This window comes from Ancylomarina longa, assembly GCF_003996985.1.
In the GTDB taxonomy this organism is placed as follows: Bacteria; Bacteroidota; Bacteroidia; order Bacteroidales; family Marinifilaceae; genus Ancylomarina_A; species Ancylomarina_A longa.
Genome location: NZ_RJJX01000007.1, coordinates 1 through 57,671 on the forward strand (window position 1 = coordinate 1; position 57,671 = coordinate 57,671).

Consider the following 57,671-nt stretch of genomic DNA (forward strand, 5'->3'; position numbering starts at 1 on the left):
TTCGTAGGTTCGAATCCTGCTCTCCCCACTTTGATTTTGATTGAAAACGTTCAATCAATAAAAATATTACCATGCGGGAATAGCTCAGTTGATAGAGCATCAGCCTTCCAAGCTGAGGGTCGCGGGTTTGAGTCCCGTTTCCCGCTCAAAAAATATATTGGAGAGATGGCAGAGTGGTCGAATGCGGTGGTCTTGAAAACCATTGTACTGCAAGGTACCGGGGGTTCGAATCCCTCTCTCTCCGCAGTTTAAAGCATCAAGGTTAAAAACTTTGGTGCTTTTTTTATTACTCAAAATTATTAGGTGTCAGATACACAAATTGAACATCAATCGGAAGTCGAAAGAAATCAAATAATGACTCCGACGAAAATCGCATTCCCATAGTATATTTGTTCTTGCCATTGATAAATTAGTCACTCCCATCAGGGCAAACGTATTTATTTTTCTTAATATTTCGATGCGCCACATCTTTAATTCATCAAACAACAATATTGTTATAATGAATCTGCACTGCTTTTTTTTATTTGTTAATAAGCAACAGCAGGGTTTGTTCATAAAACAAAGAAAGATTAAAAAATAAGAGGGATTGAGCCTCAAAATGTATTTTTGTATTGCTAAACAAAAAAATGCATTATGAGTTTCAATCCCAAAAAAAACGAAATTAAGGTTTATTATCAGAAGTCACCAAATAATTTTATGAACAAGCCCTGAATTTACTAATAACATCGCTTAATTGTTGCATAACATTTTTATTTCTATAATTACAAATGAAATTTAATTGTTAAATTTATGTCCGCAAAACTCAATAATCTAACATGAGAAAAATACTATTCCTCCTAATCACTCTATTGACAACTCATATATTGGCTGCAACAAACCATATTTATGGCAAACTGAAAGATTTAGATTCCAAGCAGCCAATTGAGTTTGCAAGCATTTCCGTAAAGACTTCAGAAAACACTATTGTGTGTTCAATGGCAAGCAACTTAAAAGGCGAATTCGATTTTGAAACAAAGCCCGGAAACTACAATTTAGAAATCAGATGCATGGGCTACACCACGCTTCAAAAAACAATTCAGGTCGACAATCAGGATGTGTATTTGAAAACATTCGAAATGAAAATCGATAACAAAAGCATTCAGGAAGTTCAGGTAGTTGCCTCCAGTTACAAGGAAAAATACGACAAAAGTGTACAGCTGATAACCAAGCAATTAAAGGAAGGAACCAATAATTTAACCGATATTTTAACAAAAATAAGAGGTGTGAATGTGGACCCTTTAGACAATTCAATCAAAGTGAACAATGAAAGCAAGGTGCTTCTTTTGGTAGACGGAGTAAAAAAAGATCAGGGATATGTGAAAAATCTTTCGCCCGACAGAATCAGCAGAATTGAGGTGACACGAAATCCTACCGGAAGATACATCAGCCAGGGTTACAATGCTGTGATTAATGTGATATTAAAAAAAAACTACAGCGGGCTGGACCTGAGAGCAGAAGAAAAAGGAGTGTTTTCTTTGGACAATTCCAATGGCGATGATTTCCTTATTAGCAACGATGCAAACATTGATTTTACTTTTACCCATAAAAAAATCAACACCTATGGTTCCTATTCCAACAATGTATCGAATACGAACCTACCAATCCAAAATGAAAAAAGACTAGATAACATTAGCCTCATCAAAAATGCTGTTGATCATTCTACCAATTCGCAAAAAGATGGCTTGACACATTCATTCGTATTGGGAACCGATCTTTTTATCACCAGCAAGCAAATTATTAGTGCTGAAACCAACATCAGTTATTCGCCCTTTAGCAAAAACCATACAACACAAAAGTATCAAAATACGTATACCACAAACAATCTGTCGGAATCTTTTTTATCTGAACTTAACAACAACCAATCGGAAAAAGCCTATCATACATTACTATCTTATCAAAATCAACTAAGCGATAAAAATAAATTTGAAATCGATTATGGATACAACTACATCAAAAACCATTTGGTAAATCTTTACCAGGAAGAAGCGGACATTTCAACTGAACAGGAGTTGTTTACCGACAGTCATCATTCCATTCTGGAATTCAACTTTCAACATCGTTTTTCGGAGGAGTATGCTCTTGAGATTGGGTATCGAAACATATACAAATCGTACGATTACAACTACTCAACTACCGAAAATGCACAAACAAGAAATACGGACAAACGCAATTTACTGTACAACTATTTGAGCTATACCCCAAAAGGCAAGTTCAAACTTAAAATTGGATTTGCAGCAGAACAAAATCGCCTGGAAACCTCAAATCAAACGAAAACCTATCGTTCCATTCAGCCATTTTTAAATGTATTCTACAAACACTCCAAACAGATGAATATGAGTCTGAAGTTAAATTCGGATAGTGAATATCCTTATGCTAATCAGATTAGTCCCTTTAAAATCACCACCGACAGACTGACTTCCGTTACTGGAAATTCTAATTTGACTTTTGCAACACAATACAAAAGTTCCATCGACATTAAGCTATTTGGAAACAAGTTGAGCATTGAACCTTTTTACCATTACACCAAAGACAAAATCTCCAAAAACGGACAAGTAATACAGGATCATTTCCAATACACCTATTTAAATTTGGACAAACATGAATCCCGGGGATTTAATATCGGCACAAAACTAAATATCATTCCAAAATCCATGTTTCTGAACTTTACAGGTTCCTTCTATTGGGATAAAATCAAGCACAACAGTCACACCCATCATGTTAATGATTTTACCATCAACAGCAACCTGATCTACATTTCGCCTAAACACAAAACACTCTATGCCTTGCTGCTCAAAAAAATGAATACCAAGCAAATTCAGGCTTACGGATATGAAAACAACGACAATGATTACCTGGGTTGTTTGATAAAGAAGTCATTCTTTAAAAAGAAAATAACAGCAACAGCTCTTTATCTACTTCCTGTAGATTTGGGCTTGGATTACACCATGGAAGAGCATTTTAAGTACAATTCATTCCGCGAGCATAACAAAGTGGATGTGGGCTTGTTAAAAAACCTGTTCATGCTAAAACTAAGCTATAATTTTAGAAAAGGAATCGAGGTTAAATCGGTGAAGAAGAAAAACTACAAACAGAAAAAAGCTGCAAAAGGTTTCTTTTAGATTAAAATCAATAAAGAGAGGAAGTTGTGTTTCAACTTTATAAATGTTGATGAAGCACTAGTCGAACTCGCCCGTGACATCGCCCGCGAGGTGAAATTCATCAAACAAACTACTTGAGCCATCTGCGTTGCTGTTAGCAACCCAAAACTTCCTATCCACAACATGCACCGAGATGTCTATCATAGCAACATTGCTATACCAGACAGGAAAATTGCTGTCAACAACATCAAAATTGATATTGCCGATAGGAAATTCGATAATTGAAACATCAACTTTGCTGTAATGGGATATCAACTTTGCTGTTTGCAAAAGAAACTTCCCTGTCCTGCACCTCAAACTTGCTATCAAAAACAGGAAGTTCGAGCCTGGCGATAGCAATTTGCCATAGCAGGACAGCAAATTCCCTTATCTAAAATCCAACATGCTGCTTCAAATGGTTGTTTTTAATGTTATATTTTACAATTAATGATTTAAAACCAGACAACACGCTCTTGGTGGAAGAAAAGTTCCATTCTTTGGAAATACTAAAGCTTTTACAGATATTGCACAAAGAGAAAAGGATACCGTGCAGTGGTACCCTTTTCATTTCACATGATCAAACAGACGGGTTTACTCGTCTGTTTTCTTTTTGGTATGTCCGGGGAAACGAGCCGACATCTCGTCAACCTTATCCTTTGCTCCCGGATGTCCCATTTTGGCAGCATTTTTCATCAAACTATACACCATTAATGATGCATTGTAAGCTTCGCTCCCTGCCACTGCGAACGAATCTTCAACTGCTGAATGCAATTGCGACAGCTTAAACTCGATAGACCGAAGACTACCAATTGCAGTCACATCATGATTGAATGCCTGTAAATCGATGAAGCCACCTAAAAGGTCGGTTTCCTGACGAGCCACTTCATATGCCTTGTCAACAAAACCTATCGATTTATCGCCCATATTTAACAAATCCTTCTTCCCATTGGAAAGGATATGCAACTTAGGAAGCAATACATCATCAAGCACCTTAAGAGCATCATCAATTTGAGTTTGCTCCTCAGCAGTTAGAACTAAATCGAACAAATTTTTCTGCATAAATATGAAATTTAAATTAAACAAAAACTAATTTACATATACCAATTACAAAAAAATATGATATTTATCATTTCCATTAAAACTAATAGATATATTATTGATTACCCTATAACATTTAGTTGTGATCTTACTTCTATAATAAGCCTGGTTATTTCTATTCCAGCTCCCTTTCTACAAATTCCATAAAATTTATTCCCCTTATCCTTAACTGATTAATAAAATAGGAATGTTAAAGTCTTTTAAAATCACAATTTGCATTTCAAAAGCTTGATTTTTTTGCGTAATTTCAAGGTAGAAAGATTAATCTAACAGAACAGTTTAGGTAACCAACGCGCATTGGAATTATTATAGAAATTAGGAAATAGAATATTCACTTATGCATGAGAATGCATATCAAATATAGGAGGAATTGTGATGAACATGAAAATGCAATCCGTAGGTTTTAAAGCCGATAGTAAATTAGAAGATTTCATTAACCAAAAATTAAAAAAACTCGAGAAATTAGAAAGCAAGATCACTACTTATGATGTAAAATTAAATGTTGATAAAGCAAGTAATAGGGAAAATAAAGTAGTGGAAGTAAAAGTAAAGGTTCCGGGATCTGAACTTTTTGCTAAAAAACAAAGCAAAACATTTGAAGAGGCAACCGATATGGTAGCCGAAGCTTTAAGAGCTCAGATCATTAAATACAAAGAGAATAAATTCAAATAAAATAATTAATAAAAAATGGGGTTTTAACAACCCCATTTTTTTATTCTTTAAATCCAAGCTCCTCGTGCGAACCATCGCAGAACGGTTTATTCTTAGAAGAACCACAACGACAGAAATAACAAACTTCTTCCATTGCCTCTCGTTTACCATTAGCGCGAACTAAAGTTATAGGCCCCTCCACCATCAAAGGTCCATTTTCCAGAACTTCCACTTTTCTTCCGGTTTCTAATGCTTTTGTTGGCCCTTTTTCTTCCTCTGTTTTTTCAGGACTATTCATATAAAAAGACAATGCACGGGAAGGACATCTACTTATTTGATTAATTATTTCCTGGGTACTGCCGCCTTGCATTTTTACCCACGGTCTGGTTCCTGGTTGAAAAACTTGAGGCAAGCCCTTAAAACAAACGCCGGAATGAATGCATAAATCAGGTTCGTAAACCACTGTAACTTCCCCGTTTGAATATTCTTTTTTTATACTTTTCATGGTATGAGATTTTTATTAATATAAGCTTTTCATATAATTTACCACATTTTTAAAAAATTCGCTTAAATTTTTTTCAGCTTGTTATCTTTTCTTTAATAAAGACAAATAACTCATCTTTAGTATGGTGCACAATAGAAATCATAAAATTCTATTTTTAGCAGAATAAAGCACTTGCAGATAAAAAAAAATATTCTACTTTTGTCGCAGACTTTTAGTCAGGCATACTATTGAAAATGCCGAAAACACACGGGTGTAGCTCAGTTGGTAGAGCACTGGTCTCCAAAACCAGGTGTCGGGAGTTCGAGTCTCTCCTCCCGTGCAAAAAACCTTTCGAATTGTTTCGGAAGGTTTTTTCATGTCCAAATATTACCAGCTTAATATAAAAATAAAACACATCACAGTAATCAACATGATACGTTTTATAATTATAGCAGATCCTTCAACTTCGCTCAGTGACCTATTTTATCTCTCTTGTCGAGCTATTACAACAGCTGCATATCGTACAACTTTTTATAAGCTCCATTTTTCTCAATTAAAACCTCATGCTTTCCTCGTTCTACTATTTCACCATCACGAAATACGCAAATCAAATCAGCATTTTTAACGGTGGATAAACGGTGAGCAATAACAATAGAAGTACGATTTTGCATTAATTTATCCAAGGCATCCTGAACCAGACGCTCCGATTCTGTATCCAAGGCGGAAGTTGCTTCATCCAATATCATGATAGGAGGATTTTTCAAAACTGCCCGAGCAATACTCAAACGCTGACGCTGTCCTCCCGACAATTTACTTCCCCGATCTCCAATATTTGTATAATATCCATTTTCGCTTGCTGAAATAAAATCATGTGCATTCGCAATCTTAGCAGCAGCAATCACCTCTTTCAGAGTTGCCTGAGGCATACCAAAAGCGATATTATTAAAAATCGTATCATTAAACAGAATAGATTCCTGATTTACATTTCCCATCAGGTTACGCATTTCTGCAATTTTATAATCACGAATATCCTTCCCATCTAAGTAAATTCCACCCTCATTCACATCATAAAACCTAGGTAATAAATCCACAAAAGTAGTTTTACCGGAGCCAGACTGCCCAACCAATGCAACTGTCTTTCCTTTCGGGATTTCCATTTGAATATCTTTTAATACTTTTCTGTCTCCGTTGTAGGAAAAAGAAACACTTCGATACTCTATGGACTCATTAAATTGAGATATAGATGCAGCATTCTCTTTTTCAACGATAGTAGATTCAGCATCTAAAATCTGATCGATTCTATCCATGGCTGCCAGGCCTTTCTGAATACTATAAAAAGCCTTAGAAAATGCTTTTGCAGGATTAATAATGGAATAAAAAACCACCAGATAAGCAATAAATCCGGCTCCATTCATTCCGCCTTGTCCATTTATAATTAATCTTCCACCATACCACAAGACAATCACAATTACCAGAGTCCCTAAGAATTCACTTACCGGATGTGCCAAAACTCTTCTTCGCATCAGGCTATTCATTATCTTTCTGTAATCATTATTTTCCAGATCGAAACGTTGATTTACATTATCCTCAGCCGTAAAAGCTTTGATAATTCTTAAACCGGAAAGTGTTTCTTCAATGGTGGAAAGCAAATCGCCCATCTTATTCTGCCCAAGTCTTGAAGTTTTCTTTAATGTTCTTCCTATTCGACCGATAATAGCACCGGCAATTGGCAATAGGATAAACACGAAAATTGTCATTTTAGGACTCATGATAATCATCGTAACCAATGAAACTATGATGATTACCGGATTCTTCAAAAACATATCCAAAGAATTCATGATTGAATTCTCCACTTCCTGAACATCTCCTGTTGAGCGAGCGATGATATCCCCTTTTTTCTCTTCAGTGAAAAAAGGAATAGGAAGTGCGACTATCTTTCTATAAATCTGCTCCCTCAAATCCCGAACAACGCCATTTCGTATCCCAACACTATGATAGGAACCCAAATAGGTAAAGACAACTTTAAAGAATACAGCCAAAACCAATACAACACCCACAAATATTAAAGCTGAATCGGCTCCGTAATCTACTTTTAATTGAGTAGTATAGTAATAAAAATTGTGTTTTAGACTAGCAACACTCGCCTCCCAAGCTACCATTTCATGCACAGGTTTAGCAATGCCAAATAATATCTCTAGTACGGGTTGCATCATAACAAAGGAAAACACACCAAAAACAGCGGCAAGCAGGTTATAAACAAAACTCATAACCAAATCACCTTTATAGGGAGGTAAAAATCGCCTTAAAATGCTAAAAAAATCTTTCATTAAAATAAAATGAGTGATACAAATAAATAAGAGAGATGTAGAAAATACTCCCATAAAATAGGCTGTAAAAGTACAACTCTTACAGCCTAAAAACAAAGCATTAACATTTATTAATATCTTAAATCCCGGTATAATTAGCAGGACTAATAGTCTTTAAATGAGCCTTTAAGTCATCATCGACCTCAAGGGTGTCGATAAATTCGGCAATACTTTCTTTAGTAATCTTTGCATTGGTTCTGGTTAAAGCTTTAAGAGCCTCGTATGGATTTGGATAACCTTCGCGACGAAGAATAGTTTGAACTGCTTCGGCCACAACCGCCCAATTGGCTTCCAAATCTGCCTCAAATGCTTCTTTTGAAATGATTAATTTATCCAATCCTTTTAATAAGGATTTAAAGGCAATGGTAGTGTGCGCAAAAGGAACACCAATATTTCGAAGTACTGTAGAATCTGTTAAATCGCGCTGTAATCTTGATATTGGTAATTTCGCTGACAAATGTTCAAAAATTGCATTGGCCAAGCCTAAATTTCCTTCTGAATTTTCAAAATCAATAGGATTTACCTTGTGAGGCATAGCAGACGATCCAACTTCTCCTTCTTTGATTCTTTGCTTAAAATAATTCATGGATATATAGGTCCAAAAATCACGATTTAAATCTATCAAAATGGTATTAATCCGCTTCAAATTATCAAAGATTGCACCCATATTGTCATAATTAGAAATCTGGGTAGTAAATTCCTCTCGCTCCAATTTTAGGATATCGTTTACAAAATGATTTCCAAACCATTTCCAATCGATACCTGGATAAGCCACAAAATGAGCATTAAAATTACCAGTTGCACCACCAAATTTTGCTGAACATGGAACACTTTTTAAGAGATCCAATTGTTTTTTCAAACGATAGACATACACTTTAATTTCTTTTCCCAAACGGGTTGGAGATGCAGGCTGACCATGTGTTCTTGCCAACATAGAAATCTCTTTCCAATCCTCCGAAAGACTTTCTAATTTACCAATCAGATCATCCAATAGTGGATAATACACATCATGAACAGCATCCCGCAAAGAATAAGGGGTGGCAGTATTATTAATATCCTGAGAAGTCAATCCGAAGTGAATAAATTCCTTATATTTTTGAAGATTTAAGGCATCAAATTTCTCTTTGATAAAATACTCTACGGCTTTCACATCGTGGTTGGTAACACTTTCAATCTCCTTCACCTTTTTCGCGTCCTCCAAAGAAAAATCCAAATAAATATCTCGAAGATCAGTAAAAATTTCGGGTTTAAAATCTTCTAATTGCGGAAGTGGAATCTCGCAAAGAGCAATAAAATATTCTACTTCAACCAACACTCGATAACGTATTAAAGCATACTCCGAAAAATACTCTCCCAATACATCAACTTTGTTACGGTATCGCCCGTCAATCGGCGAAATTGCTGTTAAACTTTGCATTTCAAAAAAATTAAATGTCAATAATGGTTATTTAGATGCACAAAGTTATATAAAAGCATTGAATTAAAAAGAGATTTTATAAAAGCTACCAATGTATCAGGAAAACAAAAAGAAATTAAATTTAAGATATTTACTAAATTTGTTATTGTGCATACATTTTAACTTAAGATAACCAATATGAAGCTCATCCGTGATATTAACTTTGGATTACGAATCTACGCCGAAGCCCTGCAATTTATATTCAAAAAACGATTGGCATGGTTTTTTTTATTCCCTATAATTTTCAATATCATCCTATTCTGGATTGGTTGGGATTATATTGGGAATTTGGCTGGGCAATCCCAGGTATTTTTATCAGGTTGGCTGGACTTGGAGCACGCTAATTTTTGGGGATCTGAATTCTTAAAAGCAACACTTAGCGGCTTTATTTGGATCGTATTTAAGCTTCTTTTTTTTCTGATATTTGCCTATTTTGGGGGTTATATCATTATCATTATCCTTTCTCCTGTTTTCTCCATCCTTTCTGAAGCTACCGAAAAGAAAAAAACAGGAAGGACCTATACTTTTGAGTTTCGACAGTTAATTAAAGATATATTAAGAGGTATTACCATCGCAGTCCGAAATCTTTTAATTGAGTTAGCACTGACTGTTTTAATGTTTTTTTTAAGTTTTATTCCCATTATTGGTTGGGCTGCTGCAATAATGCTTTTCTTTATCTCTGCATATTTTTATGGCTTTTCATTTTTGGATTATGCCATAGAGCGCAAGAAACTAAACATCAGTCAAAGTGTACAATTCATGAGAGCAAACAAAGGAATTGTAATAGCGAATGGACTGGTTTTTTCACTTTGTCTTATTATTCCATTTTGTGGTGTTTCCTTTTCTAGCTTTGCGGCAATAATTTCCGTTGTAGCAGGAACTCTGGCAGTAAATGAAATATGGGAAAAAGAAAACAGATCTATTTATAGGAAACAGACTTGAAACTTAATTGTTATCTTAGATAATAAAGCCAGGAATTGAATACTTAGAATTGAATTTTTACAATCCGAATAATTATCAGGCAAACTTTAATCCGGATATAACTTTTACAAGCCAGAGATTATCCAATAAAACAACCCAATATGAATAACATTCACAAAATAATTTTACCCCTACTCGCAATCTTTATTAGTTTCAGCTTACAGGCAAGCACAAATACCGATTCCCTTGTTGATACTTCCAAGACCAAAGTCTTTAAATTTGATATTAAACGAGAAATTGGACCTGCTGCCTGGCGCCAAACTAAAGATGCCTTTCAGGAAGCCAGAGAATGGAATGCAGATCTCATCCTTATTCACATGAATACCTATGGTGGAATGGTAGTGCAAGCGGACTCAATTCGCACAGCGATCCTGAACAGCAAAAAACCAGTTTATGTTTTCATTGATAATAATGCCGCCTCTGCAGGTGCGTTAATTTCCATTGCATGTGATAGCATATACATGCGTACTGGCGCAAACATTGGAGCAGCTACTGTTGTAAATCAAACTGGTCAGGCTATGCCCGATAAATATCAGTCGTATATGAGGTCCACCATGAGGGCTACGGCAGAATCTCACGGCAAAGATACCCTAATACAAAGTGGAGATACTATTATTAAATGGCATCGTGATCCTTTAATTGCCGAAGCGATGGTAGATCCCCGAACCTATATCAAAAATGTAATCGACACAGGAAAAGTACTCACTTTTACTCCTGCCGAAGCGATTAAAAATGGATATTGCGAAGGCATTGCCAATACGGTGGAAGAAGTTTTAACCAAAGCAGGAATTAAAGCATATATCATCAAAAAATACGAACCTTCCAGTACCGAAAGAATCGTTGATTTCATGATCAATCCTATACTTCAGGGACTTTTAATCATGATTATCATCGGAGGAATCTATTTCGAACTTCAAACTCCGGGAATAGGCTTTCCTATTCTTGCTTCAGCAATTGCTGCAATACTATACTTCTCACCTCTTTATTTAGAAGGATTGGCCGAGAATTGGGAAATACTTCTTTTTGCAGCTGGCGTAATATTACTTGCCCTCGAAATATTTGTGATTCCCGGATTTGGAGTAGCCGGAATTTCCGGAATCACCTTAATTATCACCGGTCTAACTTTAAGCTTGGTAGACAATGTAGCCTTTGATTTTGAACCGCGTCAAATAAGAGCCTTATTTGGTGCTATTCTTCTTGTTGTTTTCTCTATTTTAACTGCTCTGCTTGGCTCTATTTATTTAACCAAGAAATTGTTTGCAGCCAATTCTTTTTTGGGCCATCTGGCACTAAATTCTGTACAAAACTCAAAAGAAGGTTTTGTTGGTGTGGATATGACAGCAAAAACAATGATCGGAAAGACAGGAACAGCAATGAGTGTACTTCGTCCATCCGGAAAAGTAATCATTGAAGATCATATTTACGATGCAAAATCTGAGGATGGTTATATCGATAAGGATACCGTAGTGGAGGTAATTCGATTCGAAACAGGTCAAGTATATGTCGTTAAAAAAGAAGATGATGACAACAATTAATCTTCGTGAGTACGAAAGTCATGATTTTGCAGCTATTGTAGGCCTATGGGAACTAACCGGTTTGGGAGATGCAAACCGGGGAGATAATGCTATTATTATCGAACGAAGTATTCAACATGGCGGTAAATTTTATCTTTTGGAAGACCTTTCTACGAACGAATTAATTGGAACCTGTTGGATTACAACGGATACCCGAAGATTGTATTTGCATCATCTGGGAATTCACCCTAACTATCAACATCGGGGATATGGCAGACTTCTCACTCAAAAGGCTTTGGATTTTGCTAAAAGTAAAAACATGCAAATTAAATTGGAAGTTCATCAGGAGAATCAGACAGCACTAAATCTCTATCGTAAACTGGGATTTGATAAACTGGAAGGATATGAAGTCATGATAAAACGCAAGCACTAAAATAAAAACTATGGATTTTTTCAATCAAATAATTTCAGAAACTGATATAAATACAAGTACCATATTATTCAGATTATTATTTAGCTTTTTGATAGGTCTAGTAGTTGGAATCGAACGGGAAAGGCACAAGCAGCCGGCAGGTTGGCGAACCCATATATTAATTTGTTTGGGTTCTACCTTATTGATGTTGCTTTCCATTTATATTCCTCAAACCTTTCAGAATTTCCAGAATGGCGATCCTGGTAGAATTGCAGCGCAAGTTGTTTCCGGAATTGGATTTTTGGGTGCAGGAGCAATCTTGAAATTTGGTGTTAATATAAAAGGATTAACTACTGCTGCATCCATCTGGGTTATTGCGGCTTTAGGACTCGCAATAGGAGCGGGAATGTATATGGGCGCTATCTTGGGAGCAGCAATACTTTTATTTGCCCTAATCACTCTCGACGCACTTGAAAAGAAATTATTCCCTGGTAAATTTATTAAGCGACTAAACATCTATACTACAAGTAGTGATGTTTCTGAAGAAGATTTTTCAATCATCTTAAAAAAACACAAAATAATTATCCGAACCATTGATTTGGAACATTCTTTTGATGAAAATAAGATTAACTACTACCTTACCGTTCAGATCTCAGAGAAAGTAAAACTCAAAGATCTCACTTCGGATTTAAGTAGTATTTCAGGAATTAAAAGAGTAAAATTGCAGCAAATTCTTTAAAATAGGTTTTCCTATATCTAAAAATGAAGGAGATGCTTAAATGATTTTCAATAAGTAACTCTTCTATTACACTCGGTAAAAATATCTATGAAAATATTTTCTTCACAAGGACAAATCGATTTCTCCTTAGTCCATAAAATAACAAAAAAACCAAAATTATTTACCAAAGACGACGGCAATTTTTGGCAAGATCCTTATATCTCAGAACATCTGCTATTTGCACATTTAGATGATGATAGTGACGAAGGCTCCAGAAAATACGATACCATTATTCAAACGGTACATTGGTTGTGCGAATATTTGAATCTTCCCGAAGAAAGTAAATTACTTGATTTAGGATGTGGATCAGGTTTATACAGTGAGAATTTCTACAGTCAAGGCTTTGATATCACTGGAATTGATATCTCCCAAAACTCCATTGATTACGCAATGTGTCAAGCCACGGATTCCGGATATAAAATAGATTATATCTGTCAAAACTATTTGGAAATGGACTACGAGTCCACCTTTGACGTGATAACTCTGATTTATGGAGATCTTTGTGTGCTTTCGCATTCCGATCGCGATCTTTTACTACAAAAAGTAAAGAAAGCCCTTAAACCTAACGGTTATTTAATATTTGATGTATTCACAAAACATTATTTTAAGAATGATGGTGACAATCAATCGTGGTACATTAGTGATAAGGATGGATTTTGGAGCGAGGAGGAACATTTACTTCTTGAATCTCATTTCAAATACAAAAAAGACAAGGTCCGTTTGGATAAGTTCACACTTATTAAAAAGGATGGAGAAATTAAAACTCACCATATTTGGAAACACTATTTCTCCTTAAAGAGAGCTATCCAAATGATGGAAGAGTATGGCTTTACAGTTAAGGATTACTGGTCAAATCTTACTGGGAAACCTTATGAAGTATCAAGTCCCTGGATTGGCATGGTCGCACAAAAATCATCAGATAGAAAATAGAGTAGTGACTCCTACCAAACTAACACTAGTTTCTTTTTAAAATTTATACCAGTATACTTTTTGAATTTACTTAAGTGTAATTTTTGAGCGGAACTTATCCTACATCCTAAAAGATAAAAAAAATGGCAAAAAAAACCACCGAACATTATCCGGTGATTTCATAAAATCAATTTTAAAATATACCCGATTCAATAATAACCTGTATGGTAAGATGATTATTTAATTCCTGGTAAGTCTTTGGTAAGCTCAACAAGAAAATCATACATCTCCAAATTTTAGTCTTTATACATTTTATCAATCAGATGTTGATATTTTTCCTGAATCACTTTACGCTTCAATTTAAGAGTAGACGTGATCTCTCCTGCTTCAATACTAAATTCCTTAGACAGGAGAGTAAATTTCTTTATTTTTTCAAAACGAGAAAATTCCTTCTGTAGCTCCTCAAAACGTTTTTCGAAGAACTCAATAATTTGAGAATTACAAAGAAGCTCCTCTATAGATTCAAAAACAATATTCTGTTGAAAAGCGTACGCTTGCAAAGGGCCTAAAGCAGGCACAGCCAATGCCGTTACATATTTCTGACAATCCCCGATAACCGCAATTTGCTCGATAAACTGATCGTTTACCAAAGTCGTTTCCAATTTTTGAGGAGCAACATACTTACCACCGGATGTCTTCATCAAATCCTTTATTCTATCGGTGATAATCAAGTGACCATTCTCATTAAACTTTCCAGCATCTCCTGTGCAGAACCAACCATCTTTCATCACCTCAGCTGTAGCTTCAGGTTTCTTATAATAACCTCGCATCACACCAGGTCCCTTCACCATAATCTCATCGTTATCCCCTATTTTTATTTCGGTTCCAATAATGATATGTCCGGTGGTTCCAAAATCTATATGTGAATCCCCATACAAACAAACCGTAGCCATGGTTTCGGTTAGTCCATAACCCATTTTAATATTGATCCCAATGCCATGAAAATACTCGATAATATCTCTCGATAAAGGAGCACCTCCACAAGGGGTGAAATTAATTCTACCACCAAAAATATCCCGAAGCTTACTCAATACCATTTTATCAGCAAGCTTAAATTTCAATGCTATAAAGAAAGGAATTTTCTTTTCCAGTCTTTTATAATCATTATTATGCTTTTGTCCAATCCTAATCGCCCAATTCATCAGGTTCTGTTTGAAAGGCGAGGCTTGTTTAACCTTCTCCTGAATTGCAGCATAAATTTTTTCATAGATACGAGGAACCGTACACATAACAGTAGGTTTCACCTCTTTCATTACTTCTGCAATTTTCTTTGGATCACGGTTGAAATAAACTTCTATTCCACGATGGAAACAAAAGAAACACCATCCACGTTCGTACACATGACTTAAAGGCAAAAAGCTTAAGGAGATATCATCTTGTGAAATAGTCAACTCTTCATCGTGAGAAACCAAAACACTGGAAATATTATTGTGATCAATCATCACTCCCTTCGGTTCTCCAGTAGTTCCTGAAGTATAAATTAAGGTTGCAAGATCGTCTAATTCACCTCTCTCAAAACGCTCTTCAAATTCACTCCCAACACCTGAATTCTTTCCATATACCAAGAATTCATCCCAATACATTGAACGATCATGATCACTAAGTTTGGTGTTCTTATCGAATACTACCACCATTTTTACGTGTGGAACATCCGGAAGGAGTTCCATGGTACGATTGTATTGTTCTTGTTCTCCAACAAAAATGATCTGAGCCTGAGAATCTTCTACAATATATTTAGCTTCCTTCGTTGAATTAGTTGGATAGATTGGTACAGTTACACCACGAATACTCATGATAGCCAAATCTGCAGCAATCCATTCCGGCATATTTTGTGAAAAAATGGCAACCATTTGTTTTTCACCAACACCCATTTTTATGAGAGCTTTTGAAATCTGACGAATCTGCAAACCGAATTCATTCCAGCTTACTCCTACCCACTTACCGCTCTCTTCATCTTTATAGCGCATTGCAATTCGCTCACCATACTTCTCAATACGGCTTCGAATTAACTTGCCCCAATGTTGATACTCCATAAAAGTATATTAGTTGTAATTCGCGTCAAAGATAAGGATGTTTCCTTAATTTAAAAGATTTAGCTCCTTACTCCAATAGAATAGAAAGGTTAAAAACCGACTGGAACAGACATAACAAACAACCCAATACACGAAATATATCCTATTTACCAACATCTTACAAAACAATAGCCAGAAACATAAATGCTCTGGCTATCTCTATACTATCAGTCTACCTAAATACTGAATTAATGCGCTATACTCATTATTTAATATGGAAATCCAATAATTTATCGCCCTCTAAATCAGCTATTAAATGGTCTCCAATTTGTACAGGACCAACTCCTTCCGGAGTTCCGGTAAATATCAAATCTCCTATTTTCAATGTGAAGAATTTCGACAAATAAGAAATCAGATAATCAATGGAAAAAATCATATTCTCACTATTCCCAATTTGCACTCTTTTCCCATTAATGTCCAGATTAAAGTTTAGATGATCTAGACTCGCAAACCTATTCTTTGGAACAAATTTACTAATGGGTGCAGCACCGTCAAAAGCTTTAGCCTTCTCCCAGGGTAAGCCTTTCTTTTTACATTCTGCCTGTATATCACGGGCAGTGAAATCAATTCCCAAACCAATCTCTTCGTAATAACGATGAGCAAACTCAACAGGGATATTTTTACCTACTCGATTGATCTTAACTACAATTTCCAATTCGTGATGGATATCTTTGGAAAAATCAGGATAATAGAAATCATTATTGTTCTTCAGCAAAGCCGAATCAGGCATAGAAAATACAACAGGCTCTTCAGGAACCGGGTTATTCAATTCCTTGGCATGATTCACGTAATTTCTTCCAATTGCTAAAATTTTCATTGTATGTTTAGGTTTGTACTATTTATTAAAACCTCGTAATTTAATTTCGGTAAGTATTTTTTTGGTGTATAAAGGAAAATCACTATTCATCACCCAACCGTAATATCCGGGCTGCTCTGCCAACACCTTTTCTACCGGCACACCTTTATTCTTACCAAAGTTAAAAGTCTCCACCCCATTTTCATCAATAATGATAAATCCTGCAAAATCGGCATTTTTATTTTGAGCGGAGAATTTAGAAAGATAATCTATATCATTCTCCAACTTATCATATTTATCTAACTGAGATTTTAACACTTCATAAGTAGCTATCGTATCAGCTTCGGCACCATGAGCTCCCTCCAACTCCTTATTGCAATAAAATCGGAATGCAGCTGTAAGTGTTCTTTGCTCCATCTTGTGGAAGATTGTTTGTACATCTACGAACTTTCTCTTCTTCATATCAAAATCAATATCAGCACGCAAAAATTCTTCTGCTAATAGCGGAAAATCGAATCGATTTGAATTATAACCAGCCAAATCACAACCTTCTAAATGTTTAGCAATTGTTTTTCCCAATTCCTTAAAGGTCGGTTCATCTTTTACATCCTCATCTTTAATTCCATGAATAGCCGTGGATTGCTTGGGTATATGCATTTCCGGATTTACACGATAAGTCTTCACTTCCTCGGTTCCATTCGGACTCACTTTCACAATACAAATTTCAACAATACGATCTTTAGCAACATTAATTCCTGTTGTTTCCAAATCGATAAATGCGATTGGATTCTTTAAGTTTAACTTCATTGATATATTATTTCTTGATTGTTACAAAAGTATAAAACCTAACAGAAAATCACTTTCTGTCAGGTTTTAAATATTTTAAAAACTTATCTTTTCTTGATCCTTATGCATTAATCATCATAGGCATTAACAACATCAACACATCTTCATCAGCATTTTCGTTATCGTATGGTAAGAAAATTCCTGCACGTGTTGGATCCGATAATTCTACCATCACATTAGCGGAGGAGATATTGGATAAAATTTCCAAAAGGAATACAGATTTAAATCCGATTTCCAGTTCTTGTCCTTCATATTCGCATTGTAATCTTTCTCTTGCCGAAATCGAAAAGTCAATATCCTGAGCAGAGACTACCAATTCATTTGTCTTCAATTCAAACTTAATTAAATTACTTGCAGGATTGGAGAATACAGAAACTCGTTTTAAAGTATTGTACAATTCCACTCTGTCAATTGTCAAAACATTAGGATTATTTTTAGGAATCACCGAATTATAACTTGGGTAATTTCCTTCAACCAAACGACAAATTAATTTATAATTAGAAAGGGTGAAAAATGCATTTTTATCATCGAATTCTACTTTCACAGGATTCTCTTCTTTAGGAAGAATGTTACGCAATAAAGAAGCTGGTTTTTTAGGCAGAATGAAAGATGATTCCACCTCTGATCTTCCATCCAAACGCTTATATCGAACTAGTTTATGAGCATCTGATGCAACAAAAGTAAGATCGTTATTTCCCAATTCAATAAAAATACCGTTCATCACAGGACGAAGCTCATCATCAGCTGTAGCAAACAAAGTTTTATTTACACCTGTTAGTAATACATCACTATCAACTGTAATATCAACAATACCACTTTCTTCTCTCTGAGGTAATTTTGGGAAATCCTCGCCATTTTGACCAACAATACTGAATACTCCATTTTCAGAAGTAATCTTTACTGCCAAAGAAGTAAGATCAATATCAAATGTTAGCGGTTGTTCCGGAAATTCTTTCAAAGTATCAGTCAAAATCTTAGCAGGAAAAGCAATTACGCCTTCCCCTACCGAACTATCCAAAGGTATGGTAGTGATTAATGTAGATTCCAGATCAGAAGCAGTTGCCACCAATTCGTCATTTTTTAATTCAAACAAAAAATTGTCGAGAATTGGCAATGTGTTTTTATTGCTAATAACCCGGCTAATTGCTTGTAAATGACTTAACAATTCTGTACTTGATACTACAAATTTCATTTGCATAATATTTAAACGTTTACCAAAAATTCTAAATCGAAAGCTCTTTTAATCAGACTTAAATATGTCAGGATAAAGGGCTAATATTAAGTGGTGAATATACAAAATTTATTAGGGAAAGTTGACATTCTACCATTAAAAAAAGAGACTCAATTCTGACTACATCAATTAAACTTTTAAAGCATCCTGTATTTTACCATCGAAGATATTCCTTAAAAGCTACTAAAAATCATAAGACTAAGTCATAAAACAAGCTACTGTACGCTCACCCTTCCCTATTATGAAGACAAAAGTAATATTTAGGCGCAAGAATCACTTGCGAAGCCGTGCAAATTTTCTTCTTCGCATATAAAATCGAAACAATGCAAAAATCAGTAATAAGAATAGAGGCAGGACTAAGTTGAACATTTGCCAAAACACTCTTTTGGTTCTTATTTTAGTTGGATTTAGCAAGCGTAATTTCACTTCTCTGGATCTTAGATTCATCCAACCTTTATCGTCACACAAATAATCCACGCAATTCAATAAAAAACTACTATTCCCATATGTTTTCCGGGAATATCGATCATAGCCTAATGCCTCTATCTGTCTGTTATTTCCAGAACCTCGCACCCTGTTCCGAATTATATCTCCATCAGAAACAACAATCATTTTAGTGGGCACACTCTGCTCTTTAAATGTTGACTTCTGAATTCCTTTCCACGCCCTATTTTTAAATACGGATGGAAAAATACCATCCAGTAGAACTGCTATATTTCTACTTCCGGATGGAAAATCACTTGGTCTCATTTTTCGATTAACAATATCCAAACTGATTTGCACAGGAACTTTCTCTAACTTCGTATAATCTGAGCTAGCCAAAAGAACTTGTCTTTTAAGCTTATTATTTTTCCCTACAAAATCAATAGAATTGGCAAACTCTGCCTTCACTACATTCAAGCCTTTGGTAATAGGATTAGTGTTTGGCGTTTTAAGTAAAGGGGAATAATACCATGGCGCCGGAGTAAATTTAGGAGCTTCTCCGGGTAGTGCTGTTTGAATTGGAATAAGCTGTCCTTGCACATCCATAATTAAATCGGGATTGATTCTCACCCCATAGGTAAACAATTGATCTTCGAGGTTAAGCGGTTTATAAAAAGCTACTGTACTCTCCTTTGTCGTTAAACTATCCATTGAAGCTTCCACCTCATCAATCAGCCACAGCACCTTTCCGCCATGCATAATATATTGATCGAGACGATATTTATCTGCTTTGGCAAATTCCTTTCTTGGCTGAGCAACAAGCAATGCCGCAAAACGGGAATAATCTTGTGCCAAAACTTTTGTTCCAATACGCTTCACTTCGTAACGCTGCAACAAAGAAGCAGTAATATCTGCTACTTCGTACTCATTCAGTTCCCCTTGTCCGGTTAAAAAACCAATTTCCTTTGGTTTTTGATCTTGCAATAAGCGAATGGCTGAAGTCAGTTCATACTCTAAAGCCTCAATAGATTGATTTAAATTCTGCTCTGCAGACAATCCTGCAACGCTTTTAAGCAAATGAATGGAAGTCTCTTTTTCTTGATCATGAACAATAATTCCAGGAATTATTATCTTTTGCTTTAAGCTGCCATCCTTTGTTTTTTCCTGCAAGCTGGTTGGTTTCAATCCCCTTTCAACTAACTGTTGGAAGAAAGCATTTCTCTTTTTGGGGTTAGCAATATCATTTGGATTAATTAAAGAATAAGAAATTCTCTTATTGGAATAAACAGCTAATTCGTCCAACATTTCCATACAAGCCTTTTGCAGCTTTGTAAATCCGTGAGGTAAGTCTCCGGCAAGATAAATTTCGAAGTATAAATCTTTATCAAGCGAAGCAACCAATTCCTTGGTATTATCAGAAAGAGAATAACGTTTTTCGGATGTAAGATCCCAACGAAAAAATGAAAACTGCAAAATGAATACTACAACAAGCAGTACTAATAAAGAGAGTAATAATTTAAAGAGATCCTTGCTTTTTCTATGTTGAGCCATAATGCTGTGAATTACCATTTTCTACTTTGAAGAACTGTTCTGGTGATTAGGATAAAAGCAATAATTACCCCAAAGAAATAAGTCAAATCTCTCGAATCTACAATACCTCGGGAAATTGAACGATAATGTTCATTGATGCCTATAGAAAATATAAAAGTCTGTAAAGTTTCCAAAACTTGCCATTCAGCCAAATAATCGAAACCAATATAAAAAACAAAGCAGAGAACCAGGGCAAGCAAGAAGGCAACCACCTGATTATCGCTTAAAGCACTAGCTAAAACACCTATCGAAACATATACTCCTGCCAGTAGAAAAAGACCAATAAACGAACCCCAGAAAGCACCCAAATCTAAATTCCCCATAGGACTTCCTAAGTAGTAAATAGAGGCAAAATAAACCAGACAAAATAAAAGAGTAAAGGCAATTACCAGGAATGCAGCAAAATATTTAGCCAAAATAATTCCCATATCGGAAATAGGACGAGTAAACACCAACTCCATAGTCCCTTGTTTTTTTTCATCAACAAACAAGCGCATGCAAACAGCAGGAATCAGGAACAGATAAATCCATGGCGCAATTTCAAACAAAACGTCCAGATTTGCATATCCGGTATCCAGCGGATTAGAATCACCAGGAAATACCCAAATAAATAATCCGGTAGCAATTAAAAATACGGCAAGAATAAGATATCCGGTAAGAGAACTAAAAAAAGACCTTACCTCCTTAAAAAGAAGTGCTAGCATAAGAAATGTTCTAATGAAAGATTGCAAATGCAAATTTGCAAAATATTATCTGTAGAAAAAACCAGTTTCCTGTATTGATTAAATTTATCTCAACAATTATACTTTGGAAATCGAACCAGCACAATGTACCTGTAAATCCTCATATATCATTTTAGCAAAACGAGCCGAAGCGCCTGCTCCTCCCAATTTTTCATGTAATAATTGATAATTGTGCAGCATCTTATTCCTGTATTCCATATTATCAAGAATGAGTGTCAACTCTTCGGAAATATCTTTAGGATTACAATACTGCTGAATCAATTCTTTCACAATTAACTGATCCATCACCAGATTTACCAAAGAGATATACTTTACATGCAGCAATCGTTTGCCAATGGCATACAGCAACTTCCCTCCACCTGTAAGATAGCAAACCACCTGCGGAATACGCAACAAGGCAGTCTCCAGGGTTGCCGTACCCGAAGTAACCAATGCGGCTTTCGATTGCTGCAAAAGATCATAGGTTTGTCCGTACACAAACGCCACCTTACGATCGCCCACAATATTAGCATAAAATGCTTTGTCGATGGAAGGAGCAGCCGCCACTACAAACTGATGATCGGGAAAGGAACTTATGGTATCGAGCATTACAGGAAGAATACGCTCTATCTCCTGCTTACGGCTACCGGCAAGAAGTGCTATTATGGGTAAATCCGAAAGCTGATTTTTAGCCGTAAAATCAGCAAAACTTTCCTCTTTATTGGGACGATTCTCTATGGCATCCAACAAAGGATTGCCTCCGAAACTCACCGGATAATTGTGCTTTTTATAAAATTCAGTCTCGAAAGGGAAGATCGTGAACATACGATCGACATTGACTTTTATTTGCTTCACCCGCCCCTCTTTCCAAGCCCATATCTTAGGAGAAATATAGTAATGCACCCTAATGCCATGTTTTCTGGCAAACTTGGCCATGCGTAAATTAAATCCGGGATAATCGACCAGAATTAGAACGTCCGGTTGATAGGAAAGTAAATCCTTTTCACAAAGCTTAAAGTTCGCTCGTATCTTTCCTAAATTCTTTAAGACAGTCACAAACCCCATGAAGGCAGTTTCGCGGTAATGCTTCACCAATTCGCCACCCTGTGCCTGCATTAAATCGCCGCCCCAGAAACGAAAGTGAGCGTCTGTATCCTCTACCTTTAAGGCTTTCATTAGGTTAGATGCATGAAGATCACCTGATGCTTCTCCAGCAATGATGTAGTAATTCATTCTATTATTTTAATATCACTATTAATTATAGGCAACTGCTAACGGACATGGCTATATCCCAAATCGGAAAACAGCAATAACCAGAGAATACAGAATTGTAGCCAGAAGCACTCCTCTTGCGGCCTTTAGCATATCTGTTTTAATAAAGAGGAAAAAGAATACAATATTTCCGAAATAAACAGCCAAAGCCATCACTTTCGTGTAGATATTATAAACAAGCAAACTATCTAAAAAATCGTTGATGGACATTTCTGCCTGAAATTTTACCAGATAAGCTATATAAATAGACAGGATGGGAACCAGGATTCCCAGAATTGTACCTAAAGGCATATTATTAATCCTCGATTTCATAATCCCAGGTTTTAAGATCCTCCAATAAAGCATGAGCAGTCATATCTACTTGTGTTGGCACCACCGAAGCAAATCCATTACGAATGGCCCACTCGTCGGTTTCTTTGGAATTAGGCTCTGCATTTTTAAAATATCCGGTAAGCCAATAGTAATCTCCTCCAAACGGATCGGTTCTGTGATCGAACTCCTCTTTCCACATTCCCTCGGCCTGGCGGCACACCCGAATGCCTTTAACTTCTCCTTTTGGGAAATTTACATTTAAGCAAACACCTTTCTGCAATCCCTTCTCAACTAAATTGCCAAATATCTTACGTCCATATTTCACAGCTTCCGAAAAATCCGCATCAGGGTTAAAATCATTCAAAGAAAAACCCGCCGAAGGAATACCATTCAGACAACCTTCGATAGTAGCGCCCATAGTTCCGGAATACAGTACACTCACCGAAGTATTTGCTCCGTGATTAATTCCCGAAACAAGAAAATCAGGTGTGCGTGGTAAAATTTTATTCAGCGCCAATTTCACACAGTCAACAGGAGTTCCCTTGCAGCTGTATATATGCAGATTTTCCTCATCGCGCACTTTCTTTATGCGGATAGGAACCTCAACCGTAATGGAATTGGATTTACCGGAATTGGATCTGTTTGGTGCTACCACATAAATATCTCCATAGCCCTTCACCAAAGCAACCAAGGCTTTAATACCTTTCGCATTCAAGCCGTCGTCGTTGGTAACTAATATAATTGGGGTTTCTTTAGTATTGCTCATCTTTATTTTTTGATAATCCTACAAATATATTCCAATTCGGTTCAATTATCAATTCGAAAGAATGATTATTAACTTTATCTCCAGGTAAATTAAAAAGGATCTTGTTCAGGCACAGCCAATGAATGCTAAATACCAACAATTCTTTCCTCAACCTTACCAAAACAACGCACCAAGCCTGGCAGGAGTAATTTCTGACAGCCTTGCTCTAAACTAAGCTTATACAGTTTAAGCCATTATTCTACTTGTTACTTGGAGCTAAAATTTCTACTTTTGTGAGCTTAAAGAAGGAAGAAGGAAAAAGTAATTGCCTCTTCTATTGTATTGAAAATTATCAGATAAAACACACATACAAATGAAGGTATCGTACAAATGGCTGAAAGATTATATCGACATTGATCTTTCGCCTGCTGAAATGGATGAAATTCTAACTCAAATAGGATTGGAAGTTGGAGGAATTGAAAAATTTCAATCTGTAAAAGGAGGTCTGGAAGGATTGGTAATTGGGGAAGTAAAAACCTGTGTTGCCCACCCAAATTCGGATCATTTGAGCGTGACCAGCGTTGATGTTAATGGTGAAGAATTATTACCAATTGTTTGTGGTGCAGCGAATGTAGCAGCCGGACAAAAAGTGGTAGTTGCTACTGTTGGAACCGTTTTATACGATGGCGACGAGAGCTTTACCATCAAAAAATCGAAGTTGAGAGGCGAGCCTTCTATGGGAATGATTTGTGCTGAAGACGAAATTGGTTTAGGAAGCGGCCATGATGGTATTATGGTACTACCCGAAGATGCTGTTGTGGGTACACCTGCCAAAGAATATTTTAAGATTGAAGATGATTTAACCATCGAGATTGATTTGACCCCTAACCGTGTGGATGGATCTTCTCATATCGGCGTAGCCAGAGATATGGCTGCTTATCTAAAACAACAAAAAGAGATCGATTACAAGATGCCATCAGTAGATGCATTTAAGGTCGACAACAACAATACGCCTATCGAAGTGGAGGTAGAAAATACCGATGCTTGTCACCGATATTCGGGAGTATGCATTAGCGGTATCACCATTGCCGAATCACCGGAATGGTTGCAAAACAGACTAAAAGCAATTGGACTGAGCCCTATCAACAATGTAGTGGACATTACCAACTACGTGCTATTCGAAACAGGTCAGCCCCTACACGCATTCGATTATGCCAAGATCGGCGGTAAAAAGGTTGTTGTAAAAACTGTTGCCGACGGCACTCTTTTCACTACCCTCGACGAAACCGAACGAGAGTTAAATGAAAAAGATTTGATGATCTGCAATAGCGAAGCTCCTATGTGTATCGCAGGAGTATTTGGCGGATTAGATTCCGGCGTAAGCAACACTACTACCGATATCTTTTTAGAGAGTGCTTATTTCGATTCGGTATATGTTCGTAAAACCGCTCGTCGTCATGGATTAAATACCGATGCATCGTTCCGATTCGAGCGGGGAACCGATCCGAACAACACGATCTATGCAATGAAACGCGCCGCTCTTTTAATCAAGGAAATTGCCGGTGGCAAAATTTCATCCGAGGTAATCGATATCTATCCAAATCCGGTTGAAGACTTTAAGGTAGAAGTAAGTGTGGCACGTATCGAACAACTTATCGGTAAAAAAATCGGTAAGGAAACTATCATCAAAATTCTTACTGCTCTCGAAATTAAAATAGAGAAAGAGGACGGCGATACATTAAACCTTTTGGTTCCTCCCTATCGTGTGGATGTGAAACGCGAGGCGGATGTAGTAGAAGAGGTATTGCGTATTTATGGCTTTAACAATGTGGAAGTACCATCGAAGGTGAATGCATCTTTAAGTTTTGCACCAAAACCCGATGAGCACAAGCTAAGAAATACCATCGCCAACCTACTTTCCAGCGTTGGTTTCAACGAGATCATGAACAACTCGCTAAGCAAAGCATCCTATTACGAGGAATTGGAAAGCTTGAAATTGGAACATACCGTTCGTATCTACAATCCATTGAGTTCCGACTTAAATACCATGCGCCAGAGCCTTTTATTTGGCGGATTGGAAAGCATTGCCTACAATATCAACCGTAGAAATACCGATCTTAAATTCTTTGAGTTCGGAAAATCGTATCAGCATTTTGTGAACGAAGCCAACGAGAATCCGGTAGACAATTATTTCGAGACCGAGCGTTTGGGATTATTCATCTGTGGAAACAAAACAACTGCCAGCTGGAATTTGAAAGAGGAACCAAGTAATTTCTTCCATATTAAAGCTTACGCTGAGAATATTTTAAAGCGTTTGGGATTCCAGATCGATAAATTAAAGATCCGCGAAAGCGAGAACGACCAGTTTACCGAAGGATTAAGCTATGGTGTTAAGAAAACACAGCTGCTTGAAGTGGGAATGGTTAGCGGTAAAATATTAAAAAAGATGGGTATTGATATTCCTGTTTTCTATGCTGATTTTAATTGGGCCAATGTGCTTAAAGAATATGTAAAAAACAAAGTAAGCTTTACCGAATTGCCTAAATATCCTGCCGTTAAACGGGATTTGGCTTTACTAATTGACAAGACTACCAGCTTTGCAGAGATTAAAACCATCGCTTTTAATTGCGAGAAGAATTTATTGAAATCGGTTGCTCTGTTTGATGTTTACGAAGGAGAAAAATTAGGTGCTGACAAGAAATCTTATGCTGTGAGCTTTATTCTTCAGGATACAGAAAAAACCCTGAACGATAAGCAAATTGATAAGATCATGCAAAAATTGATTAAGAGCTACGAGAAACAACTCGGAGCACAAATAAGATAAGACAACAATATCCTTCGGGATGATAAAATGGCCAGCTTCCTTGGGGAGTTGGCTTTTTTTTGTCCTCTGGATAAATCCAGAGGCAAGTCGAAATTCAGAGGCAAGTCAAATAAATCCGTAGGCAATGGCGATAAATGCTGCGACACATTTCTTAAAAACCCCAATGCCAGCAGAAAATAAAGAACAAGGTCGGCTTGTAGTTCTTTTTTCAAAAATACCTACACTCGCATCTCCCCTTAAATAACTCGTAACGCCCCTAAACAATCTTGGAGTGTAGATCGGAAGACCCGTAATTCCTATTAACAGACTTGAAGCTTCTATCGGAAGACTTGTACCTTATATTAATTGATACGAAACATCAATCGGCAGACATTAACATCAGCTTAATTGACTTGAAGTTGAACTTGAAAGACTTGCAGTTCATCTTAATAAACTTGAAACTCCTATTGGAAGACTTGGAGTTCATCTCTACAGACTAGAAACCTGCCTGGGAAGACTTGCACATACGCTTAATAGACCAGGAGCTTATCAAGACTGACTAGTAAACAACATCTACCAATATAAACTTAGCATCATCTCCATTCCACTTTATTATGCTCTTATAAGCCTGCATAAAATAGCCTTCATTATTTTTCAATGTCCGCACTATATCAAAGTATAATAGTAAATACAAAATTTAATACACCACCATCGAGCAACATTCCACAAACCACTAAACCTTTGTCTTACCATACATACAACACAAGGATATCTTGAAAAAACAACAAACACAATATTATACAAAAGCCTATTGATTACTTATGGTCATTTTCTCATAATTTTTTTCGGTTAATTAAAAAATTATTTTTAAATTCGACACACCCGACTATAAATCAAATCATAATTAAAATAAACTAATCTGAAATGAAAAAAACAATTACAGCAAGGCAAAATGCCTTCCAGCAGGTAGTAGTAACACTAACCAACAACCAAACAAAATTTTCACAAATCGCAGCAATGGTAAATATGTTCACCGATCTGAATAAACTTGTAGGTGAAACAGATGAGTTAATAACCAAAGCAGGTAGTATTCCTACCAAAACCGCAGGAAATAAAAACCTTGCAAGAACCGAGTTAATAAACATCGCATTAAAAACCAGTAGTATTGTAAAAGTTTATGCTTTTGTTATTAAAAATGAAAATCTGAATAATTTTGTTGCAAACATTAGCATGTCATCCTTGGGTTTAATGCGCAATCAGGAGCTTTTAAACTTTTGTAAAAATCTACTCGACAACATCTCACCAATCACTAGCGAACTTGCCGACTACGGATTTACCGAGGAAATGAAAGCTGAATTGCAAACCGAGATTGAAGATTACGAAAAGCTGATGACGCAGCCTCGGCAATTAATTAGCGAGCGCAAAACAACCAATGAATTAATCGAAGATAATATCGACAAAATTCAAAGCTTGCTATCAAATCAAATAGACCCAATGATGGAACTATTTACAGAAGATAAGGAATTCTATTTATCCTATAAATCGGCTCGCATGATTGTTGATCCGGCTAGTCACAAAAGAGTGACAGATAACGAAAGCTCAGAACAAACCGAAGAATAACACATTACATACAATTTTTGTTCATAGCTGCAACACCTGCACCTTTATTTGGGGTGTGGGTGTTGTTTTTTAGCTGCTTGTTGAATTAGAATCCTTCATAAACTCGTAATAATACATTCCACCCCTTTGGGGCTCAACACAAATCTAAAAATAAATATTCCTCAAGCTCCAAAGGAGCGCAATTGAATAACACAGGGTATAAACCCTATGTTATTACGAATTAAAATCCAACGATAAACCCAACTCACAATAACACATCATTTAATCCGTAAAAGTTTTGCCAGAATAAAAAAAGCATCTATTTTTGTTTCGTGTTTTTACGAAATACGTAAAAATAATAAGAAACAGACTTATGGAAGACAAACAATTTTATTCCCCTGAAGAAAAACAAATGGCACGATTTGCGAAAGCCTTATCGCATCCGGTACGGATTTACATATGCGATTTACTTTCCAAACAATCCTGTTGCTATAGTGGTGATTTAGCAGAAGAAGTACCTATCGCCCGATCGACTTTATCACAACATTTAAAAGAATTGAAAAATGCAGGATTAATTCAGGGCGAAATTATGCCTCCAAAAATTAAATACTGTTTAAACAAAGAGAATTGGGCATTAGCCAAACAATTATTCAAACAATTATTCAAATAGATAAATTGATTTTATAACAAATACAAAATAAACAGATGATGAAAATTAAGGTATTAGGCCCTGGTTGCAAAAAGTGCGTTACACTAGAGCAAGCAACAAAAAAAGCAGTAGCTGAACTAGCTATTGATGCAGAAGTAACAAAGATTGAAGACATGGTACAAATCCTATCCTACGGTGTAATGTCAACGCCTGCCTTGGTTATCGACGAAAAAGTAGTGATGAGCGGCAAGGTAGCCAGCATATCCGAAATCAAGGAATATATTCAAAAAGCATAATTACAAGTACATTATTCATCCATATCACTCTTAAACAATTAACAAATGAAAAAAATCATCTTTTACAGCCTATTGGTTGCAGGTATTAGCCTTGCATCTTGTCTAAGTAAATCGAACCAGGTTCAGGCGCAAGCACAAATGAAAGCAGCTAGCGGATGCAGCAGCGCATGTTCTGCTGGAACAGCAGCAAAAAAGAATGCTCAAGTGAACGAAAACAAGGAAAGTGCAGGCGTTTACTATTTTCATGGCGACAGAAGATGTACTACTTGTAAAGCAGTTGGCAAAACTGCACAGGAAGTAGCAGCAAAATTGCAAGTTCCTTTCTACGACATTAATTTCGATCAGCCCGAGAATAAAGCTATCGCAAAGGAATTTAATGCCAGTACATCAGCTTTATTCATCAAGCATAATAAATCGGGGAAAGTAGACGATCTTACCAATTTCGCCTTCCGCAATGCCCTTAGAAACACCGAAGCTTATGTTGCTAAACTAGAAGCTACCATTAAAGCAGAATAAATAAGTTGGTCTGGAATTAACATACGGGCATCGATAAAAGATGCCTGTATTACAAATATTTCAGAGAAGTACAAAACAAGTCACGTCCCTTTACAGGATACCAAAACATTGCTCATGGATTATTTAGATCAACTATTATCGCAAACAAATTTACCCATATTCTCGGCATTTTTACTGGGCTTAATGACCGCCATTAGTCCTTGTCCGCTAGCTACCAACATTACAGCAACAGCATATATTAGCAAAAATCTGGGAAATAAGAAGAGAATATTTTTCAATGGATTGATTTACACCTTAGGACGTGCCATAAGCTATACAGTGCTAGGTGCACTACTCTATTTTGGAGCAAGCAAATTCGATATCTCTTCATTTTTCGGAACCTACGGAGAACGGATGCTGGGTCCTTTATTACTGATAATCGGAATTTTCATGCTCGATTTAATCTCCATTAATTTCCCCGGAGTTGGGAGAATCACCGATCGTATTAAAGGAGAAAAAGTACAGGGGAAATATTGGGGCGCATTGGTACTGGGAATGATTTTCGCATTGGCATTTTGTCCGTACAGCGGTATTCTGTACTTCGGCATGCTAATTCCACTAAGCATTTCACAACCCGATGGTTTATTTCTTCCTTTTGTTTATGCAATTGCCACAGGATTACCTGTAATTATCATCGCCTACCTCTTAGCATTTACGCTATCGGGAGTAGGTAATTTTTACAACAAAGTAAAAAGTTTCGAGTATTGGTTTAGAAAAATTGCTGCCGCAATATTTATCCTGGCAGGTCTTTATTTTTCGTATATCTTTTTTATTAATTAGAAACATTAAACGTTGAGATAAAAAAATTCTGATTTAAACATCTCAGGTACAACATCAAATAACATGATTAAATCCATACAATTAGCCAAAAAAAATCAATTGATTTGGGCATTACTATTATTGCCCGTTTGGTATGTTTTATATATCAATCTTCAGAATTTCTCTGATTTCATTATTGATAATCTATTTCATCTTACAAAAGGAAGCCATCTTACCGAAACCCTTCGATTCTTTATTTTCGAAACTCCAAAAGTGCTATTGTTATTGGTTTTGGTTGTTTTTGGCGTTGGGATTCTACGCAGTTACTTTTCACCGGAGAAAACCAGAAAAGCATTGGCAGGAAAGTCCACTTTTGTAGGGAATATAATGGCTGCCATTTTAGGAATTGTCACTCCTTTTTGTTCCTGTTCCGCTATTCCTCTATTTCTTGGATTTGTTGAAGCGGGAGTTCCTTTAGGTGTAACCTTCAGCTTTTTAATTGCTGCACCAATGGTTAACGAAATTGCCTTGATCCTGCTTATCGGATTATTTGGGTGGAAAACCGCAGTAATCTACACATTAACAGGATTAATAATTGCCATTTTAGCTGGATGGTTGATTGGTGTGTTAAAACTTGAAAAATACGTACAAGACTGGGTATTCGAAGTAAAAACCGGTCAATCGGATTTAGATGCCACCAAAATCACCTTTTCAAAACGAATTAAAGTCGGCTTAGAAACTGTAAAGGACATTGTTGGAAAGATTTGGATTTATATAGTAGCAGGTGTAGCCATTGGAGCAGCAGCACATGGTTACGTACCGGAAGATTTCATGGCCAATCTGATGGGAAAATCAGCATGGTATTCGGTACCACTATCTATTCTGATCGGAATTCCGATGTACTCCAATGCAGCTGGAATAATACCGATAGTTAGTGTTTTAATCGAAAAAGGAGCTTCCTTAGGAACATCACTGGCATTTATGATGTCAGTAATTGGCTTATCCTTACCGGAAATCATTATCCTGAAAAAGGTATTGAAGATGCCATTAATTCTTGCCTTTGTTGGAATTGTTGGCTTTGGAATTCTTTGTGTTGGTTTTATTTTTAATTTTATCTACTAGCATTAGCAAATTCTTCAAACCCGGATTATTTCAAAAGTTCTTGCTTTCGCGATAAAATAAAATCAACAGATGCAAGAATTTACCAGTCATAACAACATTACCAAGCCTGTCGTTTTATTCGACGGGCTTTGTAATTTGTGCAGCACCGCGGTGCAATTCATCCTTACCTACAATAAAAAACAAAACCTATTCTTTGCATCCTTACAATCTGACTTTGCACAGGAACTTCTGACACAATACAAAGTGGAAAGCCGTATGGATACAGTAATTTTCATTGAAGACCAACAAGTATATCAGAAGAGTGCCGCTGCCTTTCAAATCAGTAAACATCTCGTGTATCCCTGGAAAGCATTTTATTATTTCCGATACATTCCCAAATTCCTCTCCGATTGGATCTATCTGCGAATAGCAAATAATCGTTATTCCTGGTTCGGAAAAAAATCTGTATGCATGGTGCCTCAACCAGAATGGAAACATAGATTTTTGGAATAAAAAACCGGAACCTCAAGAGATTCCGGTTGTAAATATATTCTAAAGATAAATTAGTCTCCAAAACAGATACCAACACCTTTTCCTGTCTTCACCAAATTTGCTTTTGGATCCACAAGATTTTGTTGTCCGATAGCCTCCAATAGAGGAACAGCAACAACTTCGGGATGACGATAAGCCACCATGTGTCCGAATTTTCCTTCCAATACCATTTCAAAAGCTTTTACTCCAAACTGAGTAGCCAACACACGATCATAAGCAACAGGAATACCACCACGTTGTAGATGTCCCAAGACAGTAGTACGAATATCCGCTTCAATACCAGCATTTTTCAATTCCATAGCCAGGCGATCAGCAGCACCACTTAATTTCAGGTTTGGATTTCCAACCTCGCTACTCTCTTCGGCTAAAGCAGTTCCACCAATTGGCATCGCACCTTCAGCAACCACAATAATACCAAAGCCTTTTCCCTTCAAGAAACGAGTATCTAGTTTTGCTTTTACCTTTTTAATATCATAAGGGATTTCAGGAATCAAGCAAGCTTCGGCTCCACCTGCAATAGCAGCACTTAAAGCAATCCATCCTGCATCACGACCCATAGCTTCCAATACAAAAATACGATTGTGTGATGCTGCAGTAGTTTTCAATTTATCAACTGCCTCGGTACAAATTTGCACTGCTGTCTGATAACCGAAAGTAAAATCGGTAGCAGAAAGGTCGTTATCGATAGTTTTCGGTACACCGATAATATTCAATCCTTTTTCGTATAATGCCTGTGATATTTTTTGTGAACCATCGCCACCAATACTAATTACAGCATCAATTCCCAAGTATTGTAATTTGCGAATCATTTCATCAGAACGATCGGCAGATCCCCAGGAGCCATCTTTATTTTTTACCGGCCAAGCAAACGGACCACCCTTTGTAGTAGTTCCAATGATTGTTCCTCCTTGATAATGTATGCCTTTCACCGCTACATCATCTAATATTTTTATTTCAGTAGGTTCTTTCAATATCCCATCAAAAGATTGAATACTTCCCACTACTTCCCAATCTTTTTCTTGAGCTGCACGCTTCACAACCGCGCGAATTACAGCATTCAACCCAGGGCAATCACCACCCCCCGTTGCAACTAATACTCTTTTCATAATTGTCAATTTAATATATTTCAATCAATTTGCTTGGCTAGCGCCGCTAAAATAAAAATATTTTTCGAGACCAAACAAACAATTTCAAAATCAATGAATTGCAATCGATTTCGAAGACTTTTTTATAATGAATTTGAATTATTAAATTTGATAAAACCAATACGTACACTTAGTATAAGTTTAAAATATAGCTTTTGAGCCTAATAAAATCTTCTTTCTTTAAAGATTGACAAAAAAGTTAAGCTTATTAATGGGTTAAAAAAAATAGAATATGAATATCGAGATTTTCAAAGGAGACATCACAAAACTGGCAGTTGATACTATTGTAAATGCAGCTAATACCAGCTTATTGGGCGGTGGTGGTGTCGATGGAGCAATTCATAGAGCTGCTGGATCAGAATTATTGGAAGCCTGTAAGAAACTAAATGGTTGCGCCACAGGAGAGGCCAAAATAACAGACGCCTTTCATCTGCCCTGCAAATTTGTGATTCATACGGTAGGACCAATTTGGAAAGGCGGAGATCAAAACGAAGTCAAGCTGCTAAAGTCTTGTTATAAAAAATCCTTACGACTAGCTGATAAGAATGCATTAGAAAGTATCGCTTTCCCCAATATCAGTACTGGTATCTATGGATTTCCTAAAAAAAAGGCTGCTGAAATTGCAATTAAAACAGTACAAAAAGAATTGAAGAAGTGTAAGTTTATAAAAACGGTAATATTTTGTGTTTTTGATGAAGAAAACTTAAAGCTGTATCAGAATAAAATCTAATATACTGCAGATTCCACCACTTCCTCCTCAAACTTCCAGCGCTTATATTTTCCCCAATTTATCATTTGGGTATATCCTTTTTGCTGTAGGAACAGGATTACATTCTGTGATTTAAGACTCAAATCACAATAGATAATCAATTGTTTATTTGTGGGAATTTCAGGATACCAATCTTCCACCAGATGATGTGGAAAAGTTTTAGCTGTAGGAATATGTCCAAGGAGATAGTACTCCTCCTCCCTCACATCAATAATCCAAATATCCGGATTGGGATGATTACATAATTCCAGTAATTTTTTTGCCGGCAAATATTTAGATAATTTCTTACCATCGCTTGATTTATATCCATAATAATTGGGAATATGAATAAAGTACCAATAAATCCCAAAGCCAATGGCCGGGATTGAAACCAACAATAAAATTACATCCATAGTTCATAAACTTGATCGAACAAAATACTTACTAATTCGATTCTTCGCAAAAAAAATCTCCCAAAAGGAGATTTAATAAGTTGATCAAAACTCTAACGTTTCATTGTGGCGATGAAAGTATCCTTATCAAGCAGAAAATCCAAAGCATCATTTATGCTCGGAACAATTACATCCACATGATCGATGATATCTTTGTGAATTCCCTCCTTCTGCAAAGTAGCTATAGAAACTATAGATTGAACAAATAAGCCTATATCAATCCGGGCATTTCCAATTGCAGCAACTTTATGGCTTCCCAAAGACAAAAGAATATCTTCTTTTTCTCTGGAGTTACCAGCCTCATAATAGGTGATACCACTTGATAAAGCTATATTTCTTGCATTACCTCTTTGATCAGATGAAATCATCACCACGTTTACACCCAAGGATTGTAAGCGATGGATTCGCTCCATAACTCCCTCCACAATCACCCCATTAATGGTTAAGGTTCCGTTAGAATCTACTACCAGGGTATCAATCTCAATGGCTCCAACGCCTGGTACTTTGTAAGTCAAACTCATAAATTAATCTTTTAAAATGAAGGAGTTAAAATAGTACTTTTCCAACAAAGCTAAAAACGGTTTAATAACATCTTTTTAGGTGAAGTAAATATTACTATGGAAATCCTGAATTATTTCCTAAAATTATTAGAACCGATATCTAATACCAACTGAAAGATTTTCCTTGAATTGTAGTTTAGATCCGGTATCATCATCCGATATCATGTGGGTAGAAAATGTAGTTGTTAAATACTGATTAATAGGCATAATAAGAATCAGCTCCCAATCCACGTCAATATTTTGGGGTTTTTCGGAATAATTAGAATACAAACTAAACTTATTTTCTAATTTCATATCTTCCCAAAAGTCCAGTTTATGTGATATTTTCACATAGGAACCGACTTCTTTTTTCACTTTTTTATCGGCATCCACACCATATGCTGTTTGATCAACCATGGCTGTATCGCCAACAATAGTATATTTTGCAGCTATCGGCGATAGTAAAACGGAAAACTTTTTATTTGGCTTATAGTCCATACCTACTGTAGCAATAATATAAGCTGGTGCAAAAAACCGGGACTTCAATTTCCTTGCTCCATCGCTAGGGTAATTATAGCCTTTCACCATCTGGGTTTTTACATTAAAAAGAGCTGAGTAATACCAATTCTTCACAGCTTTTTGACCATACTTAGTATTAAATTCAATTCTATCTTCGTTCTTTCGAAATCCGTTATCTCCGGACTTTAGCAAACCGTACTTAATATCCAAAACACTATCCCAGCTGTACTTCCCCTTTTTGTAATTCGCAAAAGCATTTACAGTTGTTAAGGTAGCAATAGAACTTTCGCCTCCTCCCGACCAGCTATCACTCACGTGCCCCTGATTAAAAGACAAGCCTAGAGTCACACCCGTATTCCATATTTGAGCATAGCGTTTATACTTGCTTAATTTGGCTAACTTATATTGGTCATCAGAAATTTTCTTCTCTAATTTAAGTCGAGTACCTCTCATCTTAGACTTTTGAACCGATTGCTGATACACATCATCATCTACAAGAATACGCACCGACCTGTTGCTGGTATTTTGCACCCAAATTCCAATAGAATCCCTTCTATTCTTTTTCAACCAAAATCGTTTAAAATCCTGTTTACCATTATTTATCCAAAAATTAATGGAATCATTCATATAGTTTTTCACTCCAAGCAAAACAGAATCTCGACTTATATTCCTTATCCATTGATGCACAGGATCATTTTCCACGTAAGCGTAAAGCTCCTTTAAAGCTTCTGGCTTCCATGTATCATTATCCTGTTCTTCCAAATGCGGCAAATCGGGTTGATAGCTAAGAATTTCTTCTAATTTGATTTGTTTCTTCACCTCATTTAAAGCCTCTTCTGTTTTTCTGTTCTCGATATAATCTTTGAGATAGAAAACCATATTTCGAATACTGTCATTTTTAACGTATTCGAGTAAAGTATTCACCGCATCTTTTAAAGAATCTTTCTGATGGTCAAATGAAGAATTCTCTTGATCTAACTCTCTTACAAGAAAACGAAAACCCACATTTTCGAGATGATGTAAAGGATCTGACATAATTTCAAGAACTGTATCTTGCCTTAAATACCTAATAGAATCAGCAGAAGAATGCTGCAAGATATATACCGATTGATTCCATTTTGGGGCAACTGGTATAAGAGAATCTTTAGATACTTTTTTCTGGGCAAATAAGAGAGCTGGCTGAATAATAAGAATCAGCAAAACATACAAAGATCGAATCATGGGACACAGGTCTATTCTTTGTTTATGAATTAATTGGCTTTCGGGAATTTAGGTTGTGGAAAGTCATATTCCGAACCTCATACTAACGCTTACAAATGTGTTGAAATTATTTCTTTTTTTAAAAGATATTCCAATACAAATGTTCATTTTAACCAAATCCTGATGCATTATCCAAAACAAACGATTGCACTTTTTTTAAGTTCGTCTTTTTAAAACGCTGAAAAATTTCTATTTTTGGCACAGTTGAAAAATCAGAAATCATGGAAATAAAACAACAAGTTCCAAAACTGACACACAACATCTACCTTAATATTAAGAATCGTGACGAGTTTCACCTGTAAACTTGTTCTGGGCGTCTTGTCCTAAATTTTCATTTATTTTATCTAAAGATCACTTATAGAATATTGTGGGATAATTTTATCCTGCCAATATTACTGTAATTTATATTTACAATACAACAAGCAACATATTATGGAATTACCATTTGCAGAATCATTTAAAATTAAGATGGTGGAAACCATCCGAAGAAGCACACGTGCAGAAAGAGAACAATGGCTTAAAGAAGCCAATTACAATCTATTTAATTTAAAGAGCGATCAGGTTTTTATCGATTTACTAACCGATTCAGGAACTGGTGCTATGAGCGATAAGCAATGGGCAGCGATGATGACCGGTGATGAAAGTTACGCTGGTGCTCGTTCCTATTACAACATGAAAGCCGCAATTAAGAATATTCTTGGATTCGATCATTTTTTACCAACTCATCAAGGACGTGCAGCAGAAAATGTACTTTTTTCAGTTTTGGTTAAAAGTGGAGATATCGTTCCTGGGAACTCTCATTTTGACACCACCAAAGGCCATATAGAATTCAGAAAAGCAAAAGCTGTTGATTGTACTATCGATGAAGCTTTTGACACTGAATTAGATCATCCTTTTAAAGGAAATGTTGACCTGGTAAAATTGGAATCAGTTCTTACGACCTATCCAAAGGAACAAATTCCAATGATCATTATTACCGTAACATGTAATAGCTCCGGAGGACAGCCAGTTTCTATTGCAAACCTACGAGCAGTAAAACAACTTGCTGATAAATATGGTATTCCTGTATGTTATGATTCAGCCCGATTTGCCGAAAATGCTTATTTTATTAAAATGAGAGAAGAAGGCTATCAGGATAAATCTATCAAGGAAATTGTAAAGGAAATGTATTCCTATGCAGACATGGCAACAATGAGCTCCAAAAAAGATGCTATTGTCAATATGGGTGGATTTATCGCCATGAGAGATGAAGAACTTTGGAAAAAAGCTTCAACTTATAATATCATGTTTGAAGGTTACGTAACCTATGGCGGAATGTCTGGAAGAGACATGAATGCATTAGCGCAAGGTTTGGACGAAGGAACTGAATTTGAATATTTGGAAACTCGCATTAAGCAAGTAGAATATCTTGGTGAAATGCTTCATGAATATGGAATACCTTTTCAAAAACCAGTTGGTGGTCATGCCATTTTTGTGGATGCTAAAAAGATATTAAGTCATATTCCAAAAGAAGAATTTCAAGCACAAACGCTGGGTTGTGAATTATATTTAGAAGCAGGTATCAGAGGTGTAGAAATTGGGACAATCCTTGCAGACAGAGATCCGGAAACTAGAGAAAACCGTTATCCTGAATTAGAGCTTTTACGATTGGCAATACCGCGACGGGTTTACACCAACAATCATATGGAAGTTGTTGCTGCGGCACTTAAAAATGTCTTTAATCGCAGACTGAACATAAAACACGGATTTAAAATAATTGAAGAAGCTCCTATCATGCGACATTTCACTGTACATTTGGACAAAATCAAATAAATCCTTCCTAACATTAAAATCAAAAACTCCCAGAAGGGAGTTTTTTTTTACACCTATATAAAGAATTTGCTCTTTAATAAATTTTATTTTCTCCTGTCTATAAAATTTCCTATTTTTAGGTAGCAGATTAATAATGAATACAATTTATAACGCAAATATCTCATTCCCTAATTTAAATAAAGAAAAAAAGAAGCCTAATCTAAACTAACAAGCTATGACAACAATCGACATGAAAGTAACACTTCTACTTAAGGAAGATGAGTATTTTAAAGTTGGCGATCATATTTTCACAAAAAATGACAATTTAAAATCACTGGAAGACAAACTTCATTTTTGTGGTTCTTCTGCCATTAATGTGTTCAAAGAATTTGAAAATTCCTTGACCATGGAGGTCATGGATGATTGGTCAAAACTTAGTAAAGCTCTCAATCAAACCACCTCGTGTTGTGCTGTTTGGGATAATCGTAAAATTATCAGTGAATTAATTAACAAACAAGACCATCCTGTGTCCTGGTATGTTCAGAATTGCAGAATTTGTTAATTTTATCAATTATTAATTTGATAAAATTGTAAAGGCTTTCTCGATAGGGAAAGTCTTTTTGAAACTTATACAAGACTGTAATACACCGCTACGAAATGAGAAAGACTCCCACCAAAAACAAATAAATGCCATATGAAATGATTAAATGGCAACTTATTCCAAACATAAAACACTACACCTAAAACATAAAATAGTCCACCAATAATAATCCAATTCAGACTTAAAATAGGCAAAGAAGAACTAAAAGCTTCGAAATTAAAAATCATTAGCCCTCCCATAAATAAGTAAAGTAATAAAGAAATCCACTTAAATTTACCCATATAAAAAAGCTTAAAGAAGATCCCTAAAATTACAAGTGTCCATAAAATTGCCAGATACAGTTTACCAACAAAATTATCTAAATATATCACCAAAAAAGGAGTGTAAGTTCCCGCAATCATAAAAAATATGCTGATATGATCCAGCTTGCGAAACATTTTTCTATTGGGATGTCCCATCATAAAATGATATAAAGAAGAAGAAGCATATAGTAAGTTAAAGGCCAAAACAAAGATCAAAACAGATAAAAATCCTGACAAATTTTGCAACTCCCAAGCTCGAAATAACAACCAAATACCAGCAGGAATACCAAAAATCAATCCCATAAAGTGAGACAACCAATTCCCAAACTCATGAACAGCTTCATGACTTGATAATATCCTCTTTTTTTCACTCTCTGCCCACGATGTTAATAATATCAACCACTTCATATGAATAAATTTTCAGTATATCAGAATAAGAAAATCAAATTTCCGTAAAAGTAACGAGGGAACAAAATATAAGCTTATTCAATTTACATTGATTAAAAATAACTACTAAAACGTTGGTAGCATAGCAAAAGTGGAAGCTCCATAAAACTTTTGCTAGTGAAACCAAATGAAAACCTATTCTACAACATATTCTATATAATATCATATTTATATATTGTAACCTGTAAACATCTTTATATCTAGAAACTAAACAAAAAATGAAAAAATTAGCATTCTTAATTCTAAGTCTTATTTGCATTCAGACTGCGATAGCACAGAATACAAAACTAGCACCTTTTTTTAAAATTGGAACCTCTGACGAATCGATTTCAGCACTCTCAACAACAATCAAAAGCAATTTGGAAAGTAACGGATTTAAAATAATTGGGGAATACAATCCTGAAGCCAATCCAAATTTGGGAGTAGTCTGCTTTACCCGAAAAGACCTACAAAAATTATGTCTAAAATCCGCAGATCGTGGAGCATTAGCCAGTGTTTTAAAAATTGGTTTGGTTAAAAAAGATGGTAAAACTTCCATTAGTATTCTAAATCCAGATTACATGTTTTGTGCTTATTTAAGTAATTACGAAACAGAGAAGAATGCTTATTCTAAAATTACCGCCGATCTAAAAATGGCCTTAGAATCTTACGGAAAGGATTACGAACCATTTGGTGGAGAAGTTAAAACTGATGCCTTAAAAAAATATCATTATAAAATGATGATGCCATATTTTGATGATCCTGTAGAGCTTAATGAATTTAATAGTTTTGAGGAAGGATTATTGATCATTCGTAAGAATCTTGAAGCAAAAAAAGGAAATACAGAATTGATTTATGAGCAAGTTTTTACAGATCAAAAAATTGCTGTTTTCGGTATTGGATTGTTAGATAAAGAAGATGGTGAAAAGGATTTCCTACCAATCATTGGAGAAGATCATATTGCCGCAATGCCATACGAAATAATATTGCAAGGAAAGGAAGCAAGTATACTTCATGGAAAATACAGATTTGCATTATATTGGCCAGAACTAACAATGGGCACATTTATGAAAATAATGAGTACCCCTGGAGATGTAGAAGATTTCATGGAAGCTCTTACGGAATAAAACAGCCTTATAGACTCATCCCCAACAGCAAAATGTTGGGGATTTTTATTTGCTATCCATTCCACTTTTAATTATTTGCTTAAATGTTTTACTTTTAACTTTAAAAAATAAAACATGAAAAACAACTTCTACCTTGTACTTCTACTTTTTCTATTTACTTCGTGTGCCGAAGTTCAGACTTTTGTCAATCAATATCCGATAGGTCAGGAAAAAACATTAAGTAGCTCCGAAGTAAGCAATGGATTAAAGGAAGCACTTCGTATAGGTAGTATCAATGCAGCAAATATTCTTGCGACAAAAGATGGCTTTTATAAAGATAAAGCAGTTAAAATACTCCTTCCCCAAGAAGCTCAAAACATCAGTAAGAATATTCAAATGATTCCCGGCGGAAAAGATCTGATTGAAAAAGTTGAAATAAGACTAAACCGTGCTGCAGAAGATGCAGTTAAAGAATCCGCACCCATTTTTGCAGCTGCCATTAAAGAAATGACAATTACAGATGCATTCACTATTTTAAAAGGAAATGATGATGCTGCCACAAAATATTTGCAAGATAAAACATACAATAAATTAAAGGATCTATTTCTTCCTAAGGTTAGAAGCTCTCTAAATAAAAAATTACTTGCCAATATGTCCACCAATGAATCTTGGAGTTTACTCACAAATAAGTACAATCAAGTGGCCGGCAGTTTTGCAGGTAAAATAGCAAATTTAGAACCTGTAAACATTAAATTAGAAAACTATGTAACAGAGAAAACACTCCATGCTTTATTCCTAAAAATAGCAGAAGAAGAAAAACAAATCAGGAAAGATCCAATAAAAAGAATTAATGATATTTTGAAAAGGGTATTTGGAACACTGGACAAATAGTAAATCATGAAATTACAAACTGAGAGACTCCTATTACAAAATCTTCAAATGAAACACGCAGAAGCGCTCTTCCAATATCGATCTGATGCCAAAACAAATAGGTTCCAGGGATAGATTCCCTATGGAATTGAAGATTGCTATTATTTTATCAAAAATGAGGTGGCAAAAAAATAAATCAACCTGGGACATGGTATCAATTTATTATCAGACTAAAAGAAAATTCGGAAATCATCGGAGATCTTGGCATTCATTTTTTAGATGAAGAAGGTTGTCAGGTAAAGATAGGATGTACCCTTGCTAAAAAATATCATGGAGTTGGCTTTGCTAGTAAAGCAATAAAGCAAATTATTAACTTTTTATTCCTCGAACTTGGGAAGCATAGAATCATCGCATCAATAGATCCGGACAACAAATCGTCTATAAAATTGACAGAAAAACTTAGATTCCGAAAGGAAGCTCACTTCGAAGAAAGCATCCTGGTAAACGGATTATGGGTTGATAATATGATTTACGCCTTATTAAAAAGAGAATGGATACAGAATATAAATCACAGTTAATCCTAAGCATCTCAAATTAAACGCCCTACAAAAAAAACAAATATTTTAAATAATTGTTTGGTATAAAAAAAAAATACCTATCTTTGGCGCGTTATAAAGTCTTAGAAGGATGAACATCTCCTCTTTTAATTTCATTATCATTCGTTACTCTTCATTCCACTTCCGGAATAAAATTAATAGGATTGTTACTGGTAATTACATAGAGCTAAGAGCTTTCAACATTAATTTATTATTTTAAAAAAAGTTACCATGGAAGGAACAGTAAAATTCTTTAATGAGTCAAAAGGTTTTGGTTTCATTAAACCAGCAGATTCAAGTGAAGACATCTTCGTACACGTATCAGGTCTTATCGACGAAATTCGCGATAACGATAGAGTTGAGTACGATGTTGAAAAAGGAAGAAAAGGTTTGAATGCAGTTAATGTAAAAGTTATTGAATAAATCATACTTTGATCCTAAAATAAAAAGCACCTTTTCCAAGGTGCTTTTTTTGTATCCTAATATTTGAAACCAAGTTTTTTTTAATCCAAAGTTATATTTGCAGCATTTGAACTTTTTAGTCTGCGATCCAGTTCAAAATTCACTCTATCAATTTCGGAAATTCGATTTTCCAATTCGTTTACATGAATAAAGTTACTCTCCTTTGTCTCCGAATTCTTAATAGATCCGCAATCTCAATTATCAGTAAAAAAAAACATCTTTATACAAGTATCAGATCTTAACGATGAAATTCATGACAACGATAGAGCTAAGTACGATATTGAAATGGGAAAAAAGGTTTTTATCCAGTTAATGTGAGAGTTACTGAATAAATCAAATTACTTTGATTCTAAAATAAAAAGCACCTTTTTCAAGGTGCTTTTTTATATCCTAATATTTAAAACGTAAATGTTACTTTTTAACCAAAGTAACATTTACAGCATTTAAACCTTTCGGTCCGCGTTCCGTTTCAAACTTCACTCTATCATTTTCAGTGATTCGATCTTCCAATCCATTAACATGAACAAAGATACTCTCCTTTGTCTCCGAATCCTTAATGAATCCATAACCTTTGCTATCGTTAAAAAAAGTAACAATCCCTTCTCTTAGTGGACTTTCCTCATAGGCAGAACCACTATTTCGAGCTCCAAGGACAATATCCTCTTCATTAATCTCCTGTTTCTTTTTTGTTGGATCAGGTGGTGTAGAAGTAATATTACCAAATTCATCGGTATAAGCAATCATATCTTCAAAAGAGCGTCCACCACTTGCTTTGCGTCCTTCTTTGCGCTGTTCTTTCTCTTTTCTTTTCTGAAGTTTTCTTTTCTCTTTTTCTTTTTTGTTGTAGGTTTCTTGTGATCTTGCCATGTTCGTTTTTAACTGTTCAATAATTTAACAAATCCTTGATGAATCGAGCTTAGTTTATATCTCTAACTAGTCTGTAATCAGAAAGGTTTTGCAATGTACGCATAATTTCTAACATACATCTTATTTTTATTGAGGCTACTTTCCGTCCTCTTATATATTTCATCTTAATAAAAACATAAAATTTAACAGATAAATCATTGCAACAATCATAAAGGTTATTTATATTGGTTCGAATTTTCGTAATACCCTGAAAAAAATTAAGAAAGAAAGCACTAATAGTAAACTAAAACCCTAATAATAATCTATAAAACAATCTATGGAAACAAACGAATTAAATCCAATCCAAGGCAAAGAAGTAATTGCAATGGAACTAAGTGCAGAATCTGTTGTTTATTTAAATGAAACCAGAAAATGGACTATCTTTCTATCTATTTTAGGATTTATATTTATAGGCTTAATGGTAGTCGCATCTCTTTTTATGGGGGTAATATTTGGCTCTATTTCAAATGATGTTGCAATTAGCGGAGCTGCAAGTATGGGAATGGGTGTTGCATACATCCTAATTGCAATACTTTACTTTTTCCCAATCTTTTATTTGTACAAATTCTCCAATTATTCGAAAAATGCAATTGAGAACAAGGATTCAAATGTATTAAACCTAGCATTTAAAAACTTGAAATCTCATTATAAATTCATGGGAATATTAACCATTATTATTCTTAGTATTTATTTACTAGCATTTCTTATAATGGCAATCGTAGGTGGTATCGGAATGCTCTAATGAAATTATCTTTTCCTATATAAAGTATAATGTCTTTCCTGAAACAAGGAAAGGCATTTCTAATTCTATATCTCAAAATCACTTCTCTTATAAAAATTTAAAATAAGAACAAATTAAAACGAATCTTAAGCTTTACCCTTTACTTACAAACTCCCTCAAATCAGACTTTAGAATATTTTCGATCTCAACAAACTTATCTTTAGGGGTTTTGGCATAAAGCATTCCAAAAATAGAATACAATTTATAATCTATTTTGCGCAATTCCAATGGCTTAACGAATTGTTTTAACAAACTTCCATAATCGAAACTACTGATTTGTCTGGATGGGATTCCTGTGGAATTGTCCAGAATAATCAAAGAATAAATATCATCATCCATTTCCTCTATCAACCTCTCCCAATCGGGTTTTTGGTTAGTTAAAAAATATTGATATGGATTCATTCCGGTAGCCAAATACGTAAGATCAGCAGAAGTACACCAACCTCCGAAGCGAAGTGGATTAACTTCGATAGGTATCAGTTTTCCATCATTTGTTATCCGAACTTCTACATGCATTGGAAAATTTTTCAGTCTAGCACGATTCCCTAAATCTTTAACAAAGGAGGCAAATCGAGATAAATAGGTCTGAATAATTTTCTTAGAAGTATAATAGACTCTATCGCTCACATCTTTATCCGAACCAAATGGATGCTTTAGAACACCCATAACCGTAGCTTCACCTTTCTCATCAAAATAGGCATCAAAAGCAAATTCCTCTCCATCAATTATTTCCTCTATCAAAAAACTAGAGGTATCAACCACTTCAAGAGGAAACAATGTTCTAGCATCGGTAAATTCTTCCAAAATTATTTTTTTCACTTGTTGCCAATCGTCAGCATTCAAGACTTTATGGACACCCAAACTTAAAAATCCAACTGTAGGCTTTATAATAAAGGGCATAGGTAATTCATCTAAATCTATCGCCTCAAGATCCTTGATCCCAACTTCTTTAAAAAAGAAATTCGGATACATATCTTGAATCAACTTACGAAATTCAACTTTATTCTTAAATACATTAATGTATTCTGGAAGCTTCGTAAACCCCAAATGGTTCACTACCCAATTAATAGAATTTTCCGAATTAGTATAGATTCGACTATCCGCATTATTTCGAAATTCAGCTACAATTTGTTCCGGTTGGATGAGATTCAACTCTCCATGTTCAGTAATATTTCCGGTATCAATAGCTGGAAAGTTATTATTCACAATTGTTTCCTTCAAAAAATCGGAAACATAAGGCTTGTCCAATAAAATCATTTCTCGCAATGTTAGTTGTGTAGATACAGAGATCTGCTGCAAAGCTACGAAAATAGTTTTTGGAACAATACATGTTTATTTTTGCGCTTGTTCCTCCATAAAATGATGTTTTGATGCTGTACCCCTTTATTCAAGTAAAAAAATCTCCAAATCTCATCAATTCCTGAATAAGTATTTATGGCTATTCTGGTTCAAATCCTTACCTTTTCAGCAGTAAATAAACTCCAAATATTAAATTTTGAAAAATAAAATTTTAGTCACTTATTCCATTCCAAGAGAAGGTCTTGTTGCTTTAGAAAAGTACTTTGAACTGATTTATCCCGACAAGGAATTTTTCACCAGCGAGGAACTAATTACCCTTATTCCCAATTGTGTAGGAATACTTTCCATTTTCAACCGGGAATTGCCAAAGGAGATTATTTTTGCCGGAAGAAAATTAAGAATCATCAGCAACTATGGAGTTGGATACAACAATATTGATATGAAAGCAGCGAATCAGGCCGGAATTGTTATCAGCAATACACCAGAGGCAGTTTGCGAACCAACTGCTGAACTGTGTATGGGATTAATGCTATCGCTTTGCCGAAGAATTACAGAATATCATCATCAATTAATTACGAATCCCAAATTTGAATGGGGAGTAATGAAAAATCTAGGAAATACCTTGCGGGGAAAAACCCTGGGAATTATTGGCATGGGTAAAATTGGAAAATCACTTGCTGATAAAGCTCGCATTTTTGGGATGCATATCATTTACTATAATCGAAAACCCATTAAAGATAAGCAATACGAATATGCAAGTTATGTAGATAAGGAACAGCTACTAAAAATATCGGATGTAATTTCATTGAATTGTCCATTAACACCCGAAACTCATCATCTGATTGGAAATAAAGAGTTTCAATTAATGAAAAATACAGCTCAAATAATCAACACTTCCCGGGGATCAGTAATAAATGAAGTGGAATTGTTAGAAGCCTTAGAAGCAAAAAAAATTGCAGGTGCTGCTTTAGATGTTTTCGAAAAGGAGCCTAACATACCGGCTGAATTATTGAAAATGGGAAACGTACTATTAGTTCCACATATTGGTACAGCCACTTTCGAAACCAGGATAGAAATGGCCAGGGAAGCCAGTAAGAATATCATCGAATTATTGATTAACGGGAAAGCCATTAATCAGGTGAATTAAAATGGAAATATAAGCAGATGAATAATATTACAGCTATCATTAATCCTATTTTTATTTTATTAACAATCAAATATAAACTGTATGTTACTTGCCATTGATATAGGAAACTCGAATGTCGTTTGTGGAATATCAGAAAATAACCATTGGACAGAACAGTTTAGGATTCATACAGTTGCCAATAAAACCGCCGACGAATACGAAGTGATTTACCGAACTTTACTAGTGAGTCGCAACATATCATTCAAACAAATAGATCGTATTGTCCTCAGCAGTGTAGTTCCTTCGCTCATTCTACCCATCCGCGAAATGATACTTAAACTCTTTGGTCAGGAGCCTCTAATTCTGGGACCTGAATTGTATCCCAGATTGGATATTGGAATAAGCAATCCTTACGAAATAGGAACGGATCTGGTTGCCAATGCTGTAGCAGCACATAGCAAATATTCGGGAAATTGTATTGTTGTTGATTTTGGCACCGCACTTACCTTTACTGCTATTAAATCTGATGGTAATTTATTGGGAGTTAGTATTGCTCCCGGACTAAAAACTGCAATGACATCCTTATCGCAAAACACTGCGAAATTGCCCAATGTGGATATTGCTGTCCCACCCTCTTGCGTTGGGAAAAATACAACACATGCGCTACAAGCAGGAATTGTCTTAGGATATAAAGGATTGATAGAATTCTTGATAAAAGGAATTAAGGCAGAATTGAGTGGATCTGTAACTATTATTGCAACAGGTGGTTTATCCTCCGTTATGCTACCCATTTTAGATTGTTTTGATTATCATGAGCCTTTACTTACACTGGATGGTCTTAAGATTATTGGCAATCAATTCTATAAATAGATAAAAAGAAAATAAGAAATATGGCTATAGAAATAGAAAGAAAATTTTTAGTAAACACTAATTTATTACCACAATTAGAAAATGGGAAAAAGCTAACTCAAGGCTACATTTGGAATGAAAGCAATAAAAGTTTACGGATACGTATCACCGATACCAAATCCTTTTTAACTATTAAAAGCGGGAATAACCCTTTATGCAGAAGCGAGTTTGAGTATGAAATTCCGATGACAGATGCGAAAGAACTACTTCGCTTATGCGATACCAAGATTGAGAAAACCCGCTATTTAATTCCCATTGAAAATCACACCTGGGAAATTGATATTTTCGAAGGGAAGAATCAGGGGCTAATCATTGCGGAAATTGAACTTTCAAGCGAAAAAGAAAGTTTTTTTCTCCCTAAATGGATCAATAAAGAAGTCAGCCAGGAATCGAAATACTTAAATGTGGAACTAATTAAACATCCCTTTACCGAATGGAGAGAAGGGTAGAATGTTAAATTCATCATTCAATTTTTCATCTGGTATCAGAGCCTTATAGATGCATTCCTGAATTTTCGTTCTTACATTCATTTCCATAAGCTTATTATTTGATTCATTCGGGCAAATACGATTCGAAAGAAATATATAGAGCAAATCATATTGGGGATCCATCCAAACCATCGTACCGGTATACCCTGTATGCCCATAACTTAGAGGAGAAGCTTCAATGCAAGTAGGCCCATCCTCTTCATTAGGTTCCAAAAAAGGCTTATCAAATCCTATTCCCCTTCGATTTTCACCATTTGGGAAGGCACGTGAAGTAAATAATTTCATTGTCTCTTTACTGATGTAGGTTTCTCCTCCATAAGTTCCATTTTGAAGATACATTTGCATCAATTTTGCTAAATCTCCAGCATTAGCGAATAATCCGGCATGTCCGGCAATACCTCCTAACATAGCCGATGTAGGATCGTGAACATATCCATCTATCCATTGTTTTCTAAAAAACTTATCTTTCTGGGTAGGTACAATTCGATTGATATTGAATCGCTTCAAAGGATGATAACCTAAACTTCCTGCCCCCAGCATGTGATAAAAGTGTCTTTTCACAAACTGATCAATGGGCTCCCCAGATACTTCATGAATCATCTCCCCTATCAAAACAAATCCCAAGTCGCTGTACTTATAACCATCCGATTTTAGTAGGTCAGTATCAAGAATACCCTGAATCATTTTATCATGATATTTTTTTTGAATGTATAAATTCCGAGCAACCTGAATGGGATAATTTTCACTGCTATGATTGGAGAATATTCCTTTTTTAAACCTATAGTTGCGATCCATATAGACTTTATCTGCAAGCTTTAGACTATATCTTTTTGAAAATTCACGACTAAATAACTCCCCTTCAAAACTTGAAGAATCTACAGCCTCCCAGTGAAAAGGCTTCCAACTTATCAATTGTGCTTCATGAGCTAATATTTTTTTTAACACCAAACTATCTTTATTGGTACCTCTTGCCAGAGAAAGGTATTTACCCAATGGTTCATCTATGCTAATCCATCCCTCATCGCTCAACTGCATTATAGCCGGCAAGGTTGCGCTTATCTTCGTTACCGAAGCCAAATCGTAGATGTCTTGATTTCGCACCCAGATTTTCTTTCCGTAGGTATGAAATCCATAGGATTTATGAAACACCACCTTCCCCTTTCGAGCAACCAATACCTGACATCCGGGAGTTGCCTTTTGATGAATAGCATCTTTTACAATGGAATCAATTTTATTTAATTTTAAAGTCTTTAATCCTACCTGTTCCGGAAGAGCAAAGCCTAATCTTGTGTGTTTTGTTGTGGATCCAGTACCAACAGGAAATTGGCCATTTACAGATACTGGCAGATGCCCCTTAGCAGCCAAACCACCAAAAATAATTTGGGCAGATGCCATTTGGGATTCTCGGGTATCCTCATAAGAAATGAGAATCCCTTTCAACCTATCCGTATCCTTATATAAAGCCAAGCCATAAGGATTTGCAAAAAGATCGAAGATAACCTGTTTGTTTTTGCTTATCCTGGAAAGAAAATCTATTGTCTGTGTAGTGATTCCAAATTTTCGATTTGCACGCAGGTCACTATCATGCTTGCTAACTATTATCAAATTGTATTTTTCCAGCTTTTTAAAAAGTAGATTATAATTTGCCTTACTTGCATCTTTGTCTATCTGATAAAAATCCATATCAGTATATCTACCCAAATACTCCTGATATCTATTTCGAATGGAGGTGCCCATCGCAACCGAAGCTATTCTAAGAGTATCCAATCGTTTTAATGGTAATAATTCATTTGTGTTTTTCACCACGGTGATGGCTTCTTCAGTTAATTTCCGTCTCAACAAAAATCCTTCTTGCGTATTCAATCCCGACCATAGTCGATTCAGATCAACAGGCTTATATTCATTTAATCCCAACCAATATTTTGCTTTCAGAATTTTCAAGCACTTTTCATTAACAGCATCCCTACTCAATTCACCATCCTTAATGGCCAATTTAATTTTACGGATAGCAGTAGGAACATCTTCGGTAAAAAGGAGAACATCATTCCCGGCAATCAGAGCTTTCGCATCTACTTCTCCTTTTTTATAATATTTACGTATGCCTTGCATATTTAGAGCATCGGTGAAAACTAATCCTCTAAATTTCATTTCCTTTTTCAATAAATTCGAAACGATAGGAAAAGAAAGTGTCGCCACCTTTTGCTTTAAATCCAGAGCAGGCACATTTAAGTGAGAAACCATAATTCCACCAATACCCACTTTTATTAAATTACGAAAAGGAAATAATTCAATAGAATCCAAGCGTGCACGCGAATGAGCCACCAATGGCAGATCCAAATGAGAATCGATATCAGTATCTCCATGGCCAGGAAAATGTTTCCCTACTGCGATAACCCCAGCTTGTTGCATTCCCGAAACCAATGCATAAGATTTATTGGTAACATTATATCGATCTTCTCCAAAAGAACGACTGTTTATCACAGGATTTGCAGGGTTATTATTTACATCCATAACAGGGGAGAAATTTACATGAACTCCTAATCTTCTGCATTCCTTACCCATTTGTTTTCCCAACTGATAAATCAATTCATCATCCTGAACAGCCCCCAACATTATCTCTCTGGGATAGCTAATAGTTTGTTTTAAGCGAGCACCAAGTCCATTTTCAGCATCCATTCCAATCCAAAGTGGTACTTTTGCCAATCCTTGATACCAATTACACAACTGAGCTTGTTTACCTGGTTCTCCTTGAAAAAAAATCAGTCCTCCCACTTGGTATCTATCAATCAGGTTGGCAATTTTTTCAGATTCCTGCTTTCCCTTATTGGAATAAGCAGCCACCATAAATAATTGTGAGATATGCTCATCTTCACTCATGGTGTTAAAAACCGAATCAGCCCAAGAATTTACCTGATTAATTTGATCCACGAGAAGATGTTGATCCCGTTCCTTGTTCTGGGAAAAAACACAAATCCCTGAAAACAGAAAATAGATAGAAAGTAGAACCCGAAAAAGGGTGGTTTTATAAATCATAAATGAAGCGACTTAATCTTGTATTATAAGTAGAATAACAAAATTATAAAACCCCCATGAATAAGGAGAATGATTCATCACTAAAATAAAGAGATTGATAAAGTATCTGAAATTAAAAGGTAAAATACTGTTTGTTACGGTACCAAACATTAAGACACCATCCAGATTGAGCTAAAAAAGAAAGGAATATCTCTCACGCCTCTGAGCTTAGCTCTAAAGTCTTTTATTTTGGCATTAAAAGATTCAGCAGAAGCATTGGTAGTTCTGTTTTCGAATTAATTCAGGATGCACTGAGAATGATCATGATTAGAATTCGTGATTCAGCTCTCTGCCACCGATTAGAAGCATAACTCGCACAAGAAATTGAGACTTGAAACTGCTTGGGGCTGTTTTTCCTTCAGGGAAAGTGATCCCAAAATGCTTGGGGCTGTTTTTCCTTCAGGGAAAAGTGATCCCAAAATGCTTGGAGCTGTTTTTCCTTCAGGGAAAGTGATCCCAAAATGCTTGGAGCTGTTTTTCCTTCAGGGAAAGTGATCTTAAAATGCTTGGAGCTATTTCTGCACAAGGAAAAGAGATCTCAAAATGCTTGGAGCTGTAATAAAAAGCGAACCAGGCTTTCATAGTGTTTGGTGTCAGTCCTATCTTATTATATAGGACAGTAAAGATAAAGCCATTATTATTCTCCCCATTTTTTTGGCTTGATTCAAAATAATCTCATTAACAAAACAAAAAAGGGGCTAAGCCCCTTCTCAATTATTTACAACTAAATTCATATTTAAAACTTGAAGAACAGAAATAAATCAAGCCGAATATGCTTTATCAAAAAGTAATACATGGAATAATATTTTCTTTTCAAGAATAAATGTATTTCAAAGTTTAAGAGAATACAAGTGTCAAATGTGTCAAGTTCATTAAATTCATCATAACTAAATAAAATGGCAAGCCACGTTGGTTAAAATTATCAAACAAAATACCATAGCAAAGGCTGAAGAAATTTTTGGTATGGCAAATCAATTCTTACTTAATAACTAAAAGCATCTATCAAACCGTCCTGTCACATTGCTTACCCATATTACGCAATTTTTCAACTGCAGTACTGATCTCTTTAATCGCAATATCTATTTCTTCTTCGGTAGTATATCTGCCAACCGACAAACGAATGGTCCCCATGACATAATCCTGTGGAATTTTCATTGCTTTCAGCGTTGCCGAAACACTAATTGAATCGGTATGGCAGGCTGCACCAGCAGATGCGGCTATATGTTTCATTTCAGATAAAATATCATTCGCAAGCAAATTCCGAAAGGATACACTCAATGTGTTTGGCAGGCAATACTCATTATTTCCATTAAATTTCACATCATTTAGCAAAGACAAGCCAGAACGAAGCTTGCTTTTTAATTTCTGTTCCTTCTCTATTTCTGATTTTAGATTTTCCTGAGCCAATTCCGCTGCTTTACCTAACCCAACAATTTCTAATACATTTTCTGTTCCTGCCCTTTTATTCCCCTCATGATCTGCCCCATGAATCAGCTTTTTCAAAACTATTCCTTTACGTATAAATAAAGCTCCAATTCCCTTAGGTCCGTAAAATTTATGTCCGGCAACCGTTAGCATATCCACTCCTAATTCCTGAATATCAACCGGCACTTTTCCAATTGCTTGAGAACAATCCGAATGAAAAGCTATGTCATTTTTCCTTGCAAGTACCGAAATTTCAGCAAGTGGCTGTAAGGTTCCTACTTCGTTATTCGCATACATCACAGAAATCAGGATAGTATCCTTACGAATGGCTTTTTCAACATCTGTGATATTAACTCTTCCAGTTTCATCCACCGGCAAATAGCTAATTTCAAAGCCTTGTGTCCCCAAATATTTACAAACTTCGGTAACAGCCGGATGTTCAATTTCTGTTGTGATAATATGTCTTCCTTTGTGTTGATTTGCCAAGACATATCCTTTAAGCGCATAATTATTCGATTCGCTGCCACCACTAGTAAATATTAAATCTTCAGCACTACAATTCAGTAAGGAAGCCAATTGAATTCTTGCCTTCTCTATAGCCTTTTTAGTTTGCTGTCCAAACCAATGCGAACTGGATGGATTTCCGAAAAAATCGCTCAGGTAAGGTATCATAGCTTCTGCCACTTCAGGAGCAGTGGGTGTGGTAGCATTATAATCCAGATATATCATATTTTTAGTCATAAAACATTAGCTTTTAATATCATTTACTTATCCCCGATTATTCGGAATTCTGTTCTTCGATTTAAGGCTCTTCCTTTTGCAGAATTATTACTGGAAATAGGCTTATCAGATCCATATCCTTTATAGGATAAACGATCTGCTACAACTCCTTTCGAAATAAGATAATCACAAACTGCTTTTGCCCTATTCCGAGACAATTGAGTATTGTGAACGGTCGTACCGGTATTATCGGTGTATCCTCCAATTTCAATCTTAAGGTTCAAATGATTTTGCAATAGTAATAATAAACGATTCAATTCAATTTCCGATTGTGGAAGAATTTCCCAGGAATCGAGATCAAAGAAAACATTACGTAGCACCACTTCATTTCCTGATTTAATGCTTTGCAACGGAATATCCAATCGTTGTGGCTTAGATTTTTGCTGATTCTCTAAAAGAGAAAAATGATCCGAATAAAACAAATAATTATCAACTTCAGCAGCAAATAAATACTCTTTACCGGCAGGAAGACAAAGCAAATATTTTCCATTTATTTGATCAGAATGAATCTGAGCCAACGTATCTTTCGAAACCAAATCGATTAGCAAAACCGAGGCGTACAATGGCTTTTTATTATCGGCATCAAACACTTTTCCTTTTAACCAGGAAACGGAAGGTGGTTGAAGCTCAACAGGCAGATCAAAGGCAAAAATATCCTTGCCCTTTCCTTCCAATCGGTCAGAAGAAAAATATGCCCGATCACCCTTGGCATTAATAACCAATCCGATTTCATCGCCATATGTGTTTATTGGATAACCCATATTTTTAGGCTTAGACCAATTTCCATTTACCGTTTTTATAGATTTATATAAATCAAATCCGCCCATACCTTCTCTTCCATCAGTAGCAAAAACCAAATACTGATTGCTGGCATGAATAAATGGAGACATTTCATTATCTCTGGTGTTGATTGACACATTAATTGGAGAAGACCATCTCTGTCTCCCGTCTGCCATAGTTTCCTGAAGATAAGATTGCCAAATGTCCATCTTCCCTTTCCCAGATTTTCGATTGCTTACAAAATACAGAATACGACCATCAGCCGAAATACTTGGCTGTGCTTCCCATGCTGCAGTATTTATTGGTTTCCCCAGATTAATCGGTGTCGACCAATTCTCTCCTTCGCGAACCGCATAATAAATATCGCATCTCCCCAAGCCTTCCGGACGATTACAGGCTGTAAAATACATGTATCTCCCGTCCGCGGTAATACTTTGTGCACCTTCGTTACTGCTGGTATTAATATTTGCTGATAGCATTTTAGCTGGCTGCCAAATCGAATCCACTTGAACGGAAAACCAAAAATCCTCTTGCCATTTCAATTTCACTTCTTTTTTTTTCGGACTCAACCGAGTAAAAACCAATACCGATTCATCCGCCGTAAGGCTTGGCCAATATTCATCGTTTTCCGAATTGATAGCAGCGCCTAAATTTACAGGATGAAAATCAACAGGATTTTCCATCATTGCTATAGCATGCTTACAAATATCCGATCTTTTTGATGCCAATGATTTATTCCTGACAGAAATATTTGGATAGGCTAGAAAATCTTTATATTCCGCCTTGGCCAGCGCATATTTCCCTATTTTGAGATAAGCATTTCCTAAATTAAAATGAACCGTTGGAAAAAATGCAGCATCAATAGCAATGGCCTTTTGATAAGCCAATATTTCTTCCTTGGTCTTTCCTAAAGCATGTAAAACATCCGCTTTAAACAACCAGGCTTCAACAAACGATCCTTTCTGATGAATTGCATTATTCAAATCCTGCAGAGCTTTTTGATCCTCTCGGTTCCGATAATGCTCTGCAGCCATTTCATAATAGGAGATTGCCTTTTTAGACTTCACACTATATTTCTTCTGACCAATGGAATTTGAACCAATGATCACAAGTAAAAAGAATATAAGAAGCGGCTTCTGCATAATTTATAAATCAATTCTGTCTGATACTATCACTTTATCGATGACAAATTTCGGCATACGGACAAGTTCGGCAAATATCGGCATTCTCCACTTGAGAAAATGGTATTTCAGGATTAAAAATCTCTGTCAATAATTCTTCTAAACCATTTATAAACTCCTTTTTATAGCTTTGATAATCATCTACCAATATAGGTTTTGACCGGCCTTCTTTTTGTGCTAAAACACAGTTGAAATTCGAACTAAAGAATTCTTTCAGGCTATAAATGCCGGGAGATATCGGCATTGCATTCCCAAAATTTCCTTCATAAAATAAGCAATATAACAAAGTCTGAAAAGCAGCCTTGTTTCTGTTCTTTCCTTCCTTCTCAAAAAGAGATGCTATATCTTTAAAAACCAAGTTTGCTTTTCCTGTCTTGTAGTCCAAGATTCGAATTGTACCATTCCTTTGATCTATCCTATCAATTAAACCACTAATATTTACTATCCGCTCTCCATTTGAATCTATGGGAATTTGAATATTATATTTTCCCTCAAGGGCAACAATTTTAAATGGCGCAAATTCCTGATCTATCTTTAAAACCCGATGAATATACTTCTTTAAAATATCAAATATCAAAAGGTTTCTTCCTGATATTTGAATTACCTGATCTTGTGAAATATGAAAATAGTTCTTACGAAAAGCATCCTTTAAAATGCATTCAATTAAAGCCTCATCCTTACGGATATTTTCCAGATCGGCGGTTGCTATCATTTTACCTTGATAAGGTAAATATAATTGTTCCAGCGAATAATGGAATAAATTACCAAAAGTAGGGGGATCAATTTCCTCCAGTACCATATCCGGTTCTTTTAAACCAGCAATATATTTAAAGTAGAAACTCAAACTACAATTCATGTAAGTATTTAATGCAGATGGAGAAAAACTACGGAAAGCCTTACCGCAATACTCATTTAAGCGAGTTAATATTCTTTCATTTTTGATAATACTAATCGGCTTGATCTCCTTTATTGAAATATCATAGCCAGGAGTAGATTCCTTAATCTTAAAATCCGATTCGTACTTTAATTGGTATAAAAATCGACTCATTTCTCCTGTTCGCATTCCATCGCTCTGGGTACTATACAGCAATTTTATATCTTCAGCTCTCTGAATCAAACGATAGAAATAATAAGCAAAAATTGCATCCTGATGATCGATGGTGGGCATACCAAACCCTTTTCGCAAATGATAAGGAATAAATGAATTTGCAGCTCCTGTTTTTGGCAATTTACCCTCATTCATCGACAGGACAACAATCTTTTTAAAATCTAGTAATCGGGTTTCCAGAATACCCATAACCTGCAAACCAGCTAAAGGTTCTCCCTCGAAAGGGATACTTAAGGACTGAATCATCTTCTCTAGAATACGATAGAAGGTATCCTGTTTTACGTCAATTTTATGCTGTACCAACAGTGATTTCAATCTTTTGATGGCAAGGAATAGATGATAAATATATTCCTGCTCAATTTTATCAACCAAAGACTTTTCTTCCGATTCTGATTCCAGTCTTTTATATACATTCTGCAAAAGTTCCAGCAAATAGATTGCAAATTGTTTTACAGAAGAAACAGGAGTGAATAATTTCTTCAAAACCTCATCTTCAACAAAGAGATTTTGAGAAACCCTAATTTTGTTCGTGGTTAAAATATCCTGCGTTAGCTGATGTGCCAAATCCGGATTTACTGCATGAAGATACTGGTGATTTAAAAGTGCCAAGACTTGCTTATGACTAAATTCAAAATTTTTTCCATTTTTTCTAGCTGACTTTTGCAGATCAATCACCAATCTTAACAAACTAGCTACTGGAGTATTCTTAGCCGGATAACCCATTGTGACATTCACCTTATCCACCAATTTTGGGATGGAATGCAAAACCGGAAGCAACAACTCCTCATCTG

Annotated in this window: 50 protein-coding genes, 3 tRNA genes and 2 pseudogenes (1 of these 55 running past the window's edge); 30 read left to right on the top strand and 25 right to left on the bottom strand. The window is 35.6% G+C overall.

Annotated features, from left to right (window positions below):
* Positions 1 to 73 precede the first annotated feature (73 nt).
* The 3 genes from DLK05_RS06850 (at position 74) to DLK05_RS06860 (ending at position 3,158) form a co-directional block, all read left to right on the top strand.
* Positions 74 to 146 (top strand) — tRNA-Gly (locus DLK05_RS06850).
* A gap of 13 nt (positions 147 to 159) precedes the next feature.
* Positions 160 to 244, top strand: a tRNA-Ser gene (locus tag DLK05_RS06855).
* 571 nt (positions 245 to 815) lie between these two features.
* Positions 816 to 3,158 (top strand): TonB-dependent receptor, encoded by a 2,343-nt coding sequence (locus DLK05_RS06860; protein ID WP_127343274.1) that lies wholly within the window; start codon positions 816 to 818, stop codon positions 3,156 to 3,158.
* A 609-nt stretch (positions 3,159 to 3,767) separates the two neighbouring features.
* Here the strand turns inward: DLK05_RS06860 and DLK05_RS06865 are convergent.
* Positions 3,768 to 4,235 carry a hypothetical protein gene (locus tag DLK05_RS06865; RefSeq protein WP_127343275.1) on the bottom strand — a complete coding sequence of 156 codons (468 nt, stop codon included), beginning with the start codon at positions 4,233 to 4,235 and terminating at the stop codon, positions 3,768 to 3,770.
* A gap of 420 nt (positions 4,236 to 4,655) precedes the next feature.
* On the opposite strand from DLK05_RS06865, the gene hpf reads away from it, so the two are divergent.
* A complete protein-coding gene (gene hpf, locus DLK05_RS06870) occupies positions 4,656 to 4,946 on the top strand; it encodes a ribosome hibernation-promoting factor, HPF/YfiA family (protein ID WP_235831968.1) in 291 nt (96 codons plus the stop codon).
* Positions 4,947 to 4,986: 40 nt separating this feature from the next.
* Here hpf and DLK05_RS06875 read toward each other — a convergent pair whose 3' ends face one another.
* Positions 4,987 to 5,430: a (4Fe-4S)-binding protein gene (locus DLK05_RS06875; protein WP_127343277.1), complete on the bottom strand. Its 444-nt coding sequence runs from the start codon at positions 5,428 to 5,430 to the stop codon at positions 4,987 to 4,989.
* Positions 5,431 to 5,676: 246 nt separating this feature from the next.
* Here DLK05_RS06875 and DLK05_RS06880 point away from each other — a divergent pair.
* Positions 5,677 to 5,749, top strand: a tRNA-Trp gene (locus tag DLK05_RS06880).
* 163 nt (positions 5,750 to 5,912) lie between these two features.
* Here DLK05_RS06880 and DLK05_RS06885 read toward each other — a convergent pair.
* Both DLK05_RS06885 and purB read right to left on the bottom strand, forming a co-directional pair.
* On the bottom strand, positions 5,913 to 7,736 hold the full coding sequence (locus DLK05_RS06885; protein ID WP_127343278.1) for an ABC transporter ATP-binding protein: 1,824 nt from the start codon (positions 7,734 to 7,736) through the stop codon (positions 5,913 to 5,915).
* A 118-nt stretch (positions 7,737 to 7,854) separates the two neighbouring features.
* Entirely contained in the window at positions 7,855 to 9,192 is a 1,338-nt protein-coding gene (gene purB / locus DLK05_RS06890) for an adenylosuccinate lyase (RefSeq protein ID WP_127343279.1), read from the bottom strand.
* 177 nt (positions 9,193 to 9,369) lie between these two features.
* On the opposite strand from purB, the gene DLK05_RS06895 reads away from it, so the two are divergent.
* The 6 genes and pseudogenes from DLK05_RS06895 (at position 9,370) to DLK05_RS06915 (ending at position 13,846) form a co-directional block, all read left to right on the top strand.
* Positions 9,370 to 10,173 carry an EI24 domain-containing protein gene (locus DLK05_RS06895; protein ID WP_127343280.1) on the top strand — a complete coding sequence of 268 codons (804 nt, stop codon included), beginning with the start codon at positions 9,370 to 9,372 and terminating at the stop codon, positions 10,171 to 10,173.
* 140 nt (positions 10,174 to 10,313) lie between these two features.
* Positions 10,314 to 10,997: pseudogene (locus DLK05_RS18525) on the top strand (NfeD family protein); the annotation flags it as partial.
* A gap of 63 nt (positions 10,998 to 11,060) precedes the next feature.
* Positions 11,061 to 11,747 (top strand): NfeD family protein, encoded by a 687-nt coding sequence (locus DLK05_RS18530; RefSeq protein WP_438830177.1) that lies wholly within the window; start codon positions 11,061 to 11,063, stop codon positions 11,745 to 11,747.
* Positions 11,734 to 12,159, top strand: coding sequence for a GNAT family N-acetyltransferase (locus tag DLK05_RS06905; protein WP_209319767.1), 426 nt, complete (start codon positions 11,734 to 11,736; stop codon positions 12,157 to 12,159). The genes DLK05_RS18530 and DLK05_RS06905 overlap by 14 nt, the downstream gene beginning before the upstream one ends.
* Positions 12,160 to 12,169: 10 nt before the next feature.
* Positions 12,170 to 12,877, top strand: a complete 708-nt coding sequence (locus tag DLK05_RS06910; RefSeq protein WP_127343283.1) for an MgtC/SapB family protein — start codon at positions 12,170 to 12,172, stop codon at positions 12,875 to 12,877.
* Positions 12,878 to 12,964: 87 nt separating this feature from the next.
* A complete protein-coding gene (locus tag DLK05_RS06915) occupies positions 12,965 to 13,846 on the top strand; it encodes a class I SAM-dependent methyltransferase (protein WP_127343284.1) in 882 nt (293 codons plus the stop codon).
* Between the two features lie 275 nt (positions 13,847 to 14,121).
* Here DLK05_RS06915 and DLK05_RS06920 read toward each other — a convergent pair whose 3' ends face one another.
* From DLK05_RS06920 to surE, 9 genes are all read right to left on the bottom strand, one after another.
* On the bottom strand, positions 14,122 to 15,918 hold the full coding sequence (locus DLK05_RS06920) for an AMP-dependent synthetase/ligase (RefSeq protein WP_127343285.1): 1,797 nt from the start codon (positions 15,916 to 15,918) through the stop codon (positions 14,122 to 14,124).
* 244 nt (positions 15,919 to 16,162) lie between these two features.
* A complete protein-coding gene (locus DLK05_RS06925) occupies positions 16,163 to 16,774 on the bottom strand; it encodes a fumarylacetoacetate hydrolase family protein (RefSeq protein WP_127343286.1) in 612 nt (203 codons plus the stop codon).
* 18 nt (positions 16,775 to 16,792) lie between these two features.
* Positions 16,793 to 17,560, bottom strand: a complete 768-nt coding sequence (locus DLK05_RS06930; RefSeq protein ID WP_127343287.1) for a 3'-5' exonuclease — start codon at positions 17,558 to 17,560, stop codon at positions 16,793 to 16,795.
* Between the two features lie 100 nt (positions 17,561 to 17,660).
* On the bottom strand, positions 17,661 to 18,791 hold the full coding sequence (gene dnaN / locus DLK05_RS06935; protein ID WP_127343288.1) for a DNA polymerase III subunit beta: 1,131 nt from the start codon (positions 18,789 to 18,791) through the stop codon (positions 17,661 to 17,663).
* Positions 18,792 to 19,103: 312 nt separating this feature from the next.
* A complete protein-coding gene (gldG, locus tag DLK05_RS06940) occupies positions 19,104 to 20,804 on the bottom strand; it encodes a gliding motility-associated ABC transporter substrate-binding protein GldG (RefSeq protein WP_209319768.1) in 1,701 nt (566 codons plus the stop codon).
* Between the two features lie 11 nt (positions 20,805 to 20,815).
* Complete coding sequence (gldF, locus tag DLK05_RS06945) at positions 20,816 to 21,547, bottom strand: gliding motility-associated ABC transporter permease subunit GldF (RefSeq protein ID WP_127343290.1); 732 nt, start codon at positions 21,545 to 21,547, stop codon at positions 20,816 to 20,818.
* Positions 21,548 to 21,643: 96 nt separating this feature from the next.
* On the bottom strand, positions 21,644 to 22,798 hold the full coding sequence (gene lpxB, locus DLK05_RS06950) for a lipid-A-disaccharide synthase (RefSeq protein WP_127343291.1): 1,155 nt from the start codon (positions 22,796 to 22,798) through the stop codon (positions 21,644 to 21,646).
* 51 nt (positions 22,799 to 22,849) lie between these two features.
* On the bottom strand, positions 22,850 to 23,149 hold the full coding sequence (locus DLK05_RS06955) for a hypothetical protein (protein WP_127343292.1): 300 nt from the start codon (positions 23,147 to 23,149) through the stop codon (positions 22,850 to 22,852).
* Complete coding sequence (surE, locus tag DLK05_RS06960) at positions 23,133 to 23,915, bottom strand: 5'/3'-nucleotidase SurE (protein ID WP_127343293.1); 783 nt, start codon at positions 23,913 to 23,915, stop codon at positions 23,133 to 23,135. Before surE ends, DLK05_RS06955 begins: the two co-directional genes overlap by 17 nt.
* A gap of 352 nt (positions 23,916 to 24,267) precedes the next feature.
* Here surE and pheT point away from each other — a divergent pair, with 352 nt between their 5' ends.
* From pheT to DLK05_RS07000, 8 genes are all read left to right on the top strand, one after another.
* Positions 24,268 to 26,718, top strand: a complete 2,451-nt coding sequence (gene pheT, locus DLK05_RS06965; protein WP_127343294.1) for a phenylalanine--tRNA ligase subunit beta — start codon at positions 24,268 to 24,270, stop codon at positions 26,716 to 26,718.
* A gap of 903 nt (positions 26,719 to 27,621) precedes the next feature.
* Positions 27,622 to 28,317, top strand: coding sequence for a hypothetical protein (locus DLK05_RS06970; RefSeq protein WP_127343295.1), 696 nt, complete (start codon positions 27,622 to 27,624; stop codon positions 28,315 to 28,317).
* Positions 28,318 to 28,669: 352 nt separating this feature from the next.
* Positions 28,670 to 28,966: an ArsR/SmtB family transcription factor gene (locus tag DLK05_RS06975; protein WP_127343296.1), complete on the top strand. Its 297-nt coding sequence runs from the start codon at positions 28,670 to 28,672 to the stop codon at positions 28,964 to 28,966.
* 38 nt (positions 28,967 to 29,004) lie between these two features.
* Entirely contained in the window at positions 29,005 to 29,241 is a 237-nt protein-coding gene (locus tag DLK05_RS06980) for a thioredoxin family protein (protein ID WP_127343297.1), read from the top strand.
* Between the two features lie 45 nt (positions 29,242 to 29,286).
* Positions 29,287 to 29,757: a nitrophenyl compound nitroreductase subunit ArsF family protein gene (locus DLK05_RS06985; protein ID WP_127343298.1), complete on the top strand. Its 471-nt coding sequence runs from the start codon at positions 29,287 to 29,289 to the stop codon at positions 29,755 to 29,757.
* A gap of 114 nt (positions 29,758 to 29,871) precedes the next feature.
* On the top strand, positions 29,872 to 30,576 hold the full coding sequence (locus DLK05_RS06990) for an aromatic aminobenezylarsenical efflux permease ArsG family transporter (RefSeq protein WP_127343299.1): 705 nt from the start codon (positions 29,872 to 29,874) through the stop codon (positions 30,574 to 30,576).
* 63 nt (positions 30,577 to 30,639) lie between these two features.
* Positions 30,640 to 31,677: a permease gene (locus tag DLK05_RS06995; RefSeq protein WP_127343300.1), complete on the top strand. Its 1,038-nt coding sequence runs from the start codon at positions 30,640 to 30,642 to the stop codon at positions 31,675 to 31,677.
* A gap of 69 nt (positions 31,678 to 31,746) precedes the next feature.
* Positions 31,747 to 32,169 carry a thiol-disulfide oxidoreductase DCC family protein gene (locus DLK05_RS07000; RefSeq protein WP_127343301.1) on the top strand — a complete coding sequence of 141 codons (423 nt, stop codon included), beginning with the start codon at positions 31,747 to 31,749 and terminating at the stop codon, positions 32,167 to 32,169.
* Positions 32,170 to 32,219: 50 nt separating this feature from the next.
* On the opposite strand, the gene DLK05_RS07005 is transcribed toward DLK05_RS07000, so the two are convergent.
* Positions 32,220 to 33,314, bottom strand: coding sequence for a 6-phosphofructokinase (locus DLK05_RS07005; protein WP_127343302.1), 1,095 nt, complete (start codon positions 33,312 to 33,314; stop codon positions 32,220 to 32,222).
* A 271-nt stretch (positions 33,315 to 33,585) separates the two neighbouring features.
* Between DLK05_RS07005 and DLK05_RS07010 the strand changes: the two genes are divergently transcribed.
* A complete protein-coding gene (locus tag DLK05_RS07010; RefSeq protein ID WP_127343303.1) occupies positions 33,586 to 34,083 on the top strand; it encodes an O-acetyl-ADP-ribose deacetylase in 498 nt (165 codons plus the stop codon).
* Here DLK05_RS07010 and DLK05_RS07015 read toward each other — a convergent pair.
* The 3 genes from DLK05_RS07015 to DLK05_RS07025 form a co-directional block, all read right to left on the bottom strand.
* Positions 34,080 to 34,514: a rhodanese-like domain-containing protein gene (locus tag DLK05_RS07015; RefSeq protein WP_127343304.1), complete on the bottom strand. Its 435-nt coding sequence runs from the start codon at positions 34,512 to 34,514 to the stop codon at positions 34,080 to 34,082. The genes DLK05_RS07010 and DLK05_RS07015 overlap by 4 nt on opposite strands.
* A 92-nt stretch (positions 34,515 to 34,606) precedes the next feature.
* Positions 34,607 to 35,074, bottom strand: a complete 468-nt coding sequence (locus DLK05_RS07020) for an HAD family hydrolase (protein ID WP_127343305.1) — start codon at positions 35,072 to 35,074, stop codon at positions 34,607 to 34,609.
* Between the two features lie 126 nt (positions 35,075 to 35,200).
* Positions 35,201 to 36,832: a DUF3078 domain-containing protein gene (locus DLK05_RS07025; protein ID WP_127343306.1), complete on the bottom strand. Its 1,632-nt coding sequence runs from the start codon at positions 36,830 to 36,832 to the stop codon at positions 35,201 to 35,203.
* A 471-nt stretch (positions 36,833 to 37,303) separates the two neighbouring features.
* Here DLK05_RS07025 and tnaA point away from each other — a divergent pair, with 471 nt between their 5' ends.
* A complete protein-coding gene (tnaA, locus tag DLK05_RS07030; protein WP_127343307.1) occupies positions 37,304 to 38,683 on the top strand; it encodes a tryptophanase TnaA in 1,380 nt (459 codons plus the stop codon).
* A 214-nt stretch (positions 38,684 to 38,897) separates the two neighbouring features.
* Positions 38,898 to 39,224 carry a hypothetical protein gene (locus DLK05_RS07035; protein WP_127343308.1) on the top strand — a complete coding sequence of 109 codons (327 nt, stop codon included), beginning with the start codon at positions 38,898 to 38,900 and terminating at the stop codon, positions 39,222 to 39,224.
* A gap of 65 nt (positions 39,225 to 39,289) precedes the next feature.
* Here the strand turns inward: DLK05_RS07035 and trhA are convergent, their stop codons facing one another.
* Positions 39,290 to 39,973, bottom strand: coding sequence for a PAQR family membrane homeostasis protein TrhA (gene trhA, locus DLK05_RS07040; RefSeq protein WP_127343309.1), 684 nt, complete (start codon positions 39,971 to 39,973; stop codon positions 39,290 to 39,292).
* A gap of 257 nt (positions 39,974 to 40,230) precedes the next feature.
* Between trhA and DLK05_RS07045 the strand changes: the two genes are divergently transcribed.
* The 4 genes from DLK05_RS07045 (at position 40,231) to DLK05_RS07060 (ending at position 42,986) form a co-directional block, all read left to right on the top strand.
* On the top strand, positions 40,231 to 41,118 hold the full coding sequence (locus DLK05_RS07045; RefSeq protein ID WP_127343310.1) for a hypothetical protein: 888 nt from the start codon (positions 40,231 to 40,233) through the stop codon (positions 41,116 to 41,118).
* Positions 41,119 to 41,232: 114 nt separating this feature from the next.
* On the top strand, positions 41,233 to 41,988 hold the full coding sequence (locus tag DLK05_RS07050; protein ID WP_127343311.1) for a DUF4197 domain-containing protein: 756 nt from the start codon (positions 41,233 to 41,235) through the stop codon (positions 41,986 to 41,988).
* 170 nt (positions 41,989 to 42,158) lie between these two features.
* Positions 42,159 to 42,545: a GNAT family N-acetyltransferase gene (locus DLK05_RS18020; protein WP_127343394.1), complete on the top strand. Its 387-nt coding sequence runs from the start codon at positions 42,159 to 42,161 to the stop codon at positions 42,543 to 42,545.
* Positions 42,546 to 42,794: 249 nt separating this feature from the next.
* Complete coding sequence (locus DLK05_RS07060) at positions 42,795 to 42,986, top strand: cold-shock protein (RefSeq protein WP_127343312.1); 192 nt, start codon at positions 42,795 to 42,797, stop codon at positions 42,984 to 42,986.
* 450 nt (positions 42,987 to 43,436) lie between these two features.
* Here the strand turns inward: DLK05_RS07060 and DLK05_RS07065 are convergent, their stop codons facing one another.
* Positions 43,437 to 43,892 carry a cold-shock protein gene (locus DLK05_RS07065; protein ID WP_127343313.1) on the bottom strand — a complete coding sequence of 152 codons (456 nt, stop codon included), beginning with the start codon at positions 43,890 to 43,892 and terminating at the stop codon, positions 43,437 to 43,439.
* Between the two features lie 316 nt (positions 43,893 to 44,208).
* Here DLK05_RS07065 and DLK05_RS07070 point away from each other — a divergent pair, with 316 nt between their 5' ends.
* Positions 44,209 to 44,673: a DUF5362 family protein gene (locus DLK05_RS07070; protein WP_127343314.1), complete on the top strand. Its 465-nt coding sequence runs from the start codon at positions 44,209 to 44,211 to the stop codon at positions 44,671 to 44,673.
* A gap of 132 nt (positions 44,674 to 44,805) precedes the next feature.
* Here DLK05_RS07070 and DLK05_RS07075 read toward each other — a convergent pair whose 3' ends face one another.
* Positions 44,806 to 45,969 carry an ATP-grasp domain-containing protein gene (locus tag DLK05_RS07075; protein ID WP_127343315.1) on the bottom strand — a complete coding sequence of 388 codons (1,164 nt, stop codon included), beginning with the start codon at positions 45,967 to 45,969 and terminating at the stop codon, positions 44,806 to 44,808.
* A gap of 238 nt (positions 45,970 to 46,207) precedes the next feature.
* Here DLK05_RS07075 and DLK05_RS07080 point away from each other — a divergent pair, with 238 nt between their 5' ends.
* The 3 genes from DLK05_RS07080 to DLK05_RS07090 all read left to right on the top strand — a co-directional run bounded on the left by DLK05_RS07080 (position 46,208) and on the right by DLK05_RS07090 (position 48,495).
* Positions 46,208 to 47,158, top strand: a complete 951-nt coding sequence (locus tag DLK05_RS07080; RefSeq protein ID WP_127343316.1) for an NAD(P)-dependent oxidoreductase — start codon at positions 46,208 to 46,210, stop codon at positions 47,156 to 47,158.
* 81 nt (positions 47,159 to 47,239) lie between these two features.
* Entirely contained in the window at positions 47,240 to 48,007 is a 768-nt protein-coding gene (locus tag DLK05_RS07085; RefSeq protein ID WP_127343317.1) for a type III pantothenate kinase, read from the top strand.
* A gap of 20 nt (positions 48,008 to 48,027) precedes the next feature.
* Complete coding sequence (locus DLK05_RS07090; protein ID WP_127343318.1) at positions 48,028 to 48,495, top strand: CYTH domain-containing protein; 468 nt, start codon at positions 48,028 to 48,030, stop codon at positions 48,493 to 48,495.
* Here DLK05_RS07090 and DLK05_RS07095 read toward each other — a convergent pair.
* The 5 genes and pseudogenes from DLK05_RS07095 to DLK05_RS07115 form a co-directional block, all read right to left on the bottom strand.
* Positions 48,457 to 51,567 (bottom strand): serine hydrolase domain-containing protein, encoded by a 3,111-nt coding sequence (locus DLK05_RS07095; RefSeq protein ID WP_127343319.1) that lies wholly within the window; start codon positions 51,565 to 51,567, stop codon positions 48,457 to 48,459. The genes DLK05_RS07090 and DLK05_RS07095 overlap by 39 nt on opposite strands.
* 149 nt (positions 51,568 to 51,716) lie before the next feature.
* A pseudogene (locus DLK05_RS17910) lies at positions 51,717 to 51,830 on the bottom strand (hypothetical protein); the annotation flags it as partial.
* A 778-nt stretch (positions 51,831 to 52,608) separates the two neighbouring features.
* Positions 52,609 to 53,772: a cysteine desulfurase family protein gene (locus tag DLK05_RS07105; protein ID WP_209319769.1), complete on the bottom strand. Its 1,164-nt coding sequence runs from the start codon at positions 53,770 to 53,772 to the stop codon at positions 52,609 to 52,611.
* A gap of 23 nt (positions 53,773 to 53,795) precedes the next feature.
* Positions 53,796 to 55,733 (bottom strand): OmpA family protein, encoded by a 1,938-nt coding sequence (locus tag DLK05_RS07110; RefSeq protein WP_127343320.1) that lies wholly within the window; start codon positions 55,731 to 55,733, stop codon positions 53,796 to 53,798.
* Positions 55,734 to 55,767: 34 nt separating this feature from the next.
* Positions 55,768 to 57,671, bottom strand: partial view of a PD-(D/E)XK nuclease family protein gene (locus tag DLK05_RS07115; protein WP_127343321.1) — the 3' portion only. 967 nt of this gene lie beyond the right edge of the window; the window shows 1,904 of its 2,871 coding nt (coding positions 968-2,871); the start codon falls outside the window, past its right edge; it ends in the stop codon at positions 55,768 to 55,770.

What these genes read in the sequence shown, in the direction of transcription:
- DLK05_RS06860 (WP_127343274.1), top strand. Translation starts at nt 816, where the DNA reads ATGAGAAAAATACTATTCCTCCTAATCACTCTATTGACAACTCATATA.
- DLK05_RS06865 (WP_127343275.1), bottom strand. Translation starts at nt 4,235, where the DNA reads ATGCAGAAAAATTTGTTCGATTTAGTTCTAACTGCTGAGGAGCAAACT.
- hpf (WP_235831968.1), top strand. Translation starts at nt 4,656, where the DNA reads ATGAAAATGCAATCCGTAGGTTTTAAAGCCGATAGTAAATTAGAAGAT.
- DLK05_RS06875 (WP_127343277.1), bottom strand. Translation starts at nt 5,430, where the DNA reads ATGAAAAGTATAAAAAAAGAATATTCAAACGGGGAAGTTACAGTGGTT.
- DLK05_RS06885 (WP_127343278.1), bottom strand. Translation starts at nt 7,736, where the DNA reads ATGAAAGATTTTTTTAGCATTTTAAGGCGATTTTTACCTCCCTATAAA.
- purB (WP_127343279.1), bottom strand. Translation starts at nt 9,192, where the DNA reads ATGCAAAGTTTAACAGCAATTTCGCCGATTGACGGGCGATACCGTAAC.
- DLK05_RS06895 (WP_127343280.1), top strand. Translation starts at nt 9,370, where the DNA reads ATGAAGCTCATCCGTGATATTAACTTTGGATTACGAATCTACGCCGAA.
- DLK05_RS18530 (WP_438830177.1), top strand. Translation starts at nt 11,061, where the DNA reads ATGATCAATCCTATACTTCAGGGACTTTTAATCATGATTATCATCGGA.
- DLK05_RS06905 (WP_209319767.1), top strand. Translation starts at nt 11,734, where the DNA reads ATGACAACAATTAATCTTCGTGAGTACGAAAGTCATGATTTTGCAGCT.
- DLK05_RS06910 (WP_127343283.1), top strand. Translation starts at nt 12,170, where the DNA reads ATGGATTTTTTCAATCAAATAATTTCAGAAACTGATATAAATACAAGT.
- DLK05_RS06915 (WP_127343284.1), top strand. Translation starts at nt 12,965, where the DNA reads ATGAAAATATTTTCTTCACAAGGACAAATCGATTTCTCCTTAGTCCAT.
- DLK05_RS06920 (WP_127343285.1), bottom strand. Translation starts at nt 15,918, where the DNA reads ATGGAGTATCAACATTGGGGCAAGTTAATTCGAAGCCGTATTGAGAAG.
- DLK05_RS06925 (WP_127343286.1), bottom strand. Translation starts at nt 16,774, where the DNA reads ATGAAAATTTTAGCAATTGGAAGAAATTACGTGAATCATGCCAAGGAA.
- DLK05_RS06930 (WP_127343287.1), bottom strand. Translation starts at nt 17,560, where the DNA reads ATGAAGTTAAACTTAAAGAATCCAATCGCATTTATCGATTTGGAAACA.
- dnaN (WP_127343288.1), bottom strand. Translation starts at nt 18,791, where the DNA reads ATGAAATTTGTAGTATCAAGTACAGAATTGTTAAGTCATTTACAAGCA.
- gldG (WP_209319768.1), bottom strand. Translation starts at nt 20,804, where the DNA reads ATGGCTCAACATAGAAAAAGCAAGGATCTCTTTAAATTATTACTCTCT.
- gldF (WP_127343290.1), bottom strand. Translation starts at nt 21,547, where the DNA reads ATGCTAGCACTTCTTTTTAAGGAGGTAAGGTCTTTTTTTAGTTCTCTT.
- lpxB (WP_127343291.1), bottom strand. Translation starts at nt 22,798, where the DNA reads ATGAATTACTACATCATTGCTGGAGAAGCATCAGGTGATCTTCATGCA.
- DLK05_RS06955 (WP_127343292.1), bottom strand. Translation starts at nt 23,149, where the DNA reads ATGAAATCGAGGATTAATAATATGCCTTTAGGTACAATTCTGGGAATC.
- surE (WP_127343293.1), bottom strand. Translation starts at nt 23,915, where the DNA reads ATGAGCAATACTAAAGAAACCCCAATTATATTAGTTACCAACGACGAC.
- pheT (WP_127343294.1), top strand. Translation starts at nt 24,268, where the DNA reads ATGAAGGTATCGTACAAATGGCTGAAAGATTATATCGACATTGATCTT.
- DLK05_RS06970 (WP_127343295.1), top strand. Translation starts at nt 27,622, where the DNA reads ATGAAAAAAACAATTACAGCAAGGCAAAATGCCTTCCAGCAGGTAGTA.
- DLK05_RS06975 (WP_127343296.1), top strand. Translation starts at nt 28,670, where the DNA reads ATGGAAGACAAACAATTTTATTCCCCTGAAGAAAAACAAATGGCACGA.
- DLK05_RS06980 (WP_127343297.1), top strand. Translation starts at nt 29,005, where the DNA reads ATGAAAATTAAGGTATTAGGCCCTGGTTGCAAAAAGTGCGTTACACTA.
- DLK05_RS06985 (WP_127343298.1), top strand. Translation starts at nt 29,287, where the DNA reads ATGAAAAAAATCATCTTTTACAGCCTATTGGTTGCAGGTATTAGCCTT.
- DLK05_RS06990 (WP_127343299.1), top strand. Translation starts at nt 29,872, where the DNA reads ATGGATTATTTAGATCAACTATTATCGCAAACAAATTTACCCATATTC.
- DLK05_RS06995 (WP_127343300.1), top strand. Translation starts at nt 30,640, where the DNA reads ATGATTAAATCCATACAATTAGCCAAAAAAAATCAATTGATTTGGGCA.
- DLK05_RS07000 (WP_127343301.1), top strand. Translation starts at nt 31,747, where the DNA reads ATGCAAGAATTTACCAGTCATAACAACATTACCAAGCCTGTCGTTTTA.
- DLK05_RS07005 (WP_127343302.1), bottom strand. Translation starts at nt 33,314, where the DNA reads ATGAAAAGAGTATTAGTTGCAACGGGGGGTGGTGATTGCCCTGGGTTG.
- DLK05_RS07010 (WP_127343303.1), top strand. Translation starts at nt 33,586, where the DNA reads ATGAATATCGAGATTTTCAAAGGAGACATCACAAAACTGGCAGTTGAT.
- DLK05_RS07015 (WP_127343304.1), bottom strand. Translation starts at nt 34,514, where the DNA reads ATGGATGTAATTTTATTGTTGGTTTCAATCCCGGCCATTGGCTTTGGG.
- DLK05_RS07020 (WP_127343305.1), bottom strand. Translation starts at nt 35,074, where the DNA reads ATGAGTTTGACTTACAAAGTACCAGGCGTTGGAGCCATTGAGATTGAT.
- DLK05_RS07025 (WP_127343306.1), bottom strand. Translation starts at nt 36,832, where the DNA reads ATGATTCGATCTTTGTATGTTTTGCTGATTCTTATTATTCAGCCAGCT.
- tnaA (WP_127343307.1), top strand. Translation starts at nt 37,304, where the DNA reads ATGGAATTACCATTTGCAGAATCATTTAAAATTAAGATGGTGGAAACC.
- DLK05_RS07035 (WP_127343308.1), top strand. Translation starts at nt 38,898, where the DNA reads ATGACAACAATCGACATGAAAGTAACACTTCTACTTAAGGAAGATGAG.
- trhA (WP_127343309.1), bottom strand. Translation starts at nt 39,973, where the DNA reads ATGAAGTGGTTGATATTATTAACATCGTGGGCAGAGAGTGAAAAAAAG.
- DLK05_RS07045 (WP_127343310.1), top strand. Translation starts at nt 40,231, where the DNA reads ATGAAAAAATTAGCATTCTTAATTCTAAGTCTTATTTGCATTCAGACT.
- DLK05_RS07050 (WP_127343311.1), top strand. Translation starts at nt 41,233, where the DNA reads ATGAAAAACAACTTCTACCTTGTACTTCTACTTTTTCTATTTACTTCG.
- DLK05_RS07060 (WP_127343312.1), top strand. Translation starts at nt 42,795, where the DNA reads ATGGAAGGAACAGTAAAATTCTTTAATGAGTCAAAAGGTTTTGGTTTC.
- DLK05_RS07065 (WP_127343313.1), bottom strand. Translation starts at nt 43,892, where the DNA reads ATGGCAAGATCACAAGAAACCTACAACAAAAAAGAAAAAGAGAAAAGA.
- DLK05_RS07070 (WP_127343314.1), top strand. Translation starts at nt 44,209, where the DNA reads ATGGAAACAAACGAATTAAATCCAATCCAAGGCAAAGAAGTAATTGCA.
- DLK05_RS07075 (WP_127343315.1), bottom strand. Translation starts at nt 45,969, where the DNA reads ATGATTTTATTGGACAAGCCTTATGTTTCCGATTTTTTGAAGGAAACA.
- DLK05_RS07085 (WP_127343317.1), top strand. Translation starts at nt 47,240, where the DNA reads ATGTTACTTGCCATTGATATAGGAAACTCGAATGTCGTTTGTGGAATA.
- DLK05_RS07090 (WP_127343318.1), top strand. Translation starts at nt 48,028, where the DNA reads ATGGCTATAGAAATAGAAAGAAAATTTTTAGTAAACACTAATTTATTA.
- DLK05_RS07095 (WP_127343319.1), bottom strand. Translation starts at nt 51,567, where the DNA reads ATGATTTATAAAACCACCCTTTTTCGGGTTCTACTTTCTATCTATTTT.
- DLK05_RS07105 (WP_209319769.1), bottom strand. Translation starts at nt 53,772, where the DNA reads ATGACTAAAAATATGATATATCTGGATTATAATGCTACCACACCCACT.
- DLK05_RS07110 (WP_127343320.1), bottom strand. Translation starts at nt 55,733, where the DNA reads ATGCAGAAGCCGCTTCTTATATTCTTTTTACTTGTGATCATTGGTTCA.